This window comes from Serratia sp. HNCC26DJ244 (assembly GCF_057180565.1).
The window spans coordinates 57,672-107,328 of the sequence record NZ_JBXUGO010000015.1; the positions used below are offsets into that span (position 1 = coordinate 57,672).

Annotated in this window: 41 protein-coding genes (1 of these 41 running past the window's edge); 28 read left to right on the forward strand and 13 right to left on the reverse strand. The window is 49.2% G+C overall.

Annotation, left to right across the window (positions count from 1 at the left end):
- The 4 genes from AC2A06_RS12980 to AC2A06_RS12995 form a co-directional block, all read left to right on the forward strand.
- Positions 1 to 5,417, forward strand: the 3' portion of a protein-coding gene (locus AC2A06_RS12980) for an alpha-2-macroglobulin family protein (protein ID WP_484380564.1). 598 nt of this gene lie to the left of the window's left edge; the window shows 5,417 of its 6,015 coding nt (coding positions 599-6,015); the start codon falls outside the window, past its left edge; its stop codon occupies positions 5,415 to 5,417.
- 57 nt (positions 5,418 to 5,474) lie between these two features.
- Entirely contained in the window at positions 5,475 to 7,844 is a 2,370-nt protein-coding gene (gene pbpC / locus AC2A06_RS12985; RefSeq protein ID WP_484380565.1) for a penicillin-binding protein 1C, read from the forward strand.
- 333 nt (positions 7,845 to 8,177) lie between these two features.
- Positions 8,178 to 8,924, forward strand: coding sequence for a tRNA pseudouridine(65) synthase TruC (gene truC / locus AC2A06_RS12990; protein WP_484380566.1), 747 nt, complete (start codon positions 8,178 to 8,180; stop codon positions 8,922 to 8,924).
- A gap of 42 nt (positions 8,925 to 8,966) precedes the next feature.
- Positions 8,967 to 9,416: a flavodoxin gene (locus AC2A06_RS12995; RefSeq protein ID WP_484380567.1), complete on the forward strand. Its 450-nt coding sequence runs from the start codon at positions 8,967 to 8,969 to the stop codon at positions 9,414 to 9,416.
- Between the two features lie 107 nt (positions 9,417 to 9,523).
- Here the strand turns inward: AC2A06_RS12995 and AC2A06_RS13000 are convergent, their stop codons facing one another.
- The 4 genes from AC2A06_RS13000 to map form a co-directional block, all read right to left on the reverse strand.
- Positions 9,524 to 9,913 carry a DUF3461 family protein gene (locus tag AC2A06_RS13000; RefSeq protein WP_473197074.1) on the reverse strand — a complete coding sequence of 130 codons (390 nt, stop codon included), beginning with the start codon at positions 9,911 to 9,913 and terminating at the stop codon, positions 9,524 to 9,526.
- 256 nt (positions 9,914 to 10,169) lie between these two features.
- Entirely contained in the window at positions 10,170 to 10,994 is an 825-nt protein-coding gene (gene dapD, locus AC2A06_RS13005) for a 2,3,4,5-tetrahydropyridine-2,6-dicarboxylate N-succinyltransferase (protein ID WP_023490011.1), read from the reverse strand.
- A gap of 42 nt (positions 10,995 to 11,036) precedes the next feature.
- Positions 11,037 to 13,700 (reverse strand): bifunctional uridylyltransferase/uridylyl-removing protein GlnD, encoded by a 2,664-nt coding sequence (gene glnD, locus AC2A06_RS13010; RefSeq protein ID WP_484380568.1) that lies wholly within the window; start codon positions 13,698 to 13,700, stop codon positions 11,037 to 11,039.
- A gap of 96 nt (positions 13,701 to 13,796) precedes the next feature.
- The gene (gene map / locus AC2A06_RS13015; protein ID WP_484380569.1) at positions 13,797 to 14,591 is read right to left on the reverse strand and encodes a type I methionyl aminopeptidase; all 795 of its coding nucleotides are present in this window, start codon (positions 14,589 to 14,591) and stop codon (positions 13,797 to 13,799) included.
- Between the two features lie 341 nt (positions 14,592 to 14,932).
- On the opposite strand from map, the gene rpsB reads away from it, so the two are divergent.
- The 20 genes from rpsB to tilS all read left to right on the forward strand — a co-directional run bounded on the left by rpsB (position 14,933) and on the right by tilS (position 39,406).
- A complete protein-coding gene (gene rpsB / locus AC2A06_RS13020; RefSeq protein ID WP_473197077.1) occupies positions 14,933 to 15,658 on the forward strand; it encodes a 30S ribosomal protein S2 in 726 nt (241 codons plus the stop codon).
- Between the two features lie 116 nt (positions 15,659 to 15,774).
- Complete coding sequence (gene tsf / locus AC2A06_RS13025) at positions 15,775 to 16,626, forward strand: translation elongation factor Ts (protein ID WP_023490015.1); 852 nt, start codon at positions 15,775 to 15,777, stop codon at positions 16,624 to 16,626.
- 213 nt (positions 16,627 to 16,839) lie between these two features.
- Positions 16,840 to 17,565, forward strand: a complete 726-nt coding sequence (gene pyrH / locus AC2A06_RS13030; protein WP_023490016.1) for a UMP kinase — start codon at positions 16,840 to 16,842, stop codon at positions 17,563 to 17,565.
- A 255-nt stretch (positions 17,566 to 17,820) separates the two neighbouring features.
- Positions 17,821 to 18,378, forward strand: a complete 558-nt coding sequence (frr, locus tag AC2A06_RS13035) for a ribosome recycling factor (RefSeq protein WP_473197078.1) — start codon at positions 17,821 to 17,823, stop codon at positions 18,376 to 18,378.
- A 230-nt stretch (positions 18,379 to 18,608) separates the two neighbouring features.
- Entirely contained in the window at positions 18,609 to 19,805 is a 1,197-nt protein-coding gene (gene ispC, locus AC2A06_RS13040; RefSeq protein ID WP_484380570.1) for a 1-deoxy-D-xylulose-5-phosphate reductoisomerase, read from the forward strand.
- A gap of 480 nt (positions 19,806 to 20,285) precedes the next feature.
- On the forward strand, positions 20,286 to 21,044 hold the full coding sequence (gene ispU, locus AC2A06_RS13045; protein WP_484380571.1) for a (2E,6E)-farnesyl-diphosphate-specific ditrans,polycis-undecaprenyl-diphosphate synthase: 759 nt from the start codon (positions 20,286 to 20,288) through the stop codon (positions 21,042 to 21,044).
- Positions 21,045 to 21,053: 9 nt separating this feature from the next.
- Positions 21,054 to 21,902: a phosphatidate cytidylyltransferase gene (gene cdsA, locus AC2A06_RS13050; RefSeq protein WP_023490020.1), complete on the forward strand. Its 849-nt coding sequence runs from the start codon at positions 21,054 to 21,056 to the stop codon at positions 21,900 to 21,902.
- Between the two features lie 31 nt (positions 21,903 to 21,933).
- A complete protein-coding gene (gene rseP, locus AC2A06_RS13055) occupies positions 21,934 to 23,289 on the forward strand; it encodes a sigma E protease regulator RseP (protein WP_484380572.1) in 1,356 nt (451 codons plus the stop codon).
- A gap of 35 nt (positions 23,290 to 23,324) precedes the next feature.
- On the forward strand, positions 23,325 to 25,745 hold the full coding sequence (bamA, locus tag AC2A06_RS13060; RefSeq protein ID WP_484380573.1) for an outer membrane protein assembly factor BamA: 2,421 nt from the start codon (positions 23,325 to 23,327) through the stop codon (positions 25,743 to 25,745).
- Positions 25,746 to 25,907: 162 nt separating this feature from the next.
- Positions 25,908 to 26,405 (forward strand): molecular chaperone Skp, encoded by a 498-nt coding sequence (gene skp / locus AC2A06_RS13065; RefSeq protein ID WP_023490023.1) that lies wholly within the window; start codon positions 25,908 to 25,910, stop codon positions 26,403 to 26,405.
- Positions 26,406 to 26,409: 4 nt separating this feature from the next.
- Positions 26,410 to 27,432, forward strand: a complete 1,023-nt coding sequence (lpxD, locus tag AC2A06_RS13070; RefSeq protein WP_484380574.1) for a UDP-3-O-(3-hydroxymyristoyl)glucosamine N-acyltransferase — start codon at positions 26,410 to 26,412, stop codon at positions 27,430 to 27,432.
- Positions 27,433 to 27,593: 161 nt separating this feature from the next.
- Positions 27,594 to 28,049 carry a 3-hydroxyacyl-ACP dehydratase FabZ gene (fabZ, locus tag AC2A06_RS13075; protein WP_473197084.1) on the forward strand — a complete coding sequence of 152 codons (456 nt, stop codon included), beginning with the start codon at positions 27,594 to 27,596 and terminating at the stop codon, positions 28,047 to 28,049.
- A gap of 3 nt (positions 28,050 to 28,052) precedes the next feature.
- Positions 28,053 to 28,841 carry an acyl-ACP--UDP-N-acetylglucosamine O-acyltransferase gene (lpxA, locus tag AC2A06_RS13080; protein ID WP_473197085.1) on the forward strand — a complete coding sequence of 263 codons (789 nt, stop codon included), beginning with the start codon at positions 28,053 to 28,055 and terminating at the stop codon, positions 28,839 to 28,841.
- Positions 28,842 to 28,844: 3 nt separating this feature from the next.
- Positions 28,845 to 29,996, forward strand: coding sequence for a lipid-A-disaccharide synthase (gene lpxB / locus AC2A06_RS13085; RefSeq protein WP_484380575.1), 1,152 nt, complete (start codon positions 28,845 to 28,847; stop codon positions 29,994 to 29,996).
- Positions 29,990 to 30,583 (forward strand): ribonuclease HII, encoded by a 594-nt coding sequence (rnhB, locus tag AC2A06_RS13090; protein WP_484380576.1) that lies wholly within the window; start codon positions 29,990 to 29,992, stop codon positions 30,581 to 30,583. Before lpxB ends, rnhB begins: the two co-directional genes overlap by 7 nt.
- Positions 30,584 to 30,666: 83 nt before the next feature.
- Entirely contained in the window at positions 30,667 to 34,155 is a 3,489-nt protein-coding gene (dnaE, locus tag AC2A06_RS13095) for a DNA polymerase III subunit alpha (RefSeq protein WP_484380577.1), read from the forward strand.
- A gap of 12 nt (positions 34,156 to 34,167) precedes the next feature.
- Complete coding sequence (accA, locus tag AC2A06_RS13100) at positions 34,168 to 35,127, forward strand: acetyl-CoA carboxylase carboxyl transferase subunit alpha (protein WP_484380578.1); 960 nt, start codon at positions 34,168 to 34,170, stop codon at positions 35,125 to 35,127.
- Between the two features lie 242 nt (positions 35,128 to 35,369).
- Positions 35,370 to 37,514: a lysine decarboxylase LdcC gene (locus tag AC2A06_RS13105; protein ID WP_484380579.1), complete on the forward strand. Its 2,145-nt coding sequence runs from the start codon at positions 35,370 to 35,372 to the stop codon at positions 37,512 to 37,514.
- An 85-nt stretch (positions 37,515 to 37,599) separates the two neighbouring features.
- On the forward strand, positions 37,600 to 37,989 hold the full coding sequence (locus AC2A06_RS13110) for a VOC family protein (RefSeq protein ID WP_484380580.1): 390 nt from the start codon (positions 37,600 to 37,602) through the stop codon (positions 37,987 to 37,989).
- Between the two features lie 100 nt (positions 37,990 to 38,089).
- Positions 38,090 to 39,406 carry a tRNA lysidine(34) synthetase TilS gene (gene tilS, locus AC2A06_RS13115; protein WP_484380581.1) on the forward strand — a complete coding sequence of 439 codons (1,317 nt, stop codon included), beginning with the start codon at positions 38,090 to 38,092 and terminating at the stop codon, positions 39,404 to 39,406.
- Between the two features lie 68 nt (positions 39,407 to 39,474).
- Here tilS and rof read toward each other — a convergent pair whose 3' ends face one another.
- Together rof and AC2A06_RS13125 are read right to left on the reverse strand one after the other, a co-directional pair.
- Entirely contained in the window at positions 39,475 to 39,738 is a 264-nt protein-coding gene (rof, locus tag AC2A06_RS13120) for a Rho-binding antiterminator (RefSeq protein WP_023489823.1), read from the reverse strand.
- The gene (locus tag AC2A06_RS13125; RefSeq protein WP_037384060.1) at positions 39,725 to 39,925 is read right to left on the reverse strand and encodes a YaeP family protein; all 201 of its coding nucleotides are present in this window, start codon (positions 39,923 to 39,925) and stop codon (positions 39,725 to 39,727) included. Before AC2A06_RS13125 ends, rof begins: the two co-directional genes overlap by 14 nt.
- A gap of 211 nt (positions 39,926 to 40,136) precedes the next feature.
- Here AC2A06_RS13125 and AC2A06_RS13130 point away from each other — a divergent pair, with 211 nt between their 5' ends.
- The 3 genes from AC2A06_RS13130 to nlpE are packed head-to-tail and all read left to right on the forward strand — an operon-like array spanning position 40,137 to position 41,831.
- Positions 40,137 to 40,685, forward strand: coding sequence for a YaeQ family protein (locus AC2A06_RS13130; protein ID WP_023491423.1), 549 nt, complete (start codon positions 40,137 to 40,139; stop codon positions 40,683 to 40,685).
- 3 nt (positions 40,686 to 40,688) lie between these two features.
- Positions 40,689 to 41,102: an alternative ribosome rescue aminoacyl-tRNA hydrolase ArfB gene (gene arfB / locus AC2A06_RS13135; RefSeq protein WP_023491424.1), complete on the forward strand. Its 414-nt coding sequence runs from the start codon at positions 40,689 to 40,691 to the stop codon at positions 41,100 to 41,102.
- 42 nt (positions 41,103 to 41,144) lie between these two features.
- Positions 41,145 to 41,831, forward strand: a complete 687-nt coding sequence (gene nlpE / locus AC2A06_RS13140; protein WP_473197092.1) for an envelope stress response activation lipoprotein NlpE — start codon at positions 41,145 to 41,147, stop codon at positions 41,829 to 41,831.
- Between the two features lie 121 nt (positions 41,832 to 41,952).
- On the opposite strand, the gene AC2A06_RS13145 is transcribed toward nlpE, so the two are convergent.
- The 7 genes from AC2A06_RS13145 to metN all read right to left on the reverse strand — a co-directional run bounded on the left by AC2A06_RS13145 (position 41,953) and on the right by metN (position 48,617).
- Positions 41,953 to 42,816 carry a YaeF family permuted papain-like enzyme gene (locus AC2A06_RS13145; protein ID WP_484380582.1) on the reverse strand — a complete coding sequence of 288 codons (864 nt, stop codon included), beginning with the start codon at positions 42,814 to 42,816 and terminating at the stop codon, positions 41,953 to 41,955.
- Positions 42,817 to 42,892: 76 nt separating this feature from the next.
- A complete protein-coding gene (gene proS / locus AC2A06_RS13150; protein WP_484380583.1) occupies positions 42,893 to 44,611 on the reverse strand; it encodes a proline--tRNA ligase in 1,719 nt (572 codons plus the stop codon).
- A 117-nt stretch (positions 44,612 to 44,728) separates the two neighbouring features.
- The gene (gene tsaA, locus AC2A06_RS13155) at positions 44,729 to 45,436 is read right to left on the reverse strand and encodes a tRNA (N6-threonylcarbamoyladenosine(37)-N6)-methyltransferase TrmO (protein WP_484380584.1); all 708 of its coding nucleotides are present in this window, start codon (positions 45,434 to 45,436) and stop codon (positions 44,729 to 44,731) included.
- Positions 45,433 to 45,837, reverse strand: coding sequence for an Rcs stress response system protein RcsF (gene rcsF, locus AC2A06_RS13160; RefSeq protein ID WP_484380585.1), 405 nt, complete (start codon positions 45,835 to 45,837; stop codon positions 45,433 to 45,435). The genes tsaA and rcsF overlap by 4 nt, the downstream gene beginning before the upstream one ends.
- A gap of 175 nt (positions 45,838 to 46,012) precedes the next feature.
- Positions 46,013 to 46,828 carry a MetQ/NlpA family lipoprotein gene (locus AC2A06_RS13165; RefSeq protein WP_473197097.1) on the reverse strand — a complete coding sequence of 272 codons (816 nt, stop codon included), beginning with the start codon at positions 46,826 to 46,828 and terminating at the stop codon, positions 46,013 to 46,015.
- A gap of 111 nt (positions 46,829 to 46,939) precedes the next feature.
- Complete coding sequence (locus tag AC2A06_RS13170; RefSeq protein WP_473197098.1) at positions 46,940 to 47,593, reverse strand: methionine ABC transporter permease MetI; 654 nt, start codon at positions 47,591 to 47,593, stop codon at positions 46,940 to 46,942.
- A complete protein-coding gene (metN, locus tag AC2A06_RS13175; RefSeq protein ID WP_023492799.1) occupies positions 47,586 to 48,617 on the reverse strand; it encodes a methionine ABC transporter ATP-binding protein MetN in 1,032 nt (343 codons plus the stop codon). Before metN ends, AC2A06_RS13170 begins: the two co-directional genes overlap by 8 nt.
- Positions 48,618 to 48,830: 213 nt before the next feature.
- On the opposite strand from metN, the gene gmhB reads away from it, so the two are divergent.
- The gene (gene gmhB, locus AC2A06_RS13180) at positions 48,831 to 49,394 is read left to right on the forward strand and encodes a D-glycero-beta-D-manno-heptose 1,7-bisphosphate 7-phosphatase (RefSeq protein WP_484380586.1); all 564 of its coding nucleotides are present in this window, start codon (positions 48,831 to 48,833) and stop codon (positions 49,392 to 49,394) included.
- Positions 49,395 to 49,657 lie beyond the last annotated feature (263 nt).

The window sequence follows — 49,657 nt, forward strand, 5'->3', positions numbered from 1 at the left end:
AAATCAAGCTGGCTAATACGCGTTATACCTTTAATGTCCCTGCCTTTGATTATCAACTTGGTCAAGCAGAGTACTATCAGGATCCGCAAGATCCGCAAAAGCGTAGTGCAATCTTTAACGTCAAATTCAATGCCCCCGTCGATGTGGCCAGCTTTGAGAAACAGATAGCCATGGGGTTGGTTGAAGCTAACACCAAGTCTGAAAAACCGCTCAATTTCTCCGTGATCTACGATGAGAAGAAACTCAATGCCTGGATCCATTCGCAGCCTTTGATGGCACTGGATCATGGTGGCAAGGTGCATCTGGTATTAGGGTCAGGCATCAAGTCAGTGGTAGCGGCCAATAGTATTACAAAAACCAAGGAAAACTGGGTTGCTATCCCGACACTGTATAGTCTTGCGGTGAAAGAAGTCAGTGCTCAAGTGGTGAATAGTGATAGTACCAACAGCCAGCGTGCGTTGGTGGTTGCCTTTAGCGATGCCGTAAAAGACCAGGATGTTGGGCAAGCGGTTAAAGCCTGGTTACTGCCACAACATCACCCTGATGATTCCGAGGCCAGTCAAGATCCTGACGATTTTTATCATTGGTCTGAGGTCGGCGACATTGATAAGCGCATTCTGGCGCAATCGACAGCATTGGTTTTGACCTTGAATGAGGCGGAAGAGGTTTATCAACCGCAGTTTAGCTTCAAATTCGATGCTCCAGCTCACCGCTTTATGTTGATAGAGGTCACGAACCTGATGACCTCATCCGGTGGTTACAAAATGCCGGACAGGGTTTATCGCATTGTCGAGGTGCCGGATTACCCTAAGACCTTGCAGTTTATGTCCCAAGGTTCGCTGTTATCGGTTAATGGTGATAAACAAATCAGCGTAGCAGCGCGTAATGTGCAAGGTTTACGTCTGGATATTAAACGAGTGATCCCAAGTCAATTACAGCATATTGTCTCGTTTAAGAGCAGTGAGTACTCTTCGGCGCAGTTCAACCAGCTTAATGATGAATACTTTACTGAACATTTCAATTATCAAACCGTTATCAACAATGATAAACCGGGTGAAGTGAGTTATCAGGGGGTCGATCTTTCTCGTTACCTCTCCACCAATGCCGATTCTCACCGTGGGGTGTTCTTGCTGACCCTTTCCGAATGGCAACCAGAGAAGAAAAAAGCGCAGACGGCGGAAGAGGAGAGTGAACAGGATCAACTGGCCGGGGATGACTTGCCGAGTTCAGAGGAGCAGTCACCTGCCGCAGGGGATTCACGCTTTGTGGTGGTGACAGATCTGGGGATTATTGCCAAGCGTTCGCAAGATAAAACCCGTGATGTATTTGTGCAATCCATCAACACTGGGGCGCCGGTCAGTCATGCTGAGGTCTCGGTGATTGCCAAGAACGGTGTCACCTTGCTGAGTCAGGTGACTGATGCCAATGGGCATGTCCGTTTCCCAGCATTGGATGTGTATACCAATGAACGCCAACCAGTGATGTTCCTGGTGGAAAAAGAGGGGGATGTGTCGTTTTTACCCACCAGCAGTAATAATGACCGTGGGTTGGACTTTTCCCGTTTTGATATCGAGGGTGAAGAAACACCGGTTGATCCGCGTACTTTGAGCAGCTATCTCTTCTCTGATCGCGGAGTGTACCGGCCAGGGGATACGTTCAATATCGGTTTAATTACCCGAGCGGCAGACTGGAACATTGCCCTGACCGGGGTACCGGTACGGGCCGAGATCCGTGATCCGCGCGATAAACTGATGATGACCGTGCCATTAACCCTGAGCAGCAGTGGTTTCAATGAACTTAGCTATACCACCGATGAAAATGCGCCAACGGGCGAGTGGAATGTTTACTTATATCTAGTTGGTAAAAATAACGAGGCTTCCACTTTCTTGGGTCACACCTTGGTCAATGTGAAAGAGTTTGAGCCTGACCAGTTAAAGGTGAAGCTGACATTAACGCCGAATCGCCAGCAAGGCTGGGTTAAGCCTGCTGAATTACAGGCCAACATTGATGTACAGAATCTGTTTGGTACCCCGGCCCAGGATCGGCGTGTTACCTCCAAGCTGACCCTGCGGCCAATGTATCCGCGTTTTGAACAGTTCCCAGATTATACCTTCTATGAAAACCGCCAGAATAACGATGGTTTTGAAACCCAGTTGGAAGACCAGACTACCAACGAGCAAGGGGTAGCCACCATCCCATTGGGCTTGAAATCTTATGCGGATGCCACTTATCAACTGCAATTACTGTCAGAAGCCTTTGTGGCTGGCGGTGGGCGTTCAGTGACTGCCACAGCGCGGGTATTGGTTTCACCATATGATTATCTGGTCGGTGTGAAAGCTGACGGAGATTTGGGCTATATCAACCGGGGAGCCGCACGTCATCTGAACGTGATTGCCGTTGATCCTGCGCTGAAGCAAGTGGCGCTGCCTGACCTGAAATTGGTGTTGATTGAACAGAGATATATCTCCGTACTGACCAAACAGAACTCCGGTGTTTATAAATATCAGTCGAAGATGAAGGAGGTCCAGCTTTCAGAGCAACCACTGGCGTTGACGGAGCAGGGCAACGATATCACTTTGTCGACCGAGGCACCGGGTGATTTTGTGCTGGTGATTGAGGATGCACAAGGTAAGGTACTTAACCGTATCGCCTACAGTGTGGCGGGGAATGCCAATCTTAGCCGCTCATTGGATCGCAATGCGGAGCTGAAGCTGAAATTGAACCAGGGGGAATATAAACCGGGTGAAGAAGTTGAAGTTTCGATCAACGCACCTTATACCGGTAGTGGCTTGATTACGATTGAAAAAGACCGTGTTTATGCCTGGCAGTGGTTCCATACGGACACCACCAGTTCGGTGCAGAAAATATCTGTGCCGGCCGAGATGGAAGGTAACGGTTATATCAACGTGCAGTTTGTACGTGATGTGAATTCCAGTGAAATCTTTATGAGCCCGCTGAGTTATGGCGTTATGCCATTTAAAATCAGCACCAGTGGCCGTAAGAACAGCCTGCAAGTGTTGGCACCGGAGGTGATTAAACCGGGCGAAGACCTGACCATGACGGTAAAAACTGATGGTCCACAACAGGTAGCCCTGTTCGCTGTTGATGAAGGGATTTTGCAGGTGGCGCGTTATCGCCTGAAAGATCCATTGGAGTTCTTCTTCCGCAAGCGGCAACTGAGTGTTGAAAGCTCTCAGATCCTTGATTTGATCCTGCCGGAATTCAGCAAATTGATGTCGCTGTCGGCGGCTCCCGGTGGTGATGGGGGCGAAGGATTAGATCTCAACCTGAATCCGTTCAAACGTAAACGTGACAAGCCGGTGGCTTATTGGTCTGGTATTACCGAGGTAAATGGCGAGAAACAGTTCCATTACCCGGTACCGGATTACTTTAATGGCAAAATCCGCGTGATGGCGATTTCGGTTACGCCAAGTAAAATCGGTAATACGCAAACGTCCACTACTGTTCGTGATAATTTCATTATGACGCCGAATGTCCCTTCGATGGTGGCACCAGGGGACGAGTTTGATGTCAGCGTCGGGGTGAGCAATAACCTTGAGGGGGGCAATGGCACGCCAGTGGCGATTACGGTGCATTTGACACCGCCACCGCAATTGGAGGTAGTAGGTAATGCTGAGCAGAGCCTTTCTTTGGCAGCCAAGCGTGAGGGGGTAATCAACTTCCGCCTGCGAGCCAAAGCGGCATTGGGGGATGCCCCGTTGACGTTTGATGCCCGCTATGGCGATAAAACCAGCCGTCGCACTATCAGCACATCAGTCCGCCCAGCGATGCCATACCGTACACAATCGGTGATGGGACGGATGAATGGCAGTAGCCAGAATATTGATCACTTGCGGCAGATGTTTGATGCTTATGCACAGCGTAGTGCAGCGGTATCCCATTCACCATTGGTATTGAGCCATGGTTTGGCACAGTATTTGGCGGATTATCCTTATTACTGCTCTGAGCAGATCGTCAGTCGCTCGATCCCGTTGATCATGCAGAGCCAACATCCGGAAATGCAGAGCGGCCTGAGCGATGCTGAAGTCAGCCAACAATTGAAAAACCTGCTGGGTGTATTGCGTTCCCGTCAGAATGACCGGGGCGCCATTGGTGTTTGGCGTTCTTCACCAGAGACTGACCCATTTGTTACACCTTATGTGGTGCAGTATCTATTGGAAGCCAAAGCAGCGGGTTATGCATTGCCAGAAGGGATGCTGGAAGATGCTAATGGTGCATTACGTGAGTTGGCCGCCAGCGGTGATAGCGACCTTTATCACTTGCGTCTGCGTATCTGGGCGATTTATCTGCTGACTTTGCAGGGCGAACTCACTACCAACTCGTTGGCATCGGTACAGGCAACATTGCAGAAAATGTATCCAGATAGCTGGAAGACAGATTTGAGTGCCTTGTATCTGGCCTCCTCTTATCGGCTGTTAAAAATGGATGATGTTGCCAATACCTTGTTACAGCCAAGTTGGAAGCAATTGAGCAAGGCTTACGACAAAGGGTGGTGGACGCAGAATTATTTCGATCCGCTGGTGCAGGATGCTACACGCCTCTACCTGATTACCCGGCATTTCCCAGAAAAAATTTCTGAGATACCGCCGCAGGTACTGGAAAATATGGTCAAGGCGTTGCGAGAAGATCGCTATACCACTTATTCTTCGGCAATGAGTATCCTGGCGTTGGAAAGTTATTCTGCTCAGTTAGCAGCACAGGCAGCTTCTTCAACGGAGACATTAACCATCACCCAGACCGGTAAATCAGGGGCGGTGGATCCGCAAGTGATTTCCTCGGTCGTCGGGCTGTTTGCTAAAGGGCAGTTTAGCGCTGATGCTCAGGCTATCCGCTTCGCCAATGCCAGCGATGCTCCAGCCTGGTATGTGGTCACTCAGGCCGGCTATGACCTTGCCGCTCCGCAGAAAGCCATTACGCGCGGTTTAGAAATCACCCGTGATTACACCGATGAACAAGGCAAACCGGTTACTCAGGTGACCTTGGGGCAGAAGATTAACGTCCATCTGAAAGTCCGGGCAAACTCGAAACAAGGGCAGAATAACCTGGCAATTGTTGACCTGTTACCCGGTGGATTTGAAGTGGTACAACAAACCGCTCCAGAGCCTGCCAGCGATGAAGGTGAAGAGAGCGAGAGTACGCAAGGCGGCTGGCAGTCGCCGTTGGCAGCCACGGGTTCAACTTGGGCACCTGATTACAGCGATATCCGTGAAGATCGGGTGATTATCTATGGTAGTGCGACGACGGATATCCAAGAGTTTATCTACCAGATTAAAGCGACGAACACCGGTAGCTTTGTCATCCCACCTGCTTATGGTGAAGCGATGTATGACCGTGAAGTACAGGCAATGTCTGTTGGGAGCGGTAAACTGGTGGTAGTGCCTGCGGGAAGTGAGTGACAACCTGAGCCCCGTGGTTAACACCCACCTCGGGGCTCAGCTTTGTATTGAGAATTGATGAAAATCTTCCCTGTTTCTTTTACTGCGGTTAAACGCTGGCTGCAGAATATTTTAATGGCGGTTTTTTTGCTGGCGCTAGTGATCTTGGCAGCCAGGTTATGGCCTCATCCGCCACTTTCGCAGGGGCTCCCCCTCTCTGCAGTTTATTATGACCGCCATGGCACACTAATGCGCATCACCTTGGCCAATGATGATCGTTATCGCCTATGGACACCGTTAGAAAAGATATCGCCGTTGGTGGTGCGGGGTATTTTGTTACACGAGGATCGCTGGTTTTATTACAACCCCGGTTTTAACCCAGTCAGTCTGTTGCGCGGTTTTTGGCGCAGCTATGTGGCGGGTGGCAAAATGCAAGGTGGGTCGACGATCACCATGCAGTTAGCACGCATGCATTGGCACTTGAATACCCGTACCCCAACAGGAAAATTGATGCAGGTGCTGCGTGCTATCCAATTGGAACTCTATTATTCCAAGGACGATATTCTTGAAGCCTACCTGAATTACGCCCCTTATGGGCGCAATATTGAGAGCATTGGCGCGGCGAGCCTGATTTATTTCGCCAAGACACCAGAAGACCTTACGCTGCCGGAAGCGTTGACACTGGCGGTGTTACCACAATCCCCCAGTTACCGTATTGACCCTAAGACCGGGGTGTTGGGGGCGGCGTTGACCCAGGCACGTAATCGCCTGTTTCAGCGCTGGCAAGGGATTTATGTGACTGACAGCAGCCAGAAAGCCTGGTTCCAGTTGCCTCTGGCACTGCGCCAACCGGAGCAAATGCCCTACATTGCGCCACACTTTATTGAGCAATTGCAGCAGCAGACACAACGGTTGGTGCAGTTAGATACTCGTGTGGAGACAACGCTAGATGCCGGGCTGCAACAGCTGATTGAAAAACAGGTGAATGCATTTATTAACCGTAATCAAAGCCGAGGCATACATAATGCTGCGGTATTACTGGTTGATAGCCGTGATATGGGGGTGCGTGCGCTGGTAGGATCTGCTGATTATTATAACCGAGGGATCCAGGGGCAGGTGAACGGTACCAATGCCAAGCGCTCCCCCGGTTCTACACTGAAGCCCTTCATTTATGCGTTAGGCATGGAGCAGGGGGTATTGCACCCCATGACCATTTTAAAGGATGTATCCTCTTCTTTTGGTGCCTATGCGCCAGAGAATTTTGATCGGCGTTTTCTGGGGCCGGTGACGGCAACTGATGCGTTGAATTTCAGTCGTAATATTCCGGCGGTGTATGTGGCTTCGCAACTACGCCAGCCAACGTTTTATCAGTTCTTAAGTTTGTCCGGTATCGCCAATCTGGCCAGTGAGAACCATTATGGACTCTCATTGGTGCTGGGGGGCGGTGAAGTCACGGCACAAGAACTGGCTAAGTTGTACGCCATACTGGCTAATCGAGGTTTACTGCGTCCATTACGTATGCAGCCAAGTGATGCTTCCCCTCAGCAGCCGATACGGCTATTGAGTGAAGAGGCCAGCTTTATGACGTTGGATATGTTACGCCAGCATCGTCGGCCAGGGGATACCTTGGCACAGCGCTCATCCGCTTTACCGGTCTATTGGAAAACCGGTACTTCTTGGGGGTTCCGCGATGCCTGGAGTGTCGGTATTTTCGGGCCTTATGTGCTGGTGGTGTGGGAAGGCAATTTTGACAGCAAAGGAAATAACGTCTTTGTCGGCGCTGATGCGGCGGCTCCGCTGTTTTTCAACATTATCGACAGTATTAATGCCAGTTACCCGGGGATTGAGGAACCCAAGCATCGGTTCCCGAAGCAGTTGAAACGGCAGGATATTTGCTTGGCTAGTGGTAACCTGCCTACTGAGTGGTGTCAGCAGAAAGGCAAAACCTGGTTTATTCCTGGCAAGTCGCCCATTAAGGTGGATACGGTCTATCGCCCGGTGGTGGTGGAGATTGAGAGTGGTGAAGTAGCTTGCCCACCGTATGATAAATCGCAAACGCGTCTTGAGGTTTTTGAATTCTGGCCTTCGGATTTGGCCAATGTTTTTGCGCAGGCAGGTTTGCCCAAACGGACTCCGCCAGTAAACCATTGCCAAGATGGCACACCGCTGGTGAGTGGTAACCCACCGCGCATAACGTCGCCACTTAAAAATACCACTTATACCCTGAGGCAATCGCAACAGGGGCGTGACAAAATCGCCTTCAATGCCGTGACAGATGCAGACAGTAAAACGGTATACTGGTTTGTCGACGATATTTATCTTGGCAGCAGTAATAGTAAACAAGCCATTGATTGGCGGCCAATCAATAACGGCCAGTATCGTATCAGAGCCGTAGACGACCATGGTCGTGCCGATAGCCGGCTGATTACAATTGAACGGGTTAACTGACATGTTTTATACCCATCGCCAATTGAGCTGCAGCGGTGTTGGCTGCAGTTATTCGCCTCTTCCCTGAGGCTCACCCCGTTGGGGCCGCTGCCAGCAGCGTTCAAATCCGCTCCAGGCGGATTTGTTGCTCACCCGAATCACTTACTCTAGTAAGCTCATCGGGATTCGTTCAGTTGCCGCCTACCTGCAACTTGATTGAACTTGGGTATAGTGAGCAGGGGTAACAGCCAGGTAGCTTGAGTGGTGCCAAGTAACCCGTATTATGGCTTCAATCGGTTTGTTGAAGCAGCGATAAAAACAAGCCAGTAACAGGCATTATAGAAAAGTGTATATATGATTGTTTTATATCAAGATGAATATCTGATCGCCGTTAACAAGCCGAGTGGTTGGCTGGTACATCGTAGCTGGTTAGCTCGTCATGAAACCCAGTTTGTGATGCAGACAGTGCGTGACCAGATAGGCCAGCATGTCTTTCCGGTGCATCGTTTGGACCGTCCTACTTCGGGTGTCTTGTTAATGGCTCTCTCCAGTGATGTCGCGCGTTTACTTTCACAACAGTTTGAACAGCATCAAGTGCAAAAAACTTACCATGCAGTAGTGCGGGGTTATGTGTTATCGGCTGGCACCGTTGATTACGCATTGACACAAGAATTGGATAAAGTGGCGGATAAGTACGCGGATCCGAATAAGGAGCCTAAGCCGGCCATCAGCCATTATCAACCGCTGGCGACGGTAGAAATGCCAGTCGCCATTGGCCGTTATGACACCGCACGTTACAGCTTGGTTGAGCTGAAACCGGAAACTGGGCGTAAGCATCAACTGCGTCGCCATATGGCTCATCTTCGTCACCCGATTATCGGTGATTCGGCTCATGGCGATTTGCGCCAGAACCGGGGGATGGCGCACTATTTCGCTTGTCCTCGTCTCATGTTGCATGCCAGCCATCTACAATTAACCCATCCGGTGAGTGGTGAGTTATTGTCTATTTCTGCACCGTGGGACGAGACCTGGCAGGGCGTGATGGCACAATTTGGCTGGCTCGATGTTGTTGCTGACAGCGTTGGGGCTGAGTTCTTATAACCACCTATTTTTTAAGTTAATAAAATCAAAGGAACGCGAATAATGGCTCAAGTCGGTATTTTCATCGGTACGGTTTATGGTAATGCTTTGCTGGTAGCCGAAGAGGCTGAGACAATTCTTCATCAACAGGGCCATCAGGTTAAACTGTTTGAGGAAGGCACCTTGGAAGATTGGCAGTATTATCGCCAGCATTATACCTTGGTGATTACCTCGACCACTGGGCAGGGAGATTTGCCCGATACTATCGCGCCCTTATTTGATGCTATCCGTGATCAGGTTGGCTATCAGCCAGAGTTACACTACGGTTTGATTGCCTTGGGAGATAGCAGTTACGACAACTTCTGCGGGGGTGGGCACAAATTTGATGCCCTGCTGCAAGAACAAGGTGCTACGCGTGTCGGGGAAGTATTGGAAATTGATGCCATGGAACAACCAGAGCCAGAAGTGGTGTCACGCCCATGGGTAACTCAGTGGGGCACTTTGCTGAAATAACAGCCAATACACAAGTTCATTCAAGCTGCAGGGGCTGCAATTTGAATGAACCAGAAGATAAACGCTTTCGATATAGGCTGTGCTGTGAGTAAGGCTCAGCCTCTATTTTATTTTCCGCGAGTCAACTTTTCCAAGTCTGACTCGATCTCGGCAATTTTGTTAGAGACCACACTTTCCAGATGGCGTAAATCATCCAGAATTTTGCGTTTCAGATCGACTTCAATTTGCTCTCGTTGGCATAACTGGTCCAGTTCGTCGATGATATAGCGCAGGCTGGGGCTGATCTCATTGATCTCTTTGTAGCCTTGGGCAACATTATCGGCTACCACCGTTTTACGTTGGCGAGGGTATTTGAACTTGACGCTTTTGGCAAAAAATTCGCCCTTATCTTTGCGGAAATAAATCTTGAGAATATCGTTATTGGCTTCTTGCCGCAGGCTATAGCGGTCAATATCTTCTGGTTGATTGATTCCTAAGCTTTTCAGGTTGTCATACATAATTGGCCACCTTTTAATAAATAGACCGATTGTTTTAAGTCACAGTATGGTTAGCTGTCACTTACAATCTATAGGGTATCCCAACTGTTATTCAATTGTTAGTTTTGTTGGCTGAAAATTGAAATCCATCAGGGATATTCTACTGCCAAGGATTATGGTGAAAACAGCCGTCCGAGACTGTGACGGCGAGCGTAACGAAAGCAAAAAAAAGCGGGTGATTCACCCGCTATTCATTAATGTTAGTCAATCATTAATGTCAGTCAATGGTGCGCAATAGCTCATTAATCCCGACTTTAGCCCGTGTTTTGGCATCCACTTTCTTGACGATCACTGCGCAGTACAGGCTGTAGCTGCCATCTTTGGAGGGCAAGTTACCGGAAACAACCACCGAACCTGCTGGAACCCGGCCATAATGGATTTCACCGGTTTCTCTATCATAGATACGGGTGCTTTGGCCCAGATAAACCCCCATTGAGATCACCGCACCTTCTTCAACGATCACGCCTTCTACCACTTCTGAACGTGCACCGATAAAGCAGTTGTCTTCGATGATAGTGGGGTTGGCTTGCAGCGGTTCTAACACGCCACCAATGCCCACGCCGCCGGATAGATGCACATTTTTACCGATCTGGGCACAGGAACCGACTGTTGCCCAAGTGTCGACCATCGAACCTTCATCGACATAAGCGCCGATGTTGACGTAAGACGGCATCAGCACCGTATTGCGCGCAATAAATGCCCCTTGGCGGACGGTAGCGGGTGGCACCACGCGGAAGCCTTCTTGCTGAAAACGCGCTGCATCGTAGTCAGCGAATTTCATCGGCACTTTGTCGTAATAACGGGTTTCAGCACCATCGATAACTTTATTGTCGTTGATACGGAAAGAAAGCAGGACGGCTTTTTTCAACCACTGATGTGTTACCCATTGACCGTCGATCTTCTCGGCAACACGCAGGGCACCGCTGTCTAGTAAGGCGAGCACTTGGTTTACCGCTTCACGCGTTACGGTGTCTACGTTCGCCGGAGTGATCTCTGCACGGCGTTCGAAGGCGCTTTCAATAACGTTTTGTAATTGCTGCATGCTGTTTTCTATCCTGATTTTATTAACGAAAGGTTACTTGTATCACATTTTATCGGTTGGATTGAGTGCTTCTGTCAACCGTTGTTCCAACTTTCTGCGTGTTTCTTCGCTTAGGGCACGCCGGTCATTCTCTGCCAGGATAAACAAATCTTCAACACGTTCGCCAATCGTCGAAATGCGCGCGCTGTGTAGCGATAGCGCAAGGTCGGCAAAGACTTCCCCAACCCGTGCCAGTAAGCCGGGTTGGTCAAGGGCGATCAACTCCAGGTAACTGCGACGGTTGGTGTGAGCCGGCAGAAAGTTGACCTCGGTGGGTACGCTGAAGTAGCGCAGCTTGGAGGAACAGCGGCGCACACGGGGTGGTTGGTAATCCTGTTGGGTGATCACTTGCTCCAGAGCATGACGGATCACGGCATGGCGGTCCGGTGCCACGGGGCTGCCATCCGGCTCCAGAACAATAAAGGTATCCATCGCCATGCCGTCTCGGTTGGTAAAGATCTGTGCATCATGCACACTCAGGTTACGCCGATCCAACTCACCGGCGACGGCGGCAAACAGATAAGGGCGATCTTGACTCCAGATAAAGATCTCGGTACCGCCACGTGTTGCCTGGCTACTGACTAATACCAGCGGCTTGGTGGAATCATGGGGTAGCAGATGGCGAGCGTGCCATGCTAATTGATTCGGTGAATGACGTAAAAAGTAATCAGCGCGGCAGCGGCTCCAGATATGTTGCAGTGCCTCTTCATCGATATTATCCATGCGCAGTAGAGCCAGCGCCTGTAAACGATGGTAGCGGATGCGCTCACGCAGGTCCGGGCTGTTTTGCATGCCTCGGCGCAGCTGTTTTTCAGTGGCAAAATAGAGTTCACGCAGCAGGCTCTGTTTCCAACTGTTCCATTGTGTTTCATTGGTGGCGCAAATATCCGCTATGGTCAGGCAAATCAGGTAACGTAAGCGGATTTCACTTTGTACTTCACTGCTAAATTGCTGAATAACAGCAGGGTCTTGAATGTCTCGCCGTTGTGCGGTGACCGACATCAGTAGATGGCGACTGACCAGCCAGGCGACCAACTGAGTTTCACGTGAGTTCAAGCCATGTAATTCGGCAAACTCCATTGCGTCTTGAGCACCAAGAATGGAATGGTCACCACCACGCCCTTTGGCAATATCATGAAACAATGCCGCCAGCAGCAGGAGTTCTGGCTGTGGCAGGCGGGGGTAGAGCTCAACACAGAGCGGGTGGTGTGGGCGGTTTTCCTCGTTGGCAAAACTTTCCAGCTTTTGCAACACGCGGATGGTGTGCTCATCAACGGTATAAGCGTGAAACAAATCGAACTGCATCTGGCCGACAATTTTACTCCATTGCGGCATATAGGCCCACAATACACTGTGACGATGCATTGGCAGTAGTGCGCGGGAAACCGCGCCAGGATGGCGCAGAATAGCCATAAATAACTTTCTGGCGGCAGGGATATTGCACAAAGGTTGTGCCAGATGGCGGCGAGCATGACGTAATTGGCGTACTGTGGTGGAGTAGATGCCGGTGATCTCACGGTTGCAGGCCATCAGGTAAAACATGCGCATGATCGCCTCTGGTTGACGGATAAACAGCTGTTCATCACGCAGGTCAATCAAGGTGCCGCGAAGTTGAAAATCATCATCGAGTGGGTGTGGCTTTTCTGTGGTCTCTAACGCCAGAATAGCTTCATCAAATAGCTGCAATAGCATCTGGTTGAGTTCGCTGACGCGGCGCGTCATCCGATAGAAATCTTTCATCATTCGTTCTATCGGTTCATTACCTGTCCCTGTGTAATTGAGTAACTGGGCGACGCTGAGCTGGCGATCAAAGAGCAGCCGATTATCGTAGCGTGATAGCACCAGATGTAACGCAAAGCGGATACGCCACAAGAAACTTTGACACTCATTTAATTCGTTGCGTTCAGCTTGCGTCAGGAAACCGAATTCCACCATTTCATCCAGAGAGGTTGCACCAAAATGGCGGCGAGCCACCCACAGCAGGGTGTGGATATCGCGCAGGCCCCCAGGGCTGCTTTTGATATCTGGCTCCAGATTATAACTGGTACCGTGATAGCGCTGATGACGTTGCTGCTGTTCGAGAATTTTGGCATCAAAGAATTTTGGTGAAGGCCAGAAGCCATCACTAAAAATATGTTTTTGCAGTTGTAAGAACAGTGCAACATCGCCACAGATTAAACGGGATTCAATCAGATTAGTGGCAATGGTCAGGTCCGCCAGCCCTTCTAGCAGGCACTCTTCCAGGGTCCGTACACTGTGACCTACCTCGAGTTTCAAATCCCACAGCAAGGTGATGAATTCACTGACCCCGGCGGCTTGTTTGTCGTCCAGCGGTGTCTGGCTGAGTATCAGTAGGTCAATATCAGACCATGGATGCAGTTCACCCCGGCCATAGCCTCCAACGGCAACCAGCGCGGTTTCGGGGATATCGGCAAATCCGTAGAATATCCACAGCCGGCGCAGGAGCTGATCAATAAATTCACTACGGGCCGTTACCAGGGCTTCAACAGGAGAACCCGCATTGAATGCTGACTTGAGCCAAAGGTGAAATTGCTCAAGGTGTTGTTTAAGCGCGATGCAGTTAATTTCTGCATCGCCGTAGGTGTTAGGGTATTCCGGTGACGGCGGCGTGTTGGCTGTCTCTGGTTCACAATTATTTTCAGACATGATTCACAGCCCCTAAAAAGCCGGGTATAAACCGGCGTTAGATCACTGATCAAGCCGGTTATTAGAGAAATCTGCAACGGGTTCTATGCTGATTGTCTACTCTTGGTGCGTAATAATGCGCGGGATGGTGTCATCCTTACGTAGTGTCATTATTTCACAGCCATTCTCAGTAACCACAATAGTATGCTCGTACTGAGCCGACAAGCTGCGGTCTTTGGTTTTTACTGTCCAACCGTCTTTCATGGTGCGAATCCGGTAATCACCCGCATTGACCATCGGCTCGATAGTGAAGGCCATACCTGCCTGTAATACTACGCCACCATCATCAGCATCATAATGCAGTACCTGGGGTTCCTCATGGAAATTTTCGCCAATGCCATGGCCACAATATTCACGCACGACAGAGAATTTCTCAGCTTCAACGAATTGTTGAATCGCCTTGCCCAGAGTGCGCAGGCGGATGCCGGGTTTAACCATCTTAAGCGCCAAATACAGGCTCTCTTGAGTAATACGGCATAGGCGATCACCCAGAATGGTGGCTTTGCCGACGGTAAACATTTTCGAGGTATCACCGTGGAAACCGTCTTTGATGACCGTGACATCAATATTGACGATATCACCATCTTTCAACACTTTTTCATCACTGGGAATGCCGTGACAGACCACTTCATTCGCCGAAATACAAACAGATTTCGGATAGCCATGATAGCCAAGGGGAGCGGGGATGGCCTGTTGTTGATGAGTGATGTACTCGTGACAGATTTTGTCCAGCTCACCGGTGGTGATGCCGGGTTTGACATAGGGTTCGATCATTTCAAGCACTTCTGCGGCCAGACGGCCTGCAACGCGCATTTTTTGTATGTCATCAGGTGTTTTGATTGAAATTGCCATGAATTAGTCCGCAGGTGTCGCCATTAATTGATAATAGGAATGAAAGGCTTTGACTTATGGTATCAGCCCTGTAGGTGGCTGCCAAATTTGATTTCCGATATGCAACAAAAGTTGGTGTCGCGGGCCGGTTTATGGTATAAAGCGCGCCGACAGATCCGCAGTTTGTACTGGTTGCTGACTAAGGGTCTAGTTGTAGTATTTAACTGCACTCATATTGTGTAAATAACACACACGTATCGGCACATCCGCCGGGGTGCCTTGAGATGGCTTAGGCCATTGTCGGGGTCGGCGTTATGGGATACGTGGAGGCATAACCCCAATCATTCTATAGAGGTTTAATCATGGCAACTGTTTCCATGCGCGACATGCTTCAGGCTGGTGTTCACTTTGGTCACCAAACCCGTTACTGGAACCCGAAAATGAAGCCTTTCATTTTTGGTGCACGTAACAAGGTTCACATCATCAACCTGGAAAAAACGGTACCAATGGCCAATGCTGCACTGGCTGAACTGACAAAAATTGCTTCCCGTAAAGGTAAGATCCTGTTCGTTGGTACCAAACGCGCAGCAAGCGAAGCGGTAAAAGAATATGCTAACAACTGCGATCAGTTCTTCGTGAACCATCGTTGGTTGGGTGGCATGCTGACTAACTGGAAAACAGTTCGTCAGTCAATCAAACGTTTGAAAGATCTGGAAATCCAGTCTCAAGATGGCACCTTTGACAAGCTGACCAAGAAAGAAGCGCTGATGCGTACTCGTGAATTGGACAAGCTGGAAAACTCACTGGGTGGTATCAAGGACATGGGTGGTCTGCCAGACGCTCTGTTTGTTATCGATGCCGATCACGAACATATTGCAATCAAAGAAGCCAACAACTTGGGTATCCCGGTATTCTCCATCGTTGATACCAACTCTGATCCAGATGGCGTTGACTTCATCATCCCTGGTAACGACGATGCCATCCGTGCAATCAAATTGTACTTGGATGCTGTTGCTACTGCCGTCCGTGAAGGTCGTTCTCAAGATCTGGCCGTTCAGGCGGAAGAAAGCTTCGTAGAAGCTGAATAATAAGGTCAAGCCCTTATTAACCAGGTATTGAATATGTTGGTTAGGGGGCCTATAAAGGCCCCTTTTACTTATCTGAATGAGAACTATCTCCGTGAGAGATAACCGAGGAAAAAGAAATGGCTGATATTACCGCTGCCCTGGTAAAAGAACTGCGTGAGCGTACCAGCGCAGGCATGATGGATTGTAAAAAAGCGCTGATCGAAGCTGCTGGCGACATTGAGTTGGCAATCGAAAACATGCGTAAATCTGGTGCGATCAAAGCCGCTAAGAAAGCAGGCAATGTGGCTGCTGATGGCGTGATCAAGACCAAGATTGACGGTCATTACGGTGTGATTCTGGAAGTTAACTGCCAGACTGACTTCGTAGCTAAAGATGCTGGCTTCCAGGCATTTGCCAACAAAGTGTTGGATGCGGCTGTGGCAGGTAAAATCACAGATATTGATGTGCTGAAAGCTCAGTTCGAAGAAGAGCGTATTGCACTGGTGGCTAAAATCGGTGAGAACATCAATATTCGCCGCGTTGCTTCCCTGGAAGGCGATGTACTGGGTAGCTATCTGCACGGTGCACGTATTGGGGTTCTGGTTGCTGCGAAAGGTGCTGATGAAGAGTTGGTTAAACAACTTGCTATGCATGTTGCGGCGAGCAAGCCTGAATTCGTGAATCCTGAAGATGTGTCAGCTGAAGTGGTAGAAAAAGAGTACCAGGTTCAGTTGGACATCGCCATGCAGTCCGGCAAGCCAAAAGAAATCGCCGAGAAAATGGTTGAAGGCCGCATGAAGAAATTTACCGGCGAAGTTTCTCTGACCGGTCAGCCTTTTGTTATTGATCCAAACAAGAGTGTGGGTCAGTTGCTGAAGGAACATAACGCCGAAGTTGTTAATTTCATCCGCTTTGAAGTGGGTGAAGGTATCGAGAAGGTTGAAACCGACTTTGCTGCAGAAGTTGCAGCGATGAGTAAGCAATCTTAATACCTGTTAGTTAAGGAGCCGCCATCAGGCGGTTCCTTTTATGCCCCAGTTGAGCAGTAGATAAGACGCTTTTGTATAGCTCGCTAAATCGAGTGGAATCGCTAGTGTTGTCATAAGAATCTACCGCTTGAATGATGGGGTATATACTCAGTAAAGGCGCGACATATCAGCCCAAACCTCCAATACAATTACTGCTTCTTAGGACAGAACACCATGGCAACCAATGCAAAACCCGTTTATCAGCGTATCCTACTCAAACTGAGTGGTGAAGCACTGCAAGGTGCAGAAGGCTTTGGGATTGACGCTAGCGTTTTGGATCGCATGGCTCAGGAAATAAAAGAACTGGTCGAGCTGGGGATTCAGGTTGGTGTAGTGATTGGTGGTGGCAACCTTTTCCGTGGTGCTGGCTTGGCACAAGCGGGCATGAACCGCGTAGTGGGTGACCATATGGGGATGCTGGCTACCGTGATGAACGGGTTGGCTATGCGTGATGCCTTGCACCGTGCCTATGTGAACGCTCGCCTGATGTCGGCCATTCCGTTGAACGGCGTGTGTGACAATTACAGTTGGGCAGAGGCGATCAGCTTGCTGCGCAACAACCGTGTGGTTATTTTCTCCGCAGGGACAGGTAACCCGTTTTTTACCACCGATTCCGCTGCCTGCCTGCGTGGCATTGAAATTGAAGCCGATGTAGTATTGAAGGCGACTAAAGTAGATGGTGTATACTCTGCTGACCCGGTGAAACACCCGGATGCAACACTGTTCGAACAGTTGACTTATCAGGACGTGTTGGAGCGAGAGTTGAAAGTGATGGATCTGGCGGCATTCACGCTGGCTCGTGATCATGGTTTGCCAATTCGTGTATTTAACATGAATAAGCCTGGAGCGCTGCGTCGGGTGGTCATGGGTGAAAGCGAAGGCACGTTGATCAGCAAATAACCGCCGTTCTACCAAATTTAGCGGGAGTGTGTGTATCTGGCCTCATGGTAACGTTGCCGATAGCAGGCAACTGAATATGCTGATAGGCTTGAGCAAGCCGATGATTCAGGTGATTGAGCGCCATCAACACTTCTGTAGCTTGAAAGATCACGGGTAGATAACCCCAGGTGCTCTCTACCCATTAGAGTAAAATTCACGGGCTATACGTATTTGAGCTATGGCCTGCCAAGTAACCAGCTTTCAAGGGTTCGCAACGTGATAAATGAAATCAGAAAAGATGCCGATTCGCGCATGGGAAAATGCGTAGAATCATTCAAAAACCACATCAGCAAGATCCGTACCGGCCGTGCTTCACCCAGTATTCTGGATGGCATCATGGTGGAATATTATGGCTCTTCAACACCATTGCGCCAACTGGCTAACGTAACGGTTGAAGATTCCCGTACTTTGGCGATCAATCTGTTTGATCGTTCTTTGGGGTCAGCAGTAGAAAAGGCCATTATGGCTTCTGATCTGGGGCTGAACCCTAACTCTGCAGGCGCTGTGATCCGTGTTCCACTGCCACCGTTGACGGAAGAGCGTCGTAAGGATCTGATTAAGGTGGTCCGCGGTGAAGCAGAACAAGGGCGTGTTGCCGTGCGTAATGTGCGTCGTGATGCTAACGATAAAGTCAAAGTGCTGTTGAAAGATAAAGAAATCAGTGAAGATGAAGATCGTCGTTCACAAGATGATATTCAGAAAATGACTGATGCCTATATCAAGTTACTTGATGCTGCGTTGGCTGACAAAGAAAAAGAGCTGATGGATTTTTAATCATCATCATGCAGGGATAAGCGTCGCCTGAGCGGCGCTTTATTTTTTGTGGTATCTCATCCATGATAATTTAAGTTGCAAGGTTGCGGTTTGCGCATCGTGGTCTGCAATTTGAATGGTGATGGGTATAGCGTCCGTCTTATCATTTTTAGAGGTCACAGATAATCGCGGCTACAGCTTTTATGCTCGATTATCTTGGATTTCATCGCACAGTGATTCAGAGCCTACTTATGAAGCAACTGACTATTTTAGGTTCCACCGGTTCTGTGGGTACCAGTACACTGGCGGTGGTCAGGGAGAACCCTGATCTTTTCGCGATTAAAGCACTGGTGGCTGGCCGTAATGTGGCGGTCATGGCACAGCAGTGTATTGAGTTTCGTCCAGACTATGCGGCTATGGCGGATGAAAAAGCCGCGAATGCGCTACGACTCCTGTTGGCCGAAAATGGGGTGAAAACCGAAGTATTGGCGGGCGAGCAGGCAGCGTGCGAACTGGCAGCATTAAGTGATGTCGATCAGGTTACTGCGGCGATTGTCGGTGCTGCAGGCTTACTACCGACACTGGCGGCCATTCGTGCGAGTAAACAGGTATTACTGGCGAATAAAGAGTCGTTGGTGACATGTGGTCGTCTGTTTATGGAGGCGGTCCAAAAGAGTCAGGCGCAATTACTGCCACTGGATAGTGAACACAATGCTATCTTTCAGAGCCTGCCAGAAACCATTCAGCGCCAGTTAGGGTATGGTTCTTTGGCGGAACAGGGGGTTTCACGTATCGTGCTTACGGGCTCTGGTGGTCCGTTCCGGTCTACACCATTGACGCAATTTGCCAGTATGACGCCTGATCAAGCCTGTGCTCACCCTAACTGGTCAATGGGGCGCAAAATCTCAGTGGATTCTGCCACCATGATGAATAAAGGTCTGGAGTATATTGAGGCGCGCTGGCTATTCAATGCTTCAGCTGAGCAAATGGAAGTTATTTTACATCCACAATCAGTGATTCACTCCATGGTGCGTTATGCTGATGGCAGTGTATTGGCTCAACTGGGCACACCGGATATGCGTACCCCTATCGCCCATGCTATGGCCTATCCACAGCGGGTTAATTCAGGCGTGGCTGCACTCGATTTCTGCCGTATTGGCGCGTTAACCTTCTCTGAGCCTGAACCTGAACGTTACCCTTGCCTTTATCTGGCGATTAAAGCCTTTGATGCCGGCCAAGCGGCTACCACAGCACTGAATGCAGCGAATGAAATTGCTGTAGCGGCATTCTTGCAGGAACAGATTCGTTTTACTGATATTTCAACGGTCAATCATAGCGTTGTTGAATGTTTAGCCCTGAAGGAACCTACTTCAATTGAGATGGTTTTAGACATAGACCGTCAGGCTCGTGAAGTGGCCCGTGGTATGGTTCGTACACTCTGTATTTAGTGGTTACAGTCAGCAGCAACAGGTGAGTGGCCAGAGGATTGGAGGTAAGGCATCTTAATAAGTTTTAGTTCAATCGGTTACTAGCAGTCCGCAACTGACCTAAACTTGGGTATAATAGATCGTCTGATTTTGACAGGAATGCGTGTTTGCCATGCTGTGGCTGTTTGTTCAGGCTGTTATGAGGTGTTATAGTCTTTAGGATAATTATTGCGTTATCAGCCATAATTTAAGTTGCTGGTGTGTCGCCTGTGTTACTCGACTCATTTACGGATAGGCCGAGTAACACAGTCAACATCTTGTAGATTGCACTGTAGCGAGTCAGGTAATGGATAGAGAATATTCGTCAATCCTTGCTGGGCAGCGTCAGGGTACAAGGTGGGCAGACTGAAAAGCTGTGTCAGGCACACGGCTTTTTTTGCGTATAAAGCCCAATGTCTCGGCATGGCTATGGTGTTTCTATTGAGGAAATAAGTACGAGTTATGTCGTCAGCAAATCAACAAGAAGCTAGTCAGGTAGTTCAAATGCCACGCCATGTTGCGATTATCATGGATGGCAATGGGCGCTGGGCCAAGCGTCAAGGTAAATTACGCATATCTGGGCATAAAGCTGGGGTGAAATCGGTGCGCCGTGCGGTCAGCTTTGCTGCCAGTAACCATCTGGATGCTCTCACACTTTATGCTTTCAGCAGCGAAAACTGGAACCGTCCTGCGCAGGAAGTACTGGCTTTGATGGAGCTTTTTGTTCGTGCGCTAGATAGTGAAGTAAAAAGTCTACACAAACATAATGTGAGATTACGGGTGATCGGTGATATCACACGTTTCAGCACGCGTCTCCAAGAGCGAATCCATCGCTCGGAGCAACTGACAGAGAATAACAGCGGCCTGACGCTGAATGTCGCAGCCAATTATGGTGGTCGGTGGGATATTATTCAGGGAGTGAAAGCGTTGGCTGAAAAGGTGCAGCAGGGGAGTTTGCACCCAGAGCAGATCAGTGAAGAGTTGCTCAATGAGTCTGTTTGCATGAGCGATCTCGCACCAGTAGATTTAGTGATCCGCACCGGGGGCGAACATCGCATAAGTAACTTCTTGTTGTGGCAAATTGCCTATGCTGAGCTTTACTTCACTGATGTACTCTGGCCAGATTTTGATGAACTTGTCTTTGAAGGTGCGCTAAATGCATTTGCACAACGGGAGCGTCGCTTCGGAGGTACAACACCTATTGACGCCAATGCGTCCTAGGGGGAACTTTTGCTGAAGTCTCGCCTTATAACGGCTCTGATTTTAATTCCGATTGTTATCGCTGCGCTGTTTTTTCTCGCGCCGTTAGCCTTTGGCCTGGTGACACTGGCTGTTTGCATGTTGGCAGCTTGGGAGTGGGGGCAATTGGCGGGGTTTACTTCCCGCGCCCAGCGTATTTTATTGGCCGTGTTGTGTGGCTTGCTACTGGCATTGATGATGTTCAGTGTGCAGGTTTACCCACAATCGGGTCACCCATGGTTGTCGGAAGGCCCATTGTGGCTGGCGTTGGCATGGTGGTTGATGGCCCTGGCGCTGGTGCTGTTCTACCCGAGTTCCGCAGCATTATGGCGTAACTCACGGTTATTACGCCTGGTTTTTGGCCTCTTCACCATTGTCCCGTTCTTCTGGGGGATGCTGGCATTGCGTCAGTATGGTTATGAGGAGAATCCTTTTACCGGATCTTGGCGTCTGCTCTACATCATGCTGCTGGTTTGGGGGGCGGACTCTGGCGCCTATATGTTTGGCAAGTTGTTTGGCAAACATAAATTGGCACCGAAAGTTTCCCCAGGGAAAACCTGGGAAGGGTTGATTGGTGGCCTGGTGACCTCTGCAGTGCTTTCCTGGCTATTTGGCCTTTATGCCCCTTTATCTGTGGCACCGATAACACTGTTAGTCTGTTCTGTTATTGCTGCACTGGCTTCGGTATTGGGCGATCTGACGGAAAGTATGTTTAAACGCGAAGCGGGTATCAAAGATAGTGGTCATCTGATTCCAGGGCATGGTGGTATACTGGATCGCATTGATAGTTTGACTGCAGCTGTGCCGGTATTTGCTTGTTTAATGCTGTTAGTGTTTTAATCTGTTATCGGCGGGAGACTTAAAAGGTTATATGTTAAGCGTGCTCTGGAATCTGGTGGCGTTTATTATTGCGCTAGGGATATTAATCACTGTGCATGAGTTTGGGCACTTTTGGGTGGCTCGTCGCTGTGGTGTGCGCGTTGAGCGCTTTTCCATTGGTTTTGGCCGTGCACTGTGGAGCCGCACTGACCGTCAGGGTACAGAAATTGTCATCGCCATGATCCCGCTTGGCGGTTATGTAAAAATGCTGGATGAGCGTGCTGAACCCGTTGCCCCAGAGTTACGGCACCAGGCTTTCAATAATAAACCCATCTGGCAGCGTGCGGCGATAATCAGTGCTGGCCCGATTGCTAATTTTCTTTTTGCTATTTTTGCTTATTGGCTAGTATTTATTATCGGTGTGCCAAGCTTTCGTCCAGTCATTGGGGAAATAGCACCACAATCTATAGCGGCGAACGCTGAAATTTCTCCTGGTATGGAACTTAAATCAGTCGATGGTATCGAAACGCCTGATTGGGAATCTGTTCGTCTCGCTCTGGTGACTAAAATAGGGGATGCCCAAACTGAGGTAGGAGTAGCACCGTTTGGTTCTTCACAAGCGGTGATAAAAACCTTGGATTTACGTCATTGGAGTTTTGAACCTGACAAAGAGGACCCGGTACGTTCTTTGGGCATGATCCCTCGAGGTCCACAGATAGAGTCTGTTTTAGCACAAGTACAAGTAGGCTCAGCAGCGCAAAAGGCGGGTTTACAAGTAGGGGACAGGATCGTTAAAGTCGATGGTCAGCCACTAGATCGTTGGGAAACATTGGTTAAACAGATTCTCAATAGTCCAGGCAAACCGTTGGTTTTAGAGATAGAAAGAAGCGGTAACCCCTTGTCTTTAACGCTAATACCAGATACAAAATCAGTAGGTAAAGATAAGTCAGTAGGTTTTGCAGGTATTTTCCCGAAAGTGTTACCACTGCCGGATGAGTACAAAACGATTCGTCAGTATGGACCGTTCTCGGCGCTGTATCAGGCTGGGGACAAAACCTGGCAACTGATGCACCTTACGGTCAGCATGTTGGGTAAATTAATAACTGGTGATGTGAAACTGAACAACCTGAGTGGTCCTATTTCTATCGCTCAGGGGGCAGGGGCATCAGCGGGAGTGGGGTTTGTGTATTACGTGATGTTTCTGGCGTTGATTAGCGTCAACCTTGGGATCATCAACCTATTCCCACTACCTGTATTAGATGGTGGGCATCTTCTCTTCCTGGCGATAGAAAAGCTGAAGGGGGGGCCAGTTTCCGAGCGAGTACAGGACTACAGTTACCGCATTGGTTCGATTTTGTTGGTGCTGCTAATGGGTCTTGCACTTTTCAATGATTTTTCTCGTCTTTAGGGGCGGGGACAGGTTAGGAAGAACGCATAACAACGATGGCGATGAAAAAGTTGCTCATAGCGTCGCTGCTGTTTGGCAGCGCCACCGTATACGGTGCCGACGGGTTCGTAGTGAAGGATATTCATTTCGAAGGCCTGCAACGAGTCGCCGTCGGTGCGGCGTTACTCAATATGCCGGTTCGTGTAGGTGATACCGTCTCTGATGAAGATATCAGTAATACCATTCGTGCCTTGTTTGCTACTGGCAACTTCGAGGATGTCCGCGTACTGCGGGATGGTGATACGCTGATAGTTCAGGTCAAAGAACGTCCCACCATTGCCAGCATCACTTTCTCCGGTAATAAATCGGTAAAAGATGACATGCTCAAGCAGAACCTGGAAGCCTCCGGCGTTCGGGTCGGTGAGGCACTTGACCGTACCACCTTATCCAGCATGGAGAAAGGGTTAGAAGACTTTTACTATAGCGTAGGTAAATACAGTGCCTCGGTGAAAGCCGTGGTCACGCCTTTGCCACGTAACCGTGTTGACCTGAAATTGGTGTTCGCGGAAGGGGTCTCAGCCAAAATCCAACAAATCAATATTGTTGGTAACCATGCGTTCACCACTGATGAGCTGTTAGCTCATTTCCAACTGCGTGATGAGGTACCTTGGTGGAATTTGGTGGCTGATCAGAAATACCAGAAGCAAAAACTGGCGGGTGATCTTGAAACCCTGCGCAGCTTTTATCTGGATCGTGGTTATGCCCGTTTCAATATTGATTCCACGCAGGTCAGCCTGACGCCAGATAAGAAAGGTATCTACGTCACTATCAACATTACCGAAGGTGAACAGTTCAAGCTCACTGGTGTCGTGGTTACCGGTAATCTGGCGGGGCACTCGGCAGAAGTGGCCCAACTGACCAAAGTCGAACCAGGGCAACTGTTTAGTGGCACTAAATTGACCAAGATGGAAGATAGCATCAAAAAGATGTTTGCCCGTTATGGTTATGCTTATCCTCGCGTACAGACTCAACCTGAAATCAACGATGCAGATAGAACGGTGAAGTTGCACATTAACATTGATGCGGGTAACCGTTTCTATGTTAAGCGCATCCGGTTTGAAGGTAATGACGTCAGTAAAGATTCTGTATTGCGTCGCGAAATGCGCCAGATGGAAGGTGCCTGGTTAGGCAATGAACAGGTTGAGCAGGGTAAAGATCGTCTGAACCGTTTAGGTTTCTTCGAAACGGTGGATGTAGAAACTCAACGTGTACCAGGTACAACTGATCAGGTTGATATCGTTTACAAAGTGAAAGAGCGCAACACCGGTACGCTAAACTTTGGTGTCGGTTACGGTACTGAAAGTGGTGTCAGCTTCCAAGCAGGTGTGCAGCAGGATAACTGGCTGGGTACCGGCTATTCGGTGGGGATTAACGGTACCAAGAATACTTATCAGACTTATACCGAGCTGTCGCTGACCAACCCATACTTCACCGTTGATGGTGTGAGCTTGGGCGGGCGTATTTTCTACAATGACTTTAAAGCGAGCAACGCTGATCTGTCTGCGTATACCAACAGCAGTTATGGTATCGATGGTACGCTAGGGTTCCCGATCAACGAATATAACTCTCTGCGTACCAGCTTGGGTTATGTGCACAACTCCTTGTCGGATATGAAGCCGCAGGTGGCCATGTGGCGTTACCTTGACTCGGTAGGTGAGAATCCAGGCCTTCTTAACACGGCCAGTTATAGTGCGGATGATTTCACCCTGAGCTTGGGGTGGACGTATAATAATCTCAACCGTGGCTTCTTCCCGACACAAGGTAACCGGACCTCGTTTACCACCAAGGTTGCCGTGCCTGGTTCGGACAACTCGTACTACAAGATGACCTTGGACAGTACGCAGTATGTGCCAATCGATGAAGATAAGACCTGGGTGGTGTTAGGCCGTGGCCGTGTAGGTTACGCAGATGGCTTTGGCGGTAAAGAGATGCCATTCTACGAGAACTTCTATGCCGGTGGTTCGAGTACGGTGCGTGGCTTCCAGTCCAATACCATTGGTCCAAAAGCGGTTTACTATAATTCAAATTCATTTAGCTGCCCGACTATGTCGAATGGCCAAGCTCAGGTGCTCTGTAATTCCGGCGATGCGGTGGGTGGTAATGCTACCGCCGTAGCCAGTTTGGAGCTGATTACACCAACGCCGTTCCTCAGTGAGAAATACGCGAACTCAGTGCGTACTTCGTTTTTCATTGATGCGGGTACGGTATGGGATACCAAGTGGGAAAATACCACTGAGACAACCATGTATGGGGTGCCAGACTACAGTAAAGCGAGCAATATTCGCTTGTCGGCTGGTATTGCTGTGCAATGGATGTCGCCACTGGGGCCATTGGTATTCTCGTATGCTGATCCGTTCAAGAGCTATGAAGGCGATCGCTCAGAACAGTTCCAGTTTAACATTGGTAAAACCTGGTAATCGGTTTGCTGGTGTGTAGGGCAGTTAAAAACAGAATCACAAATGTCAGGCTTAGATCATGTCATAGGGAGTGGATTTCCATTGTGGCCTGTGACAAGTCTGGCAAATTGTGTATTTCAATAGTGTCAAATGACACAAACGAGTGATGGTAAGGAGTTTATAGTGAAAAAGTGGTTATGTGCCGCAGGCCTCGGTTTAGCAATGGCTGCTTCAGCGGGCGTTCAAGCAGCAGATAAAATCGCTGTCGTTAACGTTTCCAACATTTTCCAGCAAATGCCTGCCCGTGAAGCCGTGGCTAAGCAGTTGGAAAGTGAATTCAAAAACCGTGCAACTGAACTCCAGAACATGGAACGTGATCTGCAGACTAAAATGCAGAAGTTGCAACGTGACGCTTCTACCATGAAGGCTGCTGACCGCAGCAAAATGGAGAAAGAAGTCATGGCGCAGCGTGATCAGTTCTCTCAGAAAGCGCAAGCTTTCGAACAGGACAATCGTCGCCGTCAGATGGAAGAGCGTAACAAACTCCTGACCCGTATTCAGGATGCGGTGAAAGCTGTTGCCACCAAACAAGGTTATGACGTTGTGATCGACACTAACGCAATTGCTTATGCGGGTGCTTCACAAGATATTACCGCTGAAGTACAAAAACAGGTTAAATAATAACATGTTTTCAATTCGACTGGCTGATTTAGCGCAGCAGTTGAATGCACAAATGCACGGTGATGGCGATCTCGTCATCACCGGCATTGCTTCTATGCATTCTGCACAGGCTGGGCAAATCACGTTTTTGTCAAACAGCCGTTATCAACAGCAATTGGCCGCATGTCAGGCGAGTGCCGTTGTTTTGACCGCTGCAGATTTACCACATTGTCGCAGTGCGGCGCTAGTGGTTAAAAATCCTTATTTGACTTATGCCCATTTGGCACAACTGATGGATACTACACCTACACCGGCAACCGATATTGCGCCGAGTGCAGTGATCTCGCCTGAAGCGCAGCTCGGCTTGAATGTATCCGTTGGTGCTAACGCCGTTATCGAATCTGGTGTCATACTCGGTGATAACGTGGTGATTGGTGCGGGTTGTTTTATTGGTAAATATACTCGTATTGGTGCTGGTACGCGTCTATGGGCGAATGTAACGATTTACCATGAGATTGAAATTGGTCAGCATTGCCTGATTCAATCAGGAACAGTGATTGGTGCTGATGGTTTCGGCTATGCCAATGAGCGAGGCAATTGGATCAAGATCCCTCAGTTGGGGAGAGTGATTATTGGTGACCGCGTTGAAATTGGTGCCTGTACCACTATTGATCGTGGTGCGCTGGATGATACTCTGATTGGCAATGGTGTTATCATTGATAACCAGTGCCAGATTGCGCATAACGTAGTGATTGGCGAGAACACTGCTGTTGCTGGCGGTGTTATTATGGCAGGTAGTCTGAAAATTGGCCGCAATTGTCAAATTGGTGGTGCCAGTGTGATTAATGGTCACATGGAGATTGCTGATCAGGTTGTTGTCACCGGAATGGGAATGGTTATGAGACCAATCACTGAACCTGGGGTATACTCCTCGGGTATTCCGCTACAGCCTAACAAAGTTTGGCGTAAAACAGCTGCGTTGGTGATGAATATCGACGATATTAGCAAGCGTTTAAAAGCTATTGAACGAAAAGTCGGGAAAGATTAATCACTGTTACCCACTGAGATACTGGGTATAAAATAAACGCATTGGCTTTAACGCCAACAGTGCAAAGTGATGTTAATTTGCGGCCTGCCGGATGCCCTTCTTTTGGCATAAAGCAGGCCGTGTTGTTGATACTTTAAGTTTTTAAAGACAGGAAGAGTATTTTGACTACAGACACTCATACTCTAGATATAGCAGAAATTTTGGAACTTCTTCCTCATCGTTATCCGTTTTTGCTGGTTGATCGTGTACTAGAGTTCGAAGAACATAAATATCTGCGGGCAGTGAAGAACGTATCGGTCAATGAGCCGTTTTTCCAGGGCCATTTCCCAGGTAAACCGATTTTCCCGGGTGTGTTGATTTTAGAAGCAATGGCACAGGCTACCGGTATTCTGGCATTTAAGAGTGTAGGCAAACTGGAACCGGGTGAATTGTACTATTTTGCCGGGATTGACGAAGCGCGTTTCAAACGCCCAGTGGTGCCTGGTGACCAGATGGTTATGGAAGTCACTTTCGAAAAAACTCGTCGCGGTCTGACGCGCTTTAAAGGCGTGGCAACCGTTGATGGAAAAATTGTCTGCGAAGCAACCATGATGTGTGCCCGCAGCCGGGAGGCATAATCTGTGATTGATAAAACCGCCTTTATCCATCCTGCAGCAATTGTTGAAAAGGGAGCCATCATCGGTGCGGGGGCGCATATTGGCCCTTTCTGTTACGTTGGTCCTCAGGTGGAAATCGGCGCAGGTACCCTCCTGAAATCCCATGTGGTGGTGAACGGTATTACCAAAATTGGTCGCGATAACCAGATTTATCAGTTCGCTTCCATTGGTGAAGTGAACCAGGATCTAAAATATGCCGGTGAGCCGACACGTGTTGAGGTGGGTGACCGTAACCGTATCCGTGAAAGTGTCACCATCCACCGCGGTACGGTGCAGGCGTCGGGCCTGACCAAGGTGGGAAACGATAATCTGCTGATGGTCAATGTCCATATTGCCCATGATTGCGTGGTGGGTAACTCCTGCATATTGGCAAATAATGCGACGCTGGCCGGCCATGTGGAAATAGACGACTATGCCATCATTGGTGGCATGAGTGCAGTCCATCAGTTCTGTGTTATTGGTGCTCATGTGATGGTGGGGGGGTGCTCCGGTGTGGCGCAAGATGTGCCGCCTTTCGTTATTGCGCAAGGTAACCATGCAACGCCGTTTGGTGTGAATACCGTTGGCCTGAAACGTCGCGGCTTTGATAAGGATCAAGTGCAGGCGATCCGTAATGCCTACAAAATCCTCTATCGTAGCGAGAAAACGTTGGATGAAGCCAAAGCAGAGATTGACGAATTGGCGAAAGAGCAACCGGTGGTGCAGTCGTTCCTTGATTTCTTCGCCCGCTCAACCCGCGGGATTATTCGCTGAGCTATGCAAAATCGTCCACTGACTATTGGATTGGTCGCCGGAGAAACCTCCGGTGATATCTTGGGGGCTGGTTTAATCCATGCATTGAAGGCTCATCATCCTGAGGCCCGTTTTGTTGGTGTTGCAGGGCCATTGATGCAGGCGGCAGGGTGTGAAGCCTGGTATGAAATGGAAGAGCTGGCGGTTATGGGGGTGGTAGAAGTCCTTGGGCGTTTGCCTCGTTTACTGAAGATTCGCCAGGATTTGACTCGTCGGTTTAGTGAGTTGCAGCCCGATGTGTTTGTAGGTATTGATGCGCCGGATTTCAATATTACTCTGGAAGGTCGCCTGAAAAAACAGGGCATCCGTACTATTCACTATGTCAGCCCATCAGTCTGGGCCTGGCGACAAAAACGCATTTTCAAAATTGCTAAAGCAACCAATTTGGTGCTGGCATTTCTTCCTTTTGAAAAAGCGTTTTACGACCGTTTCAACGTCCCTTGTCGTTTTATCGGCCATACCATGGCTGATGCCATGCCGCTGCAGCCAGATAAGCAAGCTGCACGTTTAGCGTTGGGTATCGCCCCCAATGCTCGCTGTTTGGCTCTGCTGCCTGGCAGCCGTGGTGCCGAAGTGGAAATGTTGAGTGGCGACTTTATCAAGACTGCACAGTTGCTACGCCACCATTATCCGGAGCTGGTGGTGATTGTGCCGTTAGTTAATGCTAAACGGCGTCAACAGTTCGAAGCTATCAAGGCTCAGATAGCACCGGAGCTCAATATTCGCCTGCTGGATGGCAAAGGGCGTGAGGCCATGGTTGCCAGTGATGCGGCGTTGTTGGCTTCAGGTACTGCGGCTTTGGAGTGCATGCTGGCGAAATGCCCTATGGTGGTGGGTTATCGGATGAAGCCTTCTACCTTTTGGTTAGCCCAGCGCCTGGTGAAAACGCCCTATGTTTCGTTGCCAAACTTGTTGGCTGGGCGAGAGATCGTCACCGAACTGTTACAGCACGATTGTGTGCCGGATAAGCTGGCAAGCGCATTGCTACCCTTGTTGGAAGAGAGTTCGCAAACCCAGCAGTTGAAGCAGACATTTCTGGCTCTTCATCAGAGTATTCGCTGTGGCGCTGACGAACAGGCTGCCCAGGCCGTGTTGGAGTTGGCAACATCATGCTAGAACCCTTTGTTTATCCTGCAGCCCGGCTGTTTGCCGGGGTAGATGAAGTTGGACGGGGGCCTCTGGTGGGGGCGGTAGTGACTGCCGCAGTGATTCTTGATCCGGCCAAACCGATTGTCGGCCTGGCGGATTCAAAAAAACTCAGTGAAAAGCGCCGTCTGGCATTGTATGACGAAATCATGGACAAAGCGTATTCCTGGAGTTTGGGGCGTGCTGAAGCCAGTGAAATCGATCAACTGAATATCCTGCATGCCACTATGTTGGCGATGCAGCGTGCAGTGGCCGGCTTGCATATTGAACCTGATATGGTGTTGATTGACGGAAACCGTTGCCCCACATTACCGATGCGTTCATTGGCGGTGGTGAAAGGGGACAGTCGAGTCGCGGAAATCAGTGCAGCATCAATCCTGGCAAAGGTGACGCGTGATCGAGAAATGGCCGAGCTCGACTTGGCTTTTCCGGAATATGGCTTTGCCCAACATAAAGGCTACCCGACGGCGTACCATCTGGAGAAGCTGGCGACATTCGGGGCTACAGAACACCATCGCCGCAGTTTTGCACCAGTCAGAAGAGTACTGGAGCAGTAATTTATCTCTTGGCCTCGTTAGGCTGAACAATCTGAGTTAACCTTGGTTCAGTTTGCTGAACCTACCTACGTTGGTATCTCGATATGGCCGAACCTCGTTTTATTCATCTTCGTGTCCACAGTGATTACTCCATGGTGGATGGGCTAGCCAAGATTGGTCCGTTGGTGAAAAGAGCAGCTGCGCAAGGCATGCCAGCCCTGGCGATCACCGATTTCACTAACTTATGTGGGTTGGTGAAATTTTATGGTGGAGCACATGGTGCTGGGGTCAAGCCGATAATCGGGGCGGATTTCCTGGTACAAAGTGACATGTTGGGTGATGAGCTGGCACAGCTTACCGTCCTTGCCGCCAACAATGAAGGTTATCAGAATCTCACCTTATTGATCTCCAAAGCCTATCAGCGCGGTTATGGTGCGATGGGGCCGATCATTGATCGTGATTGGTTAATTGAACATCGGGCGGGTTTAATCCTGCTTTCCGGTGGGCGCATGGGGGATGTTGGCAAATTTTTGTTACGGGGCAACCAGGCTCTGGTTGACCAATGCCTCGAGTTTTACCAATGTTATTTTCCAGACAGTTATTATCTTGAACTGATCCGCACGGCGCGTGCAGATGAAGAAAACTATCTGCATGCCGCTGTAGCACTGGCCACTGAACGAGGGTTGCCGGTGGTAGCCACCAATGAGGTCTGTTTTCTTGTAGAAGATGACTTTGACGCCCATGAGATCCGGGTGGCGATCCATGATGGTTTTACCTTAGATGACCCCAAACGACCACGAAACTACAGCCCACAGCAGTATCTGCGTAGTGAAGATGAAATGTGTGAGCTGTTTGCTGACATTCCAGAAGCCCTACTCAACAGTGTCGAGATTGCTAAACGCTGTAATGTGACCATCCGCTTGGGTGAGTATTTCCTGCCACAGTTTCCTACCGGGGATATGACCACTGAAGACTTCCTGGTGGTGAAGTCTAAAGCCGGGTTGGAGGAGCGTCTTGAGTTCCTGTTCCCAGACCCTGAAGTTCGCAGCCAACAGCGTGTTGAGTATGATGAACGCCTGGATGTGGAGCTGGAAGTCATCAACCAGATGGGGTTCCCGGGCTACTTCCTGATCGTTATGGAGTTCATTCAATGGTCGAAAGATAATAACGTGCCTGTTGGCCCTGGGCGCGGTTCTGGTGCAGGCTCGCTCGTGGCTTATGCGCTCAAAATCACCGACATTGATCCTCTGGCGTTTGACCTGCTGTTCGAACGTTTTTTGAACCCTGAACGTGTTTCAATGCCCGATTTCGACGTTGATTTCTGTATGGAAAAGCGTGATCAGGTGATCGAGCACGTCGCTGATATGTATGGCCGTGAAGCGGTATCACAGATTATTACCTTTGGTACCATGGCGGCGAAAGCGGTAATTCGCGATGTGGGGCGTGTGTTGGGGCACCCTTACGGTTTTGTGGACCGTATTTCCAAGTTGGTCCCCCCTGACCCCGGCATGACGCTAGAGAAGGCGTTTGCCGCAGAACCGCAACTCCCAGAAATTTATGAGGCCGACGAAGAAGTCAAAGCGTTGATCGATATGGCGCGCAAACTGGAAGGGGTGACGCGCAACGCCGGGAAACACGCCGGGGGGGTGGTGATCGCACCCACCAAAATTACTGACTTTGCCCCGCTATATTGCGATGCGGAAGGCCAGCATCCAGTTACCCAGTTTGACAAGAACGATGTGGAATATGCCGGGCTGGTAAAATTCGACTTCTTGGGGCTGCGTACCCTGACCATCATCGATTGGGCGTTGGAGATGATCAATGCCCGTCGCGCTAGAAGTGGGCTGGAGCCAATAGATATTTCTGCTATCCCACTGGATGACAAGAAAAGTTTTGACATGCTGCAGCGTTCGGAAACCACGGCGGTGTTCCAGCTTGAATCCCGTGGCATGAAAGACTTGATCAAACGCCTCAAGCCTGACTGTTTTGAAGATATGATCGCGCTGGTGGCGCTGTTCCGGCCTGGGCCATTGCAGTCAGGTATGGTGGATAACTTTATCGACCGTAAACATGGCCGAGAAGAGATCTCCTATCCTGATATCCAATGGCAGCATGAGTCGTTGAAACCGGTGCTAGAACCCACCTATGGCATTATCCTGTATCAGGAACAGGTCATGCAGATTGCCCAGGTTCTGGCGGGGTATACGTTGGGCGGTGCAGATATGTTGCGCCGTGCCATGGGTAAGAAAAAGCCGGAAGAGATGGCGAAGCAGCGTTCAGTGTTTGAGGACGGTGCGAAAAGCATGGGCATCGACGGCGAACTGTCGATGAAGATTTTTGACCTGGTAGAGAAATTTGCCGGTTACGGCTTCAACAAATCTCACTCAGCAGCCTATGCACTGGTGTCATACCAGACGCTGTGGTTGAAAGCTCACTATCCCGCGGAGTTTATGGCGGCGGTGATGACCGCTGATATGGATAATACCGATAAGGTCGTCGGGCTGGTGGATGAGTGCTGGCGCATGGGGTTAAAAATTCTGCCGCCGGACATCAATAGTGGGCAGTATCATTTCCATGTTAATGGCGAAGGTGAGATTGTTTACGGCATTGGCGCGATTAAAGGTGTGGGGGAAGGGCCAATAGAGGCCATTATCGAAGCCCGTAATAGTGGGGAGCAGGGCTATTTCAAGGACCTGTTTGACCTGTGCGCCCGTACTGATACCAAAAAACTCAACCGTCGGATACTGGAAAAACTGATTATGTCCGGGGCGTTTGATCGCCTGGGGCCACACCGTGCTGCACTGATGAATTCGCTGAATGATGCACTGAAAGCAGCCGATCAACATGCTAAAGCGGAAGCCATAGGTCAGGCGGATATGTTTGGCGTATTGGCAGAAGCGCCAGAGCAGGTTGAGCAATCTTACGCGAATGTCCCGCGCTGGCAGGAACAGGTGGTGCTCGATGGTGAACGGGAAACCTTGGGGCTCTACCTTACTGGCCATCCGATTACCCAATATTTGAAAGAGATTGAGCGTTATGCGGGCGGGCAGCGGCTGAAAGATATGCACCCGACCGATCGGGGTAAAATGACGACGGCAGTCGGGTTGGTAATTGCTTGTAAAGTGATGATGACCAAACGGGGTAATCGCATTGGCATCTGTACACTGGATGACCGTTCTGGCCGCTTGGATGTGATGTTATTTACCGATGCATTGGAAAAATACCAGCATTTATTGGAAAAAGACCGTATCCTGATTGCGAATGGACAGGTCAGCTTTGATGACTTTAATGGTGGGCTTAAAATGACAGCCCGTGAACTCATGGACATCAGTGACGCCCGTGAAAAATATGCCCGTGGGCTTGCTATCTCGCTAACGGACAGGCAAATTGATGAACAGCTTTTGAACCGTCTCCGTCAGTCTTTGGAACCTCATCGCTCGGGGACGATTCCAGTGCATCTCTACTATCAACGGGAAGATGCACGAGCCAGACTACGCTTTGGTGCAACCTGGCGCGTGACACCCACTGACCGCTTGTTGATTGATTTGCGGACCTTGGTAGGTAATGAGCAGGTTGAACTGGAATTTGACTAAAATAGGAACACTATGAGTCTGAATTTTCTTAATTTTGAACAGCCGATTGCAGAGTTGGAAGCGAAAATTGACTCGCTGACCTCAGTCAGCCGTCAAGACGAAAAGTTAGATATTAATCTAGATGAAGAGGTTGAGCGATTACGCGAAAAGAGCGTTGAGCTGACACGCAAGATTTTTTCTGATCTTGGGGCTTGGCAGATTGCCCAACTCGCCCGTCACCCACTGCGTCCTTATACGCTGGATTATATCAAGTATATCTTCACTGATTTTGAAGAGTTGGCAGGTGATCGTGCCTATGCCGATGACAAAGCCATTGTGGGGGGGATTGCGCGGCTCGATGGCCGCCCGGTGATGATCATTGGTCATCAGAAAGGGCGTGAAACCAAAGAGAAAATTCGTCGTAACTTTGGTATGCCGGCACCGGAAGGTTACCGTAAGGCGTTACGCCTGATGGAAATGGCTTCCCGTTTCAAAATGCCACTGATTACTTTCATTGATACTCCTGGTGCTTATCCAGGCGTGGGGGCGGAAGAGCGTGGTCAATCGGAAGCTATCGCGCGTAATCTGCGTGAAATGTCCCGCCTGAATATTCCGGTGATCTGTACGGTCATTGGTGAAGGAGGATCCGGTGGTGCGCTGGCGATTGGCGTGGGTGATAAAGTCAATATGCTGCAATACAGCACTTATTCGGTGATTTCGCCAGAGGGTTGCGCTTCCATTCTGTGGAAAAGTGCCGATAAAGCGCCGATTGCCGCGGAAGCCATGGGTATTACGGCTCCACGTTTGAAAGAGTTAAAGCTGATCGATTCGGTGATCCCTGAGCCACTGGGTTCTGCACATCGTGATGTTCCCGCCATGGCGGCTGCGCTGAAGGCACAGTTGCTGGCGGACCTGGCGGAATTGGATAATCTGAGTAACGAAGAATTGCTCAATCGTCGTTATCAGCGGTTGATGAATTACGGTTACTGCTAATATTTAGTAGCAGGTTAACAAGGGTGTTGGCGGTGTTAGCAGGTTTCCCCTGGTAGCCCTCAGCACCCTTGTCGTTTGTGTCTACCCGTTGCCATTCAAGCGGCAGTGGTGTTGGTTACGTGCGTTCACCCTAGTCACATAGTTTACCTATGCTCCTACGGATTTACGCCCTTGCCGCCTAACTGTAACTCGAATGAACTTGGGACATAAGCCAGTGGTGGCTAATTAACAGGATAGATTCGATGAATATCATTGCAATCATGAGCCCGATGGGCGTTTATTACAAAGATGAGCCCATCCGGGAGCTGCACACTGCCCTGGCTGCAATGGGATTCCAACTGGTCTATCCCAAAAATAGTGGCGACTTGTTGAAGTTGATTGAGGACAATGCGCGCATTTGTGGTGTGATTTTCGATTGGGATGATTACAGCCTTGAATTATGCAGCGAAATCAACGATCTCAATGAGTATTTGCCACTGTATGCCTTTATCAACACGCATTCGACGTTTGATGTCACCCTGCACGAAATGCGCATGGTGCTCTATTTCTTTGAGTATGGCCTGAGTACGGCCGATGATATCGCCCAACGCATTCGGCAGTATACCGATGAATATATTGATACCATCACACCGCCACTAACTAAGGCGTTGTTTACCTATGTGAAAGAGGGGAAATATACTTTCTGTACCCCGGGCCATATGGGGGGGACGGCATTTCAGAAAAGTCCGGTAGGCAGCCTGTTTTATGATTTTTTTGGTGCCAACACCTTAAAGGCCGATATTTCAGTTTCGGTAACGGAACTGGGTTCATTACTTGATCACAGTGGGCCGCATTTGGAAGCAGAAGAGTATATTGCCCGTACTTTCAATGCAGAACAGAGCTATCTGGTCACCAATGGCACCTCTACTGCCAACAAGATTGTCGGGATGTATGCCATTCCGGCGGGGCGTACCGTGCTGATTGATCGCAATTGCCATAAATCCTTATGTCATTTGTTGATGATGTGCGACATCGTGCCCATTTACCTGCGTCCATTGCGTAATGCGTATGGCATTTTAGGTGGCATCCCTCAGCGAGAGTTTACCCACGATAGCATTGCCAAACGGGTGGCAGAAACCACCAATGCCAGTTGGCCAGTGCATGCGGTGATCACTAATTCGACCTATGATGGTCTGTTGTACAACACGGATTACATCAAACAGACGTTGGATGTAGCATCGATACACTTTGATTCAGCATGGGTACCTTACACCAATTTTCACCCGATTTACGCTGGCAAAAGTGGCATGAGTGGCGAGCGTATTCCAGGTAAGGTGATTTATGAAACACAATCGACACATAAACTGTTGGCGGCTTTTTCACAGGCTTCAATGATCCACATTAAGGGTGACTACGACGAGGGTACCTTTAATGAAGCCTATATGATGCATACCACCACTTCTCCGCATTATGGCATTGTCGCTTCGATGGAGACCGCCGCAGCGATGCTGCGTGGTAACCCTGGGCGCCGGATCATTAATCGTTCAGTAGAGCGAGCATTGCATTTTCGTCGTGAAATACAACGCTTGCGAGATGAGAGTGATAGCTGGTTTTTTGATATCTGGCAGCCAGAAAAAATCGATGAGGCAGAGTGCTGGCCACTGGATCCTGATGATAACTGGCATGGTTTCGGCCATACCGATGCTAATCATATGTATCTGGACCCCATCAAGGTCACCATCTTGACGCCTGGCATGAATGAACTGGGGGAGTTGGAAGATTCAGGTATCCCTGCCGCCCTGGTGGCCAAGTATCTTGATCAACGCGGGATTGTGGTTGAAAAAACCGGACCTTACAATTTGCTGTTTTTGTTCAGTATTGGCATCGATAAAACCAAGGCTATGAGCCTGCTGCGTAGTCTGACCGATTTCAAACGTGGCTATGATCTCAATTTATTAATAAAGAACATGCTGCCGGATCTCTATGCAGAGGATCCTGATTTTTACCGTAATATGCGCATTCAGGATCTGGCGGCCGGGATCCATAAATTAATCTGCAAGCATAATTTACCTCACTTGATGTTGTGCGCATTTGATGTGTTACCAGAGATGAAACTGACCCCTTACCAGATGTTCCAGCAGCAGGTGAGTGGTAATGTGGAAACCTGCGAGATTTACCACTTGATCGGCAGGGTTTCCGCCAATATGATCTTGCCCTATCCACCTGGCGTGCCTTTGGTGATGCCTGGCGAGATGATCACCGAAGAGAGTCGCGGCGTGCTCGATTTTCTGCTGATGCTGTGTTCAATTGGTGAACATTATCCCGGGTTTGAAACCGATATTCACGGAGCCAAATTGACTGAAGATGGTCGTTATCTAGTGAATGTTTTGAAAACAACCGTGGTTTGATGGCGTCATCGCTTATCTTTTGGTCCTGAAGGCATTTTTCAGGTGGATGGCAACATAGTGGATGGCAAAATAGTGGAGTTTATTTATGTTGGCTTTGCAGCAAGTTCACCATATCGCGGTGATAGCGTCTGATTACCCGGTCAGTAAACATTTTTACTGCGACATTTTAGGGTTTACCCTGTTAGCAGAGGTCTATCGTCAGGAGCGAGATTCGTGGAAAGCGGATCTGGCACTGAATGGTCAATATACGATTGAGCTGTTTTCGTTCCCATCACCGGCTGCACGGCCTAGTCATCCAGAGGCCTGCGGCCTGCGCCACTTGGCGTTCAGTGTGGCAGATATTGATGCGGCAATAGCCCATTTACAGGCGGCAGGTGTCACCTGTGAAGCGGTACGTATTGATCCCTATACCCAGTCCCGCTTTACTTTTTTCAATGATCCAGATGGGTTACCGCTGGAATTATATGAGCTTTAGTTTATTCAGGCTGTGAACTGTAATAAACACGGTGAACTGTAATAAACACTGTTAACTGTAATAAATACAATGATGATAGGGTGCAAACTCTGCGCAATCGATGAATACGAATCCGCTTGTTAGGCAAATCAGAGATTTTCTGGGGAGTGAGCGCCAACTCTTGGTGGCGTTTAGTGGGGGGTTAGACTCCACGGTATTGCTGCATTTGTTGGTTCAATTGCGCCAACAGCAGCCGGATTTAGTGTTGCGTGCGGTGCATGTTCACCATGGGTTGAGTCACTTTGCCGATAGCTGGGTGGCGCATTGCCAACAACAGTGTGAGTCTTGGCAGATTCCGCTGGTGGTTCAGCAGGTAACGGTGGATGGTCGAGCCGGGGGGATTGAGGCTGCGGCCAGAGCGGCGCGATACCAGGCTTTTAGTGCCACCCTGTTGGTAGGTGAAGCTCTGCTGACGGCACAACATCTTGATGACCAATGTGAAACCTTTTTGTTGGCTTTAAAACGGGGTAGCGGTCCGGCGGGGCTTTCTGCTATGGCGGCAAGAACGCATCTGGGAAATAATTTCTTGCTGCGGCCATTGTTGCCGTTCTCACGCCAGCAATTGGAGCTTTACGCACAGCAGTATCAACTTAGTTGGATCGAGGATGACAGCAACCAGGACTGCCGTTTTGATCGTAATTTTTTGCGCCTGAATGTCCTGCCCTTATTGAATCAACGTTGGCCACATTTTGCCGCAGCAACGGCACGCAGTGCCAGCTTATGTGCAGAGCAAGAGCAACTGCTCGATGAGCTGCTAGCAGAGCAGTTGGCCTTGTTGCTGGATCAACAGAATTCACTGGCTATCACCGGGTTACAAACGTGTTCAGATGCCAAGCGTTATGCGTTGTTACGCCGTTGGATCGCCTTGTTTGGTGTATCTCTCCCTGCGCGCGATGGTTTGCATAAACTTTGGCATGAGGTGGCTTTGAGCCAGGCTGATGCAGAACCGCAATTACAATTAGGTGACTACCAGATTCGTCGTTTCCGTCAGCGCTTGTATCTACTGCCGCGGATGCGTGATTTGAGTGAAAAACAGTTACCTTGGCAATGTGATGCCGATGCTGCCTTGGTATTGCCTGATGGGTTGGGTACCTTGTGGGTTGGTGAGGGTGAATGCCGAGTGCGAGCACCGCAGCAACATGAACAGGTCAGTGTTCGTTTCGCCGCTACAGGGCGGGTACGTATCATCGGCCGTAGTGGATCAAGACCTATAAAAAAATTGTGGCAGGAGTTGGGTGTCCCCCCCTGGCTGCGTCAACGTACTCCGTTACTCTATTATGATGAGCAGTTGATTGCCGCTATTGGCCTGTTTATTACCGAAGAGGGGCAAGTGCCTGCCGGGGAGCTGGCTTATCGCTTTCGCTGGCAGCAAGAGTAACCGCTATTGGCTGAAAATGAGAAGGGCAGCCTAACGGCTGCCCTGTAGTGATTAAATTACCGGCCTGGTCAATCGGAAAGACTGACGACAATGGTACCTATATCTGGATGGCTAAAACTGCCGATATGGTCCAGACGTATATCCCGTTGACTCCCATTTTGCTCGATGGTGAGATACTCCACGCGCTTCTTTTGCAACAGGTCGAGGGCTTTCGCTTCGATGATTTCCCCGTCGCGTAACGCCAATTTCAGAATATACTTATGCTGACAGGCGAGTTCTAAGTTGTCGTAGTCATCACAATTGATGGGGTGGTATTCATCATTTATCAACATAGTCGCTCACCAATAAGTTAGCGGCGGCAAAAGCCGCCTGTTCTCTAATGGAGGACGATAGCTCGCTATTTGCTGCCACTTCGTCCAATGCCTTTAAAACGCAGGCTAACGCATCAGGCACGTAACCCAGATCCCCACTGCCGATCTGAGCATAAAAACGGCGTACTAACTCACAATATTGTTGCACAATATCCTCCTTCAAGATCTGTCTATTACCGGCATACCGCAGGGAATAGAGAGAGATACTCGGAGTTATATCCTATCTAGACGACTATAGCACAGCTGTTGTTGAGTTATTAAGTCTTGGTAACGGCTTTCTAACACCCATCTTTATCGCTGTACTGGCTGCTAACCGCCTGGATCAAGTACACTGTCAGCGATTAATAATGAGGTTACCCATGGCGCTGAAAGCAACCATTTACAAAGCTACGGTCAATATCGCTGATATGGATCGCCATTTTTACCACGATACTACGCTCACGTTGGCTCAGCATCCTTCAGAAACGGAACAACGTATGATGCTCCGCTTACTGGCCTGGATTTGTCATGCGGATGAACGTCTGGTCTTTACCAAGGGGTTGAGTGCAGAGGACGAACCAGAGATTTGGCAACGGAACGACCATAATGGGCTAGAAATGTGGATTGAGTTGGGTTTGCCGGATGAGAAGCGGATTAAAAAAGCCTGTAACCAGTCGCCTAGGGTGGTGCTCTATGCTTATGGTGAACGTGCAGGATACGTTTGGTGGCAAGGGATGCAGGGTAAGGTGGCGAACCACAAGAATCTGACCATTCGTTTTCTTGATGATAAGCAATTGTCACAGTTGGCGGCATTAGCCAACCGTAATATGACGCTACAGGCGACTTTGCAGGAAGGGACGATTTGGCTTTCTGATGCTCAGAATAGTTTGGAAATTCAATTTGCCCAGTGGCAGCAAGCGCAGGATTAATAGGTGTTAGCACTGTCAAAAAGCCGGATGATCCCGGATAATGAAATAGAGTTAACGGCGATCCGTGCCCAAGGGGCGGGTGGTCAACATGTTAATAAAGCCTCAACCGCGATTCACTTGCGTTTTGACATCCGAGCATCTAGCCTGCCAGACTATTATAAACAGCGGTTACTGGCGTTTAGTCATCATTTAATCACTACCGAGGGGGTGGTGATTATTAAAGCTCAGGAGTATCGCAGTCAGGAGTTAAATCGTGAGGCGGCGCTGGCCCGGTTGATGGCGTTGATTCAGCAGGCGATGGTGGTTGAAAAGACTCGCCACGCAACCAAACCCAGCAAAGGGGCAAAGTTGCGTCGTCTGGAAACTAAAGTGCGTAAGGGCGCGGTTAAAGCGCTACGTAGCAAGGTTCATCCGTAGGTTATACTCAGGGTAAAAATAAATTACAGCAGGAGAGTCACGGTGAAGACAATAACGATTGCTCTGTTCTTAGCGGCAGGGGCCCTTTCGTTGATGGGGTGTAATAATCAGTACCCGGCTAAAGAACAAGCACTGCAGCCGATGCAACAAAGTTATCAAGGCTTATTGCCTTGTGCGGATTGCAGTGGCATAGATACCTCGCTATTTCTTGATGAAGATGGAACCTTTGTTCTACAGCAAACTTATCGTGGTGCTAAAGGCGGTGATCAAACGTTTACCAGCCATGGTACTTGGGCACGTACTGCAGATAAGCTGACATTAACCGAGAGCAATGGTGAAAAACGCTATTTTCACCCGGAAGGTAAAGTGTTGAGAATGCTTGACCGAAGTGGTGCTCCGATTGTATCCCAGCTGAATTATGTGCTGTCACCGGTAAGCAAGCCCTTACCACAGACCTCAATGCCACTGACGGGGCTCTATACCTATCTGGCAGATGCCGCGGTATTTAAAGATTGTGTGACCGGTAAAACCTTCCCGGTGGTTAATAACATCGCGTTAGAAAAAGGCTATCTACAGGCTCGTAAGGCACCGGGCGAACCGGTATTTCTCATGTTGAATGGTCATTTCAGTGTGCAGCCTTCCATGGAAGAGGGGCGGACGATAAAGTCGCTGGTCCCTGAACCGAACGGTAAATTTACGTTTGACAATAGCAAGAGTTGTGCTCATTGATCGCATTTAAGCTGATTGAATCTTGAGCGTTTTATCCCGTGCACCGTAAGAAAAACTCGGTGTTCTTAGGGGGTAGGGATATCAACCTGAAATTTTCAGGATCGCTTTTTATGATCGCAAGTCAGGGTACTTTGGTCTGATTCGCTAACTGTGAAGGGGATTCCATTGCTGAAGAGTGATCATTGTCTGGCACTTTTGAGCGTAAATAAATCCCTGGTTTGATGTGACCGATATAATGCAGCGACTGACTGGGTGCTAAGGTGGCAATATCGCCTTGTCGCATATGCAGTAAATCCCCTGGGCTCACCCAGCCCGCTTTAGCTAACGTAATGGGTTGCCCGGCATACTCGAAAGCAGCAAGGACAAACTCTGAACAGAAATAGCGGGATTCACCATTGGAGGGGGTCGCGAGTTGCGCCTCGGCCATGCCTTTTACGCATTGTTGGCGAAAATCCTGCGAGAACGGATTTAATGAACAAAGTCGTTTTGTCACCATAAAGGGCATCATCTCGACTATCCCTCGATAGTTATATTGACTGCCTAACTTTTGTTGAGCAAATTCACGGATTTTAATGGCTTGTTCTGCGGTTAATCCTGGCATACGTAAAGCGAACAACTTGTCACTATGCGCGCGCATCTCTTCCAGCGTGATAATCTGCACACCGGCACCTACCGACTCAGCGACCTGCCCATGACCAATATAGATAGCGACATGGCTGACCGAGGAAGCACTGAACAGGCGGATCCCGAGTGATGTCAGGCCAATGGAGGAGGAAAACAGCAAATCCCCTTCTTGCAGATCAGCCTGATGGATTTCATGGTAGGTGTTGCCCTGAATGGAACTGATCGATTGAAATCGCACATCTACGGGCTGGGCAGACTTTGATTGCTCTTTTTCTGACAAGGCAATATCCATAGTACAGCCAGTGAGTAACATCGGTAGCAGAGCAATCAGGTAGAGGGGGGATTTGCACGACAATGTCATTATTGAGTCCTTTGCTGGCCTGCTTCCTGAGTAGAGCACCCTGTATTACGGGTGCTCTAGATACTGATTACTGATATCAGCGTTTGATTTGTGCCAATAGAAAATCAATGATTTCACTGGTTTTAATCATCTGTTTCTCACCAATGCGGCGGTTTTTGTACTCGATCTCTTCACTATCGAGGTTACGATCACCAATGACAATAGAGTGAGGAACACCGATCAACTCCATATCGGCGAACATAACCCCAGGACGCTCTTTACGATCATCAAGAATAACGTCAATGCCTTTCGAACGTAGCGTGTCGTACAGCTCTTCCGCCAGCGCTTGCACACGGAAGGATTTGTGCATATTCATCGGTAGAATAGCGACCTGGAAAGGGGCAATGGCATCCGGCCAAATAATGCCACGCTCATCGTAGTTTTGCTCGATAGCGGCGGCCACCACTCGGCTAACACCAATACCGTAGCATCCCATCGTCAAGACCTGATTACGGCCATCTTCACCTTGTACCGTTGCTTTCATTGCTTCCGAGTATTTGGTCCCCAGTTGGAAGATATGCCCAACTTCAATACCGCGTTTGATGAGCAGTGTGCCTTTCCCATCAGGGCTGGCATCACCTTCCACCACATTACGGATATCGGCAGTGGCTGGTAGCGGCAGGTCACGCAGCCAGTTAATGCCAAAGTAGTGTTTACCATCAATATTGGCACCCGCAGAGAAATCACTCATTACTGCAACACTGCGATCAATAACCAGCGGGATGGGCAGGTTAACTGGGCCAAGAGAACCGGGGCCAGCGCCTACAATAGCGCGGATCTCTTCTTCGGTAGCAAAAGTCAACGGCTTGGCGACTTGAGGTAGTTTTTCTGCCTTGATTTCATTGAGCTGATGATCACCACGCACCAAGAGTGCAACGAGCTTATGGCCACTGTGCTCATCAGCGTGAACCATTAAGGTTTTCACGGTTTTTTCTATCGGAAACTGGAACTGTTCAACCAGGTCAGCAATGGTTTTGGCGTTTGGCGTGTCAACAATACGCAGTTCTTCGCTTGCTGCGGCCAGCGGATGAGCGGGTGCTATTGCTTCAGCCAGTTCGATATTGGCGGCATAATCAGAATGGGTGGAGAACACAATATCATCTTCGCCACTGTCCGCCAGCACTTGGAACTCATGTGATGCACTGCCACCAATCGAGCCGGTATCAGCCAGTACGGCACGGAAATCAAGACCGATGCGATTAAAGATGGCGCTGTAGGCTTGGTACATGGCGTCGTAGGTTGTTTGCAACGATTCCTGTGAGGTATGGAACGAGTAAGCGTCTTTCATCAGGAATTCACGTGCGCGCATCACACCAAAACGTGGGCGAACTTCATCACGGAACTTGGTTTGGATTTGGAAGAAATTCAGCGGCAGTTGCTTGTAGGAGCTGACTTCATTACGGATCAGATCGGTGATCACTTCCTCATGGGTTGGGCCCAGCACAAACGGACGCTCACCGCGATCAACAAAACGTAATAATTCCGGGCCATATTGCTCCCAGCGACCACTTTCCTGCCACAGATCGGCGGGTTGAACGACCGGCATGGAAACTTCGATCGCATTAGCATTGTTCATTTCTTCACGAACGATGTTTTCAACCTTCTTGAGCACTCGCAAGCCAGTAGGCAACCAGGTATAAAGACCGGAGGCCAGCTTGCGGATCATTCCGGCGCGCAGCATCAACTGGTGGCTGATCACTTCGGCATCGGCAGGGGTCTCCTTCAGGGTGGAGAGCAGATATTGGCTTGTACGCATGGTGTTTGGTTCCGTTAGAACTGCGAGTTTTATCGGGCTGTTAGAGGCAGCCAACATATTCAAAAGTGGTTTAGTTTACCAGCGCAAGCGGGTTGTCAAAAGAGAGAAGGTGGAATTTTAGCGAACATCCAATGACAACACTTCTGTTTGACCATTCACCAGCCGCCAACGCACATTGAACTCCAGCAGCCATACCGCATATTCACGCTCGCTCGCTGATTCTTTGCGATAGGCTGGGCGCGGGTCTTGCGCGAGAACCTGAGTAATAAAACGGCGTAAGTGAGGGTAACGCGGCTGGTGCTGTTGTAACTGTCGTTCCGCCTGTGTAGAGAAATAAACCGTCATATCGGCCGTGGGTGGTAATTGAGCAAAACCTGCTTGTGCCTGCGGCTTACTGTCGGCAAAGGGTAAATAAGGTTTGATGTCCACCACCGGGGTACCATCAACCAGGTCCAGGCTACCTAACTTGAGTATCACCTGATCCCCTTGAGTTTCTATGCCTTTGAGTTCAATCAATGACATGCCCAGAGGGTTAGGGCGGAAGGTTGAACGGGTGGCGAATACTCCCATCCGAGTATTTCCCCCCAGGCGAGGAGGACGTACCGTAGGCCGCCATCCCCCCGCCATCGTTTGATGGAAAACAAAAATTATCCATAGGTGGCTGAATTCGCTGAGGCCGCGCACCGCTTCTACTTGATTGTATGGCGGTAAGAGCAGCAGTTCCCCATTCCCATCTTCCACTAACCCTGGTTGGCGGGGAACCGCGAACTTTTCTTTATAGGGTGAGCGGATAATGCCGATTTGGTTAACAACAAACTCACTCATTTGGATGAGACATTAAGTGCCGAGCCTTGGCAAATCGCTTGTCGGTAACAGTTACCCACACCCGTGACAATTTGGCAGTCATGCAATAGCACGACATTGGCATTCATGCTCGATGCGCGGCTTTGCATACGTTTGCGGGCGGTAGCCAGATTGGGTGGGGTATCCTGAATTGTGGCTTGGCAAGATTCGCCAGAGACGGTACCTAACTCACGAAAAGGTTTACCCGCTAATTCGTCTACGCTGCTATAAACAACGGGGGTGGCACGAGATCCAGAAACGGAGGAGGTGGTATTACTTGATGCAGAACTTGCCGGAGGAGTCAGTTTGTGGGATGAAGAGCTGTGCCAAGTAGAACATCCCGTTAGCATAAGTGCTAACAAACCAAGAGGGAAAACACGCATAGAAATTTCTCTTTCTGGTTATAAAAGTAGCGCTATTGAAGCAATGTCTGGCAAAAATAACAAGATTTGTCTTTGTTCACGCTATCATATTTGCTATATGACCGTCATCTTATCCCCATGTTGCTACAAACTGCAGCAAGTTAGCTACAGTTTGTATGGCAACAGGTATCAATGATTACCAGCCTTTTACTGCACCGCCATTGAAGATTTTGTTCGCAGCCTGATTAACTTCTTCAGACTGGTAAGCCTGAGCGAATTTCTTCACTTTCTCGGCATCCTTGTTATCTTCACGGGCAACCATGATGTTGACATAAGGAGACTCTTTATCTTCAACAAACAGGCCATCTTTGGCTGGTGTCAGCCCAATCTGGCTAGCATAGGTGGTGTTGATGATAGCCAAGGCAATTTGTTGATCATCCAGTGAGCGTGGTAATTGTGGGGCTTCCAGCTCAACCAACTTCAGGTTTTTTGGATTTTCAGTGACATCCAATACTGTTGGCAGTAAACCAACGCCATCTTTTAGTTTGATCAGCCCTTCTTTTTGCAGCAACAGCAAGGAACGACCCAGATTAGTAGGGTCATTCGGTAATGCCACTTGTGAACCGTCTTTCAACTCAGACACGGCTTTGATTTTCTTGGAATAGCCAGCGATGGGATAAACGAAGGTGTTACCAACAGAAACCAGTTTATAGCCACGATCTTTGATTTGCTGATCCAGATAAGGTTTGTGCTGGAATGCGTTCAGATCAATATCCCCTTTGCTTAAGGCTTCATTGGGCAGAACATAGTCATTGAATGTCACCAGTTCAACATCCAAACCATACTTCTCTTTAGCGACTTTCTGTGCGACTTCAGCCACTTGCTGTTCAGCACCAACAATAACCCCCACCTTGATATGGTTTGGATCTTTTTCATCCTGACCACAGCCAACAAGAGCCAACGTGCCGATCAGTGCGCCGATTGCTGCAATGGATTTAAATTTTAACGACATATCTCTTCCTCATTAGGTTCATATATCAAATACGCTTTACTTTCTATCATTCAAGATACAGCTCGGCTGTGTGATGAAATCTATCAAGTCGATGTGAACTTGTGGGTAACGCTATTTGTGTGTCACGGCCTTAACCAGGCGATCACCACAGAACTGGATCAGATAGACCAAGACAACCAGTAATATTAATACCGTATTCATCACGGTAGCGTTATAACCAATATATCCATATTGATAACCAATTTGACCTAAACCGCCAGCACCTACCGCTCCCCCCATGGCAGAATAACCGACCAGGGTAATCAAGGTGATAGTAGCTGCATTCACCAAACCAGGGAGCGCCTCAGGCAGCAGTACTTTAGTTATGATCTGCATCGGGGTGGCCCCCATAGCACGAGCCGCTTCAACCAGGCCGGAAGGGATCTCCAACAGGGCGTTCTCGACCATGCGTGCAATAAAGGGTGCTGCACCGACAGTGAGCGGAACGATAGCGGCCTGCAAACCGATGGAGGTACCGACGATCATTCGGGTGAATGGGATCATCCAGACCAACAGGATAATGAACGGGATAGAACGGAATATGTTCACCAACCCGGACAACATCTTATATAGCGTATTATTGGCGATGATTTGCCCTGGACGGGTGACATACAGTAGCACGCCAACTGGCAAGCCAAGCACAAAACCGAAAAAGCCAGAGACAAAGGTCATCGTGACGGTTTCCCACACACCACGGGCCATTAACCACATCATTGCCTCAGACATAACCCAGAACCTCTACTTTTACCTGATTTTCTTTTAGGAATTCAATTGCCGCCAGGGCATCTTCGTCAGTCCCATGGAGTTCAGCCAGCATCACACCGAATTTCACACCGCCAGCGTAATCCATCTGTGCGCTGATAATGTTGTTATTCACATTAAAGCGGCGAGCGGCTTCAGACAGCAAGGGCGCATCGACGGATCGACCGGTAAATTCCAGTCGCAGCAGCGGGTGACGACCATCGACACGCTCTTGGACCAGACGGTTGGCATAATCATCCGGAATATCCAGATGTAATGTGGCTTGGATAAATTGTTGTGCCAACGGAGTCTTGGGATGTGAGAAGACTTCGCTGACGCTGTCTTTCTCAATTAGTTGCCCTTGGCTGATTACGGCGACTTGATCGCAGATGCGTTTCACCACGTCCATTTCATGGGTGATCAACAGAATGGTTAACCCCAAACGACGGTTGATATCTTTCAGTAATTCCAGAATAGACCGGGTGGTGGCGGGGTCTAGCGCGCTGGTGGCTTCATCGCACAGTAAAACTTTAGGGTTACTTGCCAAGGCACGCGCAATGGCGACACGCTGTTTCTGACCACCAGACAGATTGGCCGGGTAGGCATCATGTTTATCTGACAGGCCAACCAGTTCCAGCAATTCTGTGACCCGTTTTTTGATTTCTGCACGCGACATACTGCCCAGTTCCAATGGCAGCGCCACATTACCGAAGACGGTACGGGAAGAGAGCAGGTTAAAGTGCTGGAAAATCATGCCAATTTGGCGACGTGCATGTGTCAACTCATGTTCAGACAACGCCGTCAAATCCTGTCCATTGACCAGAACAGTACCTGATGTTGGCCGCTCAAGCATGTTGGCACAACGGATCAGCGTACTTTTACCCGCACCTGATGCACCAATAACGCCATAAATCTGACCGGCTGGGACGTGAAGAGTAACGTCAGACAGTGCCGTAATGGTGCGCACTCCCTGTTGAAACACTTTGCTGATGTTAGAAAGTTTAATCATATTCTTCTTATTTTTAGCGTTGTTGCTCGTGGCTAATGTTGCTGGTGGCTAAATAGAATAAACCAGGGCCTTAACCCAAGGATGAAACAGATGTTAAGGCGTCTAGACGTCCAAGTCAACGTTAACTCTATTCTTCATCGCCCATTCGTCGTTCTCAGCTTTGAGTAAAACATGCGATACTATGCCGGTTCTTAGCGCTTCAGGAGTATACCGGTGACACAGCGGGTTCCAGCAATTTTTTTAGATCGTGATGGCACGATTAATATCGATCATGGTTATGTCCATGAAATAGATGACTTCCAATTTATAGATGGTGTGATTGACGCATGCCGTGAACTGAAAAACATGGGTTTCGCGCTAGTGCTAGTGACCAACCAATCGGGTATTGCCCGTGGCAAATTCAGTGAACAGCAGTTTATGAGCCTGACTGAGTGGATGGATTGGTCATTGGCTGACCGTGATGTTGACTTGGATGGCATCTATTTCTGTCCACATCATCCCGAAGCGGCAATAGAAGAATATCGTCAGGTATGTGACTGCCGTAAACCACAACCAGGGATGCTATTACAGGCACAAAAAGAACTGAATATCGACCTGGCTGCCTCTTATATGGTTGGCGATAAAATTGAAGATATGCAGGCGGCCGCCAGTGCTGGCGTTGGGACTAAAGTTTTGGTTCGAACGGGGAAACCGGTCACTGAGGACGGTGAAAAAGTGGCAGATTGGGTGCTAAACAGCCTGAAAGATCTGCCTGAAGCGATTAAAAACCGGGCTTAGTGGGGCTCTCTGTTGCTTGAATCAATAGGGGGAATCTCTGCCGTTTTGCAGTGAATCCCTCATCAGCGCTAGCTAGGGGGCTGTTTTATAACGTCCCCGTAAGTCGAGTTTTTAGTGAATTGCTATCGATAGAGAAAAAACCTGAAAATTAGGGTTGACTCTCAAAGAGGAAAGCGTAATATACGCCACCTCGAGTTAGCGGGCTGAAGCCAGTAACTCACTGCTCTTTAACAATTTATCAGACAATCTGTGTGGGCACTCAC

Coding starts and splice junctions, on each gene's coding strand:
- metN (WP_023492799.1), bottom strand. CDS start 48,617: ATGATTAAACTTTCTAACATCAGCAAAGTGTTTCAACAGGGAGTGCGC.
- lpxB (WP_484380575.1), top strand. CDS start 28,845: ATGCAAAATCGTCCACTGACTATTGGATTGGTCGCCGGAGAAACCTCC.
- tilS (WP_484380581.1), top strand. CDS start 38,090: ATGAATACGAATCCGCTTGTTAGGCAAATCAGAGATTTTCTGGGGAGT.
- AC2A06_RS13110 (WP_484380580.1), top strand. CDS start 37,600: ATGTTGGCTTTGCAGCAAGTTCACCATATCGCGGTGATAGCGTCTGAT.
- bamA (WP_484380573.1), top strand. CDS start 23,325: ATGGCGATGAAAAAGTTGCTCATAGCGTCGCTGCTGTTTGGCAGCGCC.
- pyrH (WP_023490016.1), top strand. CDS start 16,840: ATGGCAACCAATGCAAAACCCGTTTATCAGCGTATCCTACTCAAACTG.
- AC2A06_RS12995 (WP_484380567.1), top strand. CDS start 8,967: ATGGCTCAAGTCGGTATTTTCATCGGTACGGTTTATGGTAATGCTTTG.
- ispC (WP_484380570.1), top strand. CDS start 18,609: ATGAAGCAACTGACTATTTTAGGTTCCACCGGTTCTGTGGGTACCAGT.
- rcsF (WP_484380585.1), bottom strand. CDS start 45,837: ATGCGTGTTTTCCCTCTTGGTTTGTTAGCACTTATGCTAACGGGATGT.
- AC2A06_RS13130 (WP_023491423.1), top strand. CDS start 40,137: ATGGCGCTGAAAGCAACCATTTACAAAGCTACGGTCAATATCGCTGAT.
- rseP (WP_484380572.1), top strand. CDS start 21,934: ATGTTAAGCGTGCTCTGGAATCTGGTGGCGTTTATTATTGCGCTAGGG.
- rnhB (WP_484380576.1), top strand. CDS start 29,990: ATGCTAGAACCCTTTGTTTATCCTGCAGCCCGGCTGTTTGCCGGGGTA.
- map (WP_484380569.1), bottom strand. CDS start 14,591: ATGGCAATTTCAATCAAAACACCTGATGACATACAAAAAATGCGCGTT.
- tsf (WP_023490015.1), top strand. CDS start 15,775: ATGGCTGATATTACCGCTGCCCTGGTAAAAGAACTGCGTGAGCGTACC.
- glnD (WP_484380568.1), bottom strand. CDS start 13,700: ATGTCTGAAAATAATTGTGAACCAGAGACAGCCAACACGCCGCCGTCA.
- pbpC (WP_484380565.1), top strand. CDS start 5,475: ATGAAAATCTTCCCTGTTTCTTTTACTGCGGTTAAACGCTGGCTGCAG.
- tsaA (WP_484380584.1), bottom strand. CDS start 45,436: ATGAGTGAGTTTGTTGTTAACCAAATCGGCATTATCCGCTCACCCTAT.
- proS (WP_484380583.1), bottom strand. CDS start 44,611: ATGCGTACAAGCCAATATCTGCTCTCCACCCTGAAGGAGACCCCTGCC.
- lpxD (WP_484380574.1), top strand. CDS start 26,410: ATGTTTTCAATTCGACTGGCTGATTTAGCGCAGCAGTTGAATGCACAA.
- AC2A06_RS13170 (WP_473197098.1), bottom strand. CDS start 47,593: ATGTCTGAGGCAATGATGTGGTTAATGGCCCGTGGTGTGTGGGAAACC.
- ispU (WP_484380571.1), top strand. CDS start 20,286: ATGTCGTCAGCAAATCAACAAGAAGCTAGTCAGGTAGTTCAAATGCCA.
- rof (WP_023489823.1), bottom strand. CDS start 39,738: ATGTTGATAAATGATGAATACCACCCCATCAATTGTGATGACTACGAC.
- AC2A06_RS13000 (WP_473197074.1), bottom strand. CDS start 9,913: ATGTATGACAACCTGAAAAGCTTAGGAATCAATCAACCAGAAGATATT.
- rpsB (WP_473197077.1), top strand. CDS start 14,933: ATGGCAACTGTTTCCATGCGCGACATGCTTCAGGCTGGTGTTCACTTT.
- dapD (WP_023490011.1), bottom strand. CDS start 10,994: ATGCAGCAATTACAAAACGTTATTGAAAGCGCCTTCGAACGCCGTGCA.
- AC2A06_RS13145 (WP_484380582.1), bottom strand. CDS start 42,816: ATGACATTGTCGTGCAAATCCCCCCTCTACCTGATTGCTCTGCTACCG.
- truC (WP_484380566.1), top strand. CDS start 8,178: ATGATTGTTTTATATCAAGATGAATATCTGATCGCCGTTAACAAGCCG.
- AC2A06_RS13165 (WP_473197097.1), bottom strand. CDS start 46,828: ATGTCGTTAAAATTTAAATCCATTGCAGCAATCGGCGCACTGATCGGC.
- accA (WP_484380578.1), top strand. CDS start 34,168: ATGAGTCTGAATTTTCTTAATTTTGAACAGCCGATTGCAGAGTTGGAA.
- AC2A06_RS13105 (WP_484380579.1), top strand. CDS start 35,370: ATGAATATCATTGCAATCATGAGCCCGATGGGCGTTTATTACAAAGAT.
- dnaE (WP_484380577.1), top strand. CDS start 30,667: ATGGCCGAACCTCGTTTTATTCATCTTCGTGTCCACAGTGATTACTCC.